Source organism: Microbacterium sp. CCNWLW134, from assembly GCF_037083565.1.
In the GTDB taxonomy this organism is placed as follows: domain Bacteria; phylum Actinomycetota; class Actinomycetes; order Actinomycetales; family Microbacteriaceae; genus Microbacterium.
This window is the reverse complement of record NZ_JBAOJU010000001.1, coordinates 708,534-763,839: the sequence shown is the minus strand read 5'-3', so window position 1 is coordinate 763,839 and position 55,306 is coordinate 708,534. Positions and strand designations below refer to the sequence as shown.

General features: G+C 69.6%; 59 protein-coding genes and 1 tRNA gene (2 of these 60 only partly in view). 27 read left to right on the top strand and 33 right to left on the bottom strand.

From position 1 onward, the window contains the following. The 6 genes from thrC to V6S02_RS03525 all read right to left on the bottom strand — a co-directional run. A protein-coding gene (gene thrC / locus V6S02_RS03550; RefSeq protein ID WP_124292824.1) for a threonine synthase crosses the window boundary here: on the bottom strand, window positions 1-278 show its 5' end (the start). 811 nt of this gene lie to the left of the window's left edge; only the first 278 of its 1,089 coding nucleotides appear in the window; the start codon lies at window positions 276-278; its stop codon lies beyond the left edge, outside the window. A 1-nt stretch (window position 279) separates the two neighbouring features. Further along, entirely contained in the window at window positions 280-1,620 is a 1,341-nt protein-coding gene (locus V6S02_RS03545) for a homoserine dehydrogenase (RefSeq protein ID WP_124292823.1), read from the bottom strand. Beyond that, the gene (gene lysA / locus V6S02_RS03540; RefSeq protein ID WP_336399892.1) at window positions 1,613-3,013 is read right to left on the bottom strand and encodes a diaminopimelate decarboxylase; all 1,401 of its coding nucleotides are present in this window, start codon (window positions 3,011-3,013) and stop codon (window positions 1,613-1,615) included. The genes V6S02_RS03545 and lysA overlap by 8 nt, the downstream gene beginning before the upstream one ends. A 204-nt stretch (window positions 3,014-3,217) precedes the next feature. After that, on the bottom strand, window positions 3,218-4,045 hold the full coding sequence (locus V6S02_RS03535) for an LmeA family phospholipid-binding protein (RefSeq protein WP_336399891.1): 828 nt from the start codon (window positions 4,043-4,045) through the stop codon (window positions 3,218-3,220). A gap of 4 nt (window positions 4,046-4,049) precedes the next feature. Continuing rightward, the gene (argS, locus tag V6S02_RS03530; protein ID WP_336399890.1) at window positions 4,050-5,714 is read right to left on the bottom strand and encodes an arginine--tRNA ligase; all 1,665 of its coding nucleotides are present in this window, start codon (window positions 5,712-5,714) and stop codon (window positions 4,050-4,052) included. Window positions 5,715-5,762: 48 nt separating this feature from the next. Next, complete coding sequence (locus V6S02_RS03525; RefSeq protein ID WP_124292820.1) at window positions 5,763-6,584, bottom strand: transglutaminase-like domain-containing protein; 822 nt, start codon at window positions 6,582-6,584, stop codon at window positions 5,763-5,765. Window positions 6,585-6,653: 69 nt separating this feature from the next. Between V6S02_RS03525 and V6S02_RS03520 the strand changes: the two genes are divergently transcribed. Both V6S02_RS03520 and V6S02_RS03515 read left to right on the top strand, forming a co-directional pair. Continuing rightward, complete coding sequence (locus V6S02_RS03520) at window positions 6,654-7,475, top strand: SGNH/GDSL hydrolase family protein (protein ID WP_336399889.1); 822 nt, start codon at window positions 6,654-6,656, stop codon at window positions 7,473-7,475. A 43-nt stretch (window positions 7,476-7,518) separates the two neighbouring features. Then, a tRNA-Arg gene (locus tag V6S02_RS03515) sits at window positions 7,519-7,591 on the top strand. Between the two features lie 192 nt (window positions 7,592-7,783). On the opposite strand, the gene V6S02_RS03510 is transcribed toward V6S02_RS03515, so the two are convergent. Together V6S02_RS03510 and V6S02_RS03505 are read right to left on the bottom strand one after the other, a co-directional pair. Then, window positions 7,784-8,596: a hypothetical protein gene (locus V6S02_RS03510; protein ID WP_336399888.1), complete on the bottom strand. Its 813-nt coding sequence runs from the start codon at window positions 8,594-8,596 to the stop codon at window positions 7,784-7,786. Window positions 8,597-9,602: 1,006 nt separating this feature from the next. Beyond that, window positions 9,603-10,004, bottom strand: coding sequence for a hypothetical protein (locus tag V6S02_RS03505; protein WP_336399887.1), 402 nt, complete (start codon window positions 10,002-10,004; stop codon window positions 9,603-9,605). Between the two features lie 181 nt (window positions 10,005-10,185). Here V6S02_RS03505 and V6S02_RS03500 point away from each other — a divergent pair, with 181 nt between their 5' ends. Beyond that, complete coding sequence (locus V6S02_RS03500; protein WP_336399886.1) at window positions 10,186-10,488, top strand: hypothetical protein; 303 nt, start codon at window positions 10,186-10,188, stop codon at window positions 10,486-10,488. Window positions 10,489-10,549: 61 nt separating this feature from the next. Continuing rightward, window positions 10,550-10,777 (top strand): hypothetical protein, encoded by a 228-nt coding sequence (locus V6S02_RS03495; RefSeq protein ID WP_336399885.1) that lies wholly within the window; start codon window positions 10,550-10,552, stop codon window positions 10,775-10,777. A gap of 807 nt (window positions 10,778-11,584) precedes the next feature. Here the strand turns inward: V6S02_RS03495 and V6S02_RS03490 are convergent. Further along, window positions 11,585-11,806 (bottom strand): hypothetical protein, encoded by a 222-nt coding sequence (locus tag V6S02_RS03490; RefSeq protein ID WP_336399884.1) that lies wholly within the window; start codon window positions 11,804-11,806, stop codon window positions 11,585-11,587. Between the two features lie 38 nt (window positions 11,807-11,844). Here V6S02_RS03490 and V6S02_RS03485 point away from each other — a divergent pair, with 38 nt between their 5' ends. Next, the gene (locus tag V6S02_RS03485) at window positions 11,845-12,246 is read left to right on the top strand and encodes a hypothetical protein (RefSeq protein ID WP_336399883.1); all 402 of its coding nucleotides are present in this window, start codon (window positions 11,845-11,847) and stop codon (window positions 12,244-12,246) included. Window positions 12,247-12,753: 507 nt separating this feature from the next. Here V6S02_RS03485 and V6S02_RS03480 read toward each other — a convergent pair. After that, complete coding sequence (locus tag V6S02_RS03480; RefSeq protein WP_336399882.1) at window positions 12,754-13,236, bottom strand: hypothetical protein; 483 nt, start codon at window positions 13,234-13,236, stop codon at window positions 12,754-12,756. A gap of 317 nt (window positions 13,237-13,553) precedes the next feature. Here V6S02_RS03480 and V6S02_RS03475 point away from each other — a divergent pair, with 317 nt between their 5' ends. The 5 genes from V6S02_RS03475 to V6S02_RS03455 all read left to right on the top strand — a co-directional run bounded on the left by V6S02_RS03475 (window position 13,554) and on the right by V6S02_RS03455 (window position 16,745). Then, on the top strand, window positions 13,554-14,138 hold the full coding sequence (locus V6S02_RS03475) for a hypothetical protein (RefSeq protein ID WP_336399881.1): 585 nt from the start codon (window positions 13,554-13,556) through the stop codon (window positions 14,136-14,138). Between the two features lie 786 nt (window positions 14,139-14,924). Further along, on the top strand, window positions 14,925-15,125 hold the full coding sequence (locus V6S02_RS03470) for a hypothetical protein (protein WP_336399880.1): 201 nt from the start codon (window positions 14,925-14,927) through the stop codon (window positions 15,123-15,125). Between the two features lie 273 nt (window positions 15,126-15,398). After that, window positions 15,399-15,647, top strand: coding sequence for a type II toxin-antitoxin system Phd/YefM family antitoxin (locus tag V6S02_RS03465; RefSeq protein WP_141939888.1), 249 nt, complete (start codon window positions 15,399-15,401; stop codon window positions 15,645-15,647). Further along, a complete protein-coding gene (locus V6S02_RS03460) occupies window positions 15,644-15,901 on the top strand; it encodes a type II toxin-antitoxin system RelE family toxin (RefSeq protein WP_336399879.1) in 258 nt (85 codons plus the stop codon). Before V6S02_RS03465 ends, V6S02_RS03460 begins: the two co-directional genes overlap by 4 nt. Before the next feature lie 238 nt (window positions 15,902-16,139). Beyond that, a complete protein-coding gene (locus V6S02_RS03455; protein WP_336399878.1) occupies window positions 16,140-16,745 on the top strand; it encodes a recombinase family protein in 606 nt (201 codons plus the stop codon). A gap of 114 nt (window positions 16,746-16,859) precedes the next feature. Here V6S02_RS03455 and V6S02_RS03450 read toward each other — a convergent pair whose 3' ends face one another. The 6 genes from V6S02_RS03450 to V6S02_RS03425 form a co-directional block, all read right to left on the bottom strand. Continuing rightward, window positions 16,860-17,210, bottom strand: coding sequence for an SHOCT domain-containing protein (locus tag V6S02_RS03450; protein WP_336399877.1), 351 nt, complete (start codon window positions 17,208-17,210; stop codon window positions 16,860-16,862). 14 nt (window positions 17,211-17,224) lie between these two features. Beyond that, the gene (locus V6S02_RS03445; protein WP_336399876.1) at window positions 17,225-17,641 is read right to left on the bottom strand and encodes a DUF6325 family protein; all 417 of its coding nucleotides are present in this window, start codon (window positions 17,639-17,641) and stop codon (window positions 17,225-17,227) included. A gap of 56 nt (window positions 17,642-17,697) precedes the next feature. After that, window positions 17,698-18,123, bottom strand: a complete 426-nt coding sequence (locus tag V6S02_RS03440) for a DUF7144 family membrane protein (protein WP_336399875.1) — start codon at window positions 18,121-18,123, stop codon at window positions 17,698-17,700. A gap of 121 nt (window positions 18,124-18,244) precedes the next feature. Continuing rightward, the gene (locus tag V6S02_RS03435; protein ID WP_336399874.1) at window positions 18,245-19,150 is read right to left on the bottom strand and encodes a CPBP family intramembrane glutamic endopeptidase; all 906 of its coding nucleotides are present in this window, start codon (window positions 19,148-19,150) and stop codon (window positions 18,245-18,247) included. Then, a complete protein-coding gene (gene trmB / locus V6S02_RS03430) occupies window positions 19,150-19,884 on the bottom strand; it encodes a tRNA (guanosine(46)-N7)-methyltransferase TrmB (protein ID WP_124292800.1) in 735 nt (244 codons plus the stop codon). Before trmB ends, V6S02_RS03435 begins: the two co-directional genes overlap by 1 nt. Window positions 19,885-19,904: 20 nt before the next feature. Beyond that, window positions 19,905-20,750, bottom strand: a complete 846-nt coding sequence (locus tag V6S02_RS03425; RefSeq protein ID WP_124292799.1) for a DUF3097 family protein — start codon at window positions 20,748-20,750, stop codon at window positions 19,905-19,907. Between the two features lie 139 nt (window positions 20,751-20,889). Between V6S02_RS03425 and V6S02_RS03420 the strand changes: the two genes are divergently transcribed. The 4 genes from V6S02_RS03420 (at window position 20,890) to V6S02_RS03405 (ending at window position 25,031) form a co-directional block, all read left to right on the top strand. Beyond that, window positions 20,890-22,896 carry a TPM domain-containing protein gene (locus V6S02_RS03420; RefSeq protein ID WP_336399873.1) on the top strand — a complete coding sequence of 669 codons (2,007 nt, stop codon included), beginning with the start codon at window positions 20,890-20,892 and terminating at the stop codon, window positions 22,894-22,896. 91 nt (window positions 22,897-22,987) lie between these two features. Beyond that, entirely contained in the window at window positions 22,988-23,740 is a 753-nt protein-coding gene (locus V6S02_RS03415; protein WP_124294407.1) for a PspA/IM30 family protein, read from the top strand. 65 nt (window positions 23,741-23,805) lie between these two features. Continuing rightward, a complete protein-coding gene (locus V6S02_RS03410) occupies window positions 23,806-24,618 on the top strand; it encodes an arginase family protein (protein WP_336399872.1) in 813 nt (270 codons plus the stop codon). Continuing rightward, window positions 24,615-25,031, top strand: coding sequence for a Fe-S oxidoreductase (locus tag V6S02_RS03405; RefSeq protein ID WP_336399871.1), 417 nt, complete (start codon window positions 24,615-24,617; stop codon window positions 25,029-25,031). The genes V6S02_RS03410 and V6S02_RS03405 overlap by 4 nt, the downstream gene beginning before the upstream one ends. On the opposite strand, the gene V6S02_RS03400 is transcribed toward V6S02_RS03405, so the two are convergent. The 3 genes from V6S02_RS03400 to V6S02_RS03390 are packed head-to-tail and all read right to left on the bottom strand — an operon-like array spanning window position 25,015 to window position 26,774. Beyond that, a complete protein-coding gene (locus tag V6S02_RS03400) occupies window positions 25,015-25,491 on the bottom strand; it encodes an SIP domain-containing protein (protein WP_124292796.1) in 477 nt (158 codons plus the stop codon). The two genes, V6S02_RS03405 and V6S02_RS03400, sit on opposite strands and share 17 nt — an antisense overlap. 33 nt (window positions 25,492-25,524) lie before the next feature. Further along, window positions 25,525-26,292 (bottom strand): tyrosine-protein phosphatase, encoded by a 768-nt coding sequence (locus V6S02_RS03395; protein ID WP_336399870.1) that lies wholly within the window; start codon window positions 26,290-26,292, stop codon window positions 25,525-25,527. After that, window positions 26,289-26,774, bottom strand: a complete 486-nt coding sequence (locus tag V6S02_RS03390; protein ID WP_124292794.1) for a carboxymuconolactone decarboxylase family protein — start codon at window positions 26,772-26,774, stop codon at window positions 26,289-26,291. The genes V6S02_RS03395 and V6S02_RS03390 overlap by 4 nt, the downstream gene beginning before the upstream one ends. Window positions 26,775-26,825: 51 nt before the next feature. On the opposite strand from V6S02_RS03390, the gene V6S02_RS03385 reads away from it, so the two are divergent. From V6S02_RS03385 to V6S02_RS03350, 8 genes are all read left to right on the top strand, one after another. Beyond that, entirely contained in the window at window positions 26,826-27,788 is a 963-nt protein-coding gene (locus V6S02_RS03385; protein WP_336399869.1) for an alpha/beta fold hydrolase, read from the top strand. Window positions 27,789-27,921: 133 nt separating this feature from the next. Continuing rightward, the gene (locus V6S02_RS03380) at window positions 27,922-29,430 is read left to right on the top strand and encodes an ABC transporter substrate-binding protein (RefSeq protein ID WP_124292792.1); all 1,509 of its coding nucleotides are present in this window, start codon (window positions 27,922-27,924) and stop codon (window positions 29,428-29,430) included. Continuing rightward, entirely contained in the window at window positions 29,427-30,377 is a 951-nt protein-coding gene (locus tag V6S02_RS03375; protein ID WP_124292791.1) for an ABC transporter permease, read from the top strand. Before V6S02_RS03380 ends, V6S02_RS03375 begins: the two co-directional genes overlap by 4 nt. Next, entirely contained in the window at window positions 30,374-31,252 is an 879-nt protein-coding gene (locus V6S02_RS03370) for an ABC transporter permease (RefSeq protein WP_124292790.1), read from the top strand. Before V6S02_RS03375 ends, V6S02_RS03370 begins: the two co-directional genes overlap by 4 nt. Further along, entirely contained in the window at window positions 31,249-32,040 is a 792-nt protein-coding gene (locus tag V6S02_RS03365) for an ABC transporter ATP-binding protein (protein ID WP_124292789.1), read from the top strand. The genes V6S02_RS03370 and V6S02_RS03365 overlap by 4 nt, the downstream gene beginning before the upstream one ends. Continuing rightward, window positions 32,037-32,837 carry an ABC transporter ATP-binding protein gene (locus V6S02_RS03360; protein ID WP_336399868.1) on the top strand — a complete coding sequence of 267 codons (801 nt, stop codon included), beginning with the start codon at window positions 32,037-32,039 and terminating at the stop codon, window positions 32,835-32,837. Before V6S02_RS03365 ends, V6S02_RS03360 begins: the two co-directional genes overlap by 4 nt. A 34-nt stretch (window positions 32,838-32,871) precedes the next feature. After that, window positions 32,872-33,924: a M4 family metallopeptidase gene (locus tag V6S02_RS03355; RefSeq protein WP_124292787.1), complete on the top strand. Its 1,053-nt coding sequence runs from the start codon at window positions 32,872-32,874 to the stop codon at window positions 33,922-33,924. Between the two features lie 34 nt (window positions 33,925-33,958). After that, complete coding sequence (locus tag V6S02_RS03350) at window positions 33,959-34,282, top strand: protealysin inhibitor emfourin (RefSeq protein WP_124292786.1); 324 nt, start codon at window positions 33,959-33,961, stop codon at window positions 34,280-34,282. Here V6S02_RS03350 and V6S02_RS03345 read toward each other — a convergent pair whose 3' ends face one another. Genes V6S02_RS03345 through V6S02_RS03335 form a run of 3 tightly spaced genes read right to left on the bottom strand, consistent with a single transcriptional unit; the run spans window position 34,283 to window position 36,426 of the window. Further along, a complete protein-coding gene (locus V6S02_RS03345; protein ID WP_124292785.1) occupies window positions 34,283-34,897 on the bottom strand; it encodes a GNAT family N-acetyltransferase in 615 nt (204 codons plus the stop codon). Window positions 34,898-34,906: 9 nt separating this feature from the next. Beyond that, a complete protein-coding gene (locus V6S02_RS03340; protein WP_336399867.1) occupies window positions 34,907-35,605 on the bottom strand; it encodes a uracil-DNA glycosylase in 699 nt (232 codons plus the stop codon). After that, the gene (locus V6S02_RS03335; protein ID WP_336399866.1) at window positions 35,605-36,426 is read right to left on the bottom strand and encodes an SDR family oxidoreductase; all 822 of its coding nucleotides are present in this window, start codon (window positions 36,424-36,426) and stop codon (window positions 35,605-35,607) included. The genes V6S02_RS03340 and V6S02_RS03335 overlap by 1 nt, the downstream gene beginning before the upstream one ends. A 159-nt stretch (window positions 36,427-36,585) precedes the next feature. Here V6S02_RS03335 and V6S02_RS03330 point away from each other — a divergent pair, with 159 nt between their 5' ends. Then, entirely contained in the window at window positions 36,586-37,908 is a 1,323-nt protein-coding gene (locus V6S02_RS03330) for a bifunctional o-acetylhomoserine/o-acetylserine sulfhydrylase (protein ID WP_124292783.1), read from the top strand. A gap of 83 nt (window positions 37,909-37,991) precedes the next feature. Here the strand turns inward: V6S02_RS03330 and V6S02_RS03325 are convergent, their stop codons facing one another. Together V6S02_RS03325 and V6S02_RS03320 are read right to left on the bottom strand one after the other, a co-directional pair. Then, on the bottom strand, window positions 37,992-38,690 hold the full coding sequence (locus V6S02_RS03325; RefSeq protein WP_336399865.1) for an SDR family oxidoreductase: 699 nt from the start codon (window positions 38,688-38,690) through the stop codon (window positions 37,992-37,994). Between the two features lie 18 nt (window positions 38,691-38,708). Further along, window positions 38,709-39,905, bottom strand: coding sequence for a sensor histidine kinase (locus V6S02_RS03320; protein ID WP_336399864.1), 1,197 nt, complete (start codon window positions 39,903-39,905; stop codon window positions 38,709-38,711). Between the two features lie 76 nt (window positions 39,906-39,981). Between V6S02_RS03320 and metX the strand changes: the two genes are divergently transcribed. After that, window positions 39,982-41,187 (top strand): homoserine O-acetyltransferase MetX, encoded by a 1,206-nt coding sequence (metX, locus tag V6S02_RS03315; RefSeq protein WP_336399863.1) that lies wholly within the window; start codon window positions 39,982-39,984, stop codon window positions 41,185-41,187. Here metX and V6S02_RS03310 read toward each other — a convergent pair. The 6 genes from V6S02_RS03310 to V6S02_RS03285 form a co-directional block, all read right to left on the bottom strand. After that, window positions 41,184-41,972, bottom strand: coding sequence for an NUDIX domain-containing protein (locus V6S02_RS03310; RefSeq protein ID WP_336399862.1), 789 nt, complete (start codon window positions 41,970-41,972; stop codon window positions 41,184-41,186). The two genes, metX and V6S02_RS03310, sit on opposite strands and share 4 nt — an antisense overlap. Then, a complete protein-coding gene (locus V6S02_RS03305) occupies window positions 41,969-42,295 on the bottom strand; it encodes a thiamine-binding protein (protein ID WP_124292778.1) in 327 nt (108 codons plus the stop codon). The genes V6S02_RS03310 and V6S02_RS03305 overlap by 4 nt, the downstream gene beginning before the upstream one ends. 21 nt (window positions 42,296-42,316) lie before the next feature. After that, entirely contained in the window at window positions 42,317-43,537 is a 1,221-nt protein-coding gene (locus tag V6S02_RS03300; protein ID WP_336399861.1) for a hypothetical protein, read from the bottom strand. Window positions 43,538-43,598: 61 nt separating this feature from the next. Continuing rightward, a complete protein-coding gene (locus V6S02_RS03295) occupies window positions 43,599-44,504 on the bottom strand; it encodes an ADP-dependent NAD(P)H-hydrate dehydratase (RefSeq protein WP_336399860.1) in 906 nt (301 codons plus the stop codon). 42 nt (window positions 44,505-44,546) lie between these two features. Beyond that, on the bottom strand, window positions 44,547-45,596 hold the full coding sequence (locus V6S02_RS03290; RefSeq protein WP_124292775.1) for a hemolysin family protein: 1,050 nt from the start codon (window positions 45,594-45,596) through the stop codon (window positions 44,547-44,549). Beyond that, window positions 45,593-46,918, bottom strand: coding sequence for a hemolysin family protein (locus tag V6S02_RS03285; protein WP_124292774.1), 1,326 nt, complete (start codon window positions 46,916-46,918; stop codon window positions 45,593-45,595). The genes V6S02_RS03290 and V6S02_RS03285 overlap by 4 nt, the downstream gene beginning before the upstream one ends. Window positions 46,919-47,157: 239 nt before the next feature. On the opposite strand from V6S02_RS03285, the gene V6S02_RS03280 reads away from it, so the two are divergent. After that, entirely contained in the window at window positions 47,158-48,648 is a 1,491-nt protein-coding gene (locus tag V6S02_RS03280) for an aldehyde dehydrogenase family protein (RefSeq protein WP_336399859.1), read from the top strand. Window positions 48,649-48,669: 21 nt separating this feature from the next. On the opposite strand, the gene V6S02_RS03275 is transcribed toward V6S02_RS03280, so the two are convergent. Further along, window positions 48,670-50,127, bottom strand: a complete 1,458-nt coding sequence (locus V6S02_RS03275) for a GuaB1 family IMP dehydrogenase-related protein (RefSeq protein WP_336399858.1) — start codon at window positions 50,125-50,127, stop codon at window positions 48,670-48,672. A gap of 178 nt (window positions 50,128-50,305) precedes the next feature. Here V6S02_RS03275 and V6S02_RS03270 point away from each other — a divergent pair, with 178 nt between their 5' ends. Then, window positions 50,306-54,049, top strand: a complete 3,744-nt coding sequence (locus V6S02_RS03270; RefSeq protein ID WP_336399857.1) for a multifunctional oxoglutarate decarboxylase/oxoglutarate dehydrogenase thiamine pyrophosphate-binding subunit/dihydrolipoyllysine-residue succinyltransferase subunit — start codon at window positions 50,306-50,308, stop codon at window positions 54,047-54,049. Window positions 54,050-54,100: 51 nt separating this feature from the next. Here the strand turns inward: V6S02_RS03270 and V6S02_RS03265 are convergent, their stop codons facing one another. Both V6S02_RS03265 and V6S02_RS03260 read right to left on the bottom strand, forming a co-directional pair. Beyond that, entirely contained in the window at window positions 54,101-54,343 is a 243-nt protein-coding gene (locus tag V6S02_RS03265; protein WP_124292770.1) for a zf-HC2 domain-containing protein, read from the bottom strand. Continuing rightward, entirely contained in the window at window positions 54,340-55,008 is a 669-nt protein-coding gene (locus V6S02_RS03260) for a sigma-70 family RNA polymerase sigma factor (protein ID WP_124292769.1), read from the bottom strand. The genes V6S02_RS03265 and V6S02_RS03260 overlap by 4 nt, the downstream gene beginning before the upstream one ends. A gap of 37 nt (window positions 55,009-55,045) precedes the next feature. Between V6S02_RS03260 and aroA the strand changes: the two genes are divergently transcribed. Then, window positions 55,046-55,306: the 5' portion of a 3-phosphoshikimate 1-carboxyvinyltransferase gene (gene aroA / locus V6S02_RS03255; RefSeq protein ID WP_336399856.1), read on the top strand. 1,083 nt of this gene lie beyond the right edge of the window; the window shows 261 of its 1,344 coding nt (coding positions 1-261); its start codon is at window positions 55,046-55,048; its stop codon lies off the right edge, out of view.

Below are 55,306 nucleotides of genomic sequence, written 5' to 3'. Positions count from 1 at the left end.
GCCGAGGCGGAGGTGTTGCCCGTCGAAGCGCAGATGACCGCCTTCGCGCCGTGCTCGACGGCGCGCGAGAGCGCGACCGTCATACCGCGGTCCTTGAACGATCCGGTCGGGTTCATCCCCTCGTACTTCACCCAGACGTCGGCACCCGTGCGCCGCGACAGCGCCGGGGCCGGAAGAAGGGGCGTGCCGCCCTCCCCCAGGGTGACCACGGTGGAGTCGTCGGTCACTCCCAGTCGATCGGCGTATTCGCGGAGGACTCCCCGCCAGACGTGCGCCATGTCACTCTCCTTCCACTCGCAGCACCGAGACGACCCGCTCGACGACGCCGCTGCCGGCCAGTCGTGCCACGGTCTCGCTCAGGTCCTGCTCCTTGGCTTTGTGCGTGCCGATGACCAGGCGCGCAGTGTTCTCAGGGGTCTGGGGCGCGGTGCCGCCACCGGGGACCGGTTCACCGGCGACCGTCTGCTCGACGGTCGCGATCGACACACGCCCCTCCGACAGGATCCCGGCCACCGTGGCGAGCACCCCCGGCTGGTCGTCGACCTCGAGGGTGATCTGGTAGCGCGTGGTGACCCTGCCGATCGGCACGACGGCGAGGTTGGCCCGCGTGGACTCCCCCACGCCGACGCCGCCGGCGATGTGACGCCGAGCAGCCGACACCACGTCGCCGAGCACGGCCGAGGCGGTCTGCACGCCGCCGGCACCCGCGCCGTAGAACATGAGGTTGCCCGCGGCCTCGGCCTGGACGAACACGGCGTTGTTGGCGCCGTGGACGCTGGCGAGGGGGTGGGTGCGGTCGATGAGAGCGGGGTAGACCCGAACCGAGATCGACTCGGCGTCGCCGGCGTCGCGCAGACGCTCGCAGACGGCGAGCAGCTTGATCACGAGGCCGGCGTGCCGTGCGGCATCCATCATCGCCTTGTCGATGCCGGTGATCCCCTCGCGGTGAACCGACTCCAGGGGCACCGAGGTGTGGAAGGCCAGACTCGCCAGGATCGCGGCCTTCTGGGCGGCGTCGTAGCCCTCCACATCCGCCGTCGGGTCGGCCTCGGCGTACCCGAGACGCTGCGCGTCGGCGAGCACGTCGGCGAACTCGGCCCCCTCGGTGTCCATGCGGTCGAGGATGTAGTTGGTCGTGCCGTTGACGATGCCCATGATGCGCTGCACGCGGTCGCCTGCCAGCGAGTCGCGCAGCGGCCGGATGATCGGGATCGCACCCGCCGCGGCCGCTTCGTAGTACACCTGCGCTCCGACCTGGTCGGCGGCGTCGAAGATCTCGGGGCCGTGGGTGGCCAGGAGCGCCTTGTTGGCCGTGACGACGTCGGCGCCGGAGTTGATCGCCTGCAGCAGATAGGTGCGGGCCGGCTCGATTCCGCCCATGAGCTCGATCACGATGTCGGCGCCGACGATGAGGCTCTCGGCGTCGGTGGTGAACAGCTCCTTGGGCAGGTCGGTCTCGCGCGGGGCGTCGAGATTGCGCACCGCGATGCCGGCGAGCTCGAGGCTGGCACCGGCCCTGTCGGCGAGCTCGGCGCTGTGGAGGCGCAGCAGGGCGGCGACCTGCGAGCCGACGGCGCCGGCTCCCAGGAGCGCCACGCGCAGGCGACGGTAGTCAGGCATGAGGTCCCTTCGATGATGCGTCGGCCGGCCGCGCCGCGGCGCCGACGTCTCGGGCGAGGAGGTCGTCCACGTTCTCGCCGCGGACGATGAGCCGGGCCTCGCCGTCGCGGACGGCGACGACCGGGGGCCGGGGTACGGCGTTGTAGTTGCTGGCGAGCGAGTAGCAGTAGGCGCCGGTCGCGGGGACGGCGAGCAGGTCACCGGGAGCCACATCGGCGGGCAGGTACTCGAGGTCGACCACGATGTCGCCGGCTTCGCAGTGCTTGCCCACGACCCTGCTGAGCGCGGGGTCGGCGGTGCTGGTGCGCGAGGCGATCCGGGCGGAGTACTGCGCACCGTAGAGGGCGGTGCGGGCGTTGTCGCTCATCCCGCCGTCGACGCTGACATAGAGGCGGTCCACGCCCGACTCGAGGTGCACGGGCTTGACCGTGCCGACTTCGTACAGGGTCACCCCCGCCTGGCCCACGATGGAGCGTCCGGGCTCGAACGCGAGGCGGGGAACGGGGATGCCGCGGGCCGCGCACTCCTCGGCGACCGCACCGACGATGGCCGCGGCGAGGTCTGCGATGTCGGTGGGTTCATCGGTCTCGGTGTAGGCGATACCGAACCCTCCGCCGAGGTTCAGGGCGGGGACCTCGCCCCCCTCGAGCAGCGCGGCGTGAAGGTCGATCAGACGCGACGCGGCCTCTCGGAACCCCGCGACTCCGAAGATCTGCGAGCCGATGTGAGAGTGCAGCCCGCCGAGTCGGAGACCGGGGATCTCGCGGATGCGCGCCACCGCGGCGGGAGCATCGTGCAGGGCGAAGCCGAACTTCTGGTCCTCGTGAGCGGTGGCGAGGAACGAGTGGGTCTCGGCGTGCACGCCGCTGTTGACGCGGACGAAGACGGTCTGAGGGCCGGTGCGCGGCGCGTCGACGCGCGCTGTCAGAGCAGCCAGACGCTCGATCTCGATGTGGCTGTCGACGACGATGGAGCCGACGCCCACGTCGATCGCTCGCTCGAGCTCGGCGACGCTCTTGTTGTTGCCGTGGAATCCCACAGCCGCGGCGTCCGCTCCACCCGCGATCGCGATGGCGAGTTCCCCGCCGCTGGCGACGTCGACGCCCAGGCCCTCCGCGGTCACCCACCGCACGATCTCGGTGGACAGGAACGCCTTCCCCGCGTAGTAGACGCGGGCCGTGGTGCCGTGCGCCGCGGCGGCGCCCTCGAAGGCGTCGCGCACGCGCCGGGCGTGCTCGCGCACCTCGGACTCGTCCATCACGTACAGCGGAGTGCCGAATCGGGCGGCCAGCGCCGTCGCCGCGACTCCCCCGAGCACGAGCTCTCCGCCGTCGTCTCGATGCGCACGCGCGGGCCACACGGCAGCGGCGAGGGCGTTGGGATCGGCGGGCACGTCTCGAGCGGGAGACGAGCCGGGCGATGGGGCGGCGGACACGGGTGGGAGACCAATCAGTGGATGCTTCGGCGCGACGTCGACCGGGATCGCCGGTGTGACGGGCTGCCTCGACCGGAGGACTCACGCGTCGGGCAGTCCTTGCAGTCTAGGGCAGAGCCCCACTGCCCACCGGTCGCGTGACGTCCGGCCTCGTCCGACCCGTCATGCACACGTGCCGTTCTCCTGCAGCGAGACATCGCGGACGATGGCGGGGTCGACATCGAACGATCCGGTCAGCCGGTCGCCCTCGACGACGAGGTCGGTCAGGGTGATCCCCGCCGGCAGGTCGCCGGCGATGCAGACGGTCCAGGCCTGGAGCACGCCGTCGGCGAGCCCGCCGAACTGGTCGCGCACGCCATCGGCGGTGAGCTCCGCCCCCGCCACCGACACCGCGGAGGGGGTGAGGGCGAGGTCGCCCTCCACCGCCTGGGGGACGACCGCGATCGTCACCGGCACCTCGACCCCGAACACCGGGAAAGCGGTGGAGAGGCGCACGTCCGGAGCGTCGAGCGCGACCTCGGCATCGTCCGGAAAGCCCTCGAGGCTGCCGAGGAGGGCCTGCAGTTGCGCCGTGTCGAGGGTGACAGATCCCGACCCGGCCTCCAGGTCGGCATCCCCTCTGATCGGAACCCCCTGGACGCGGACATCGATGTCGCCGGTCAGCGGCCCGATCGTGACATCGTCCGATGAGATCGCGAGGTCGTCGAGGCTCCCGCGGATCAGCTGCGGGAGGACGGCACCGGAAACCTCGACGTCGATCTGCTGATCGGCCGGGAGCGCGAGATTGGTGATCACCTGCTCGCGGACGGTGCGGATGACGAGGTCTCGCGCGACGGCCTCACCGACGAACCACGCCACGACCGCCAGGCCCGCCACCACGAAGAAGGCCAGCAGCCACGGCCAGACCCGGCGACGCCGGCGCGGGGGAGGCGCGGTGGCGATCGCCCACTCGGGGAGCGGCTGCGTCGGCTGGGTGTCCCCCGGGTTCACCGTGCTACATCCGCTCAGGTGCCGAGACGCCGAGGAGCGTCAGGCCGTTACGGAGCACCTGGCCGGTGGCATCGTTCAGCCACAGGCGGGTGCGGTGCACCGGTTCGATGGGCTGGTCCCCCAGCGGGATGACGCGGCAGTTGTCGTACCAGCGGTGGTAGAGCCCGGCGAGCTCCTCGAGGTAGCGTGCGACCCGGTGCGGCTCGCGCACCTCGGCGGCGAACGCCACGATCCGGGGGAACTCCTGCAGGGCTCCGAGCAGCGCCGACTCCGTCTCGTGGGTGAGCAGCTCGGGTGCGAACTCCGACCGGTCCACCCCGGAGTCCGCAGCGTTGCGCGAGACGTTGTGGGTGCGGGCGTGGGCGTACTGGACGTAGAAGACGGGGTTGTCGTTCGTGCGCTTCTGAAGGACGTCGAGGTCGACGTCGAGATTGGAGTCGGCCGAGCTGCGCGTGAGGGCGTACCGCGCCGCGTCCGTTCCCACGATCTCGACGAGATCCTCCATGGTCACGACTGTCCCGGCCCGCTTGGACATCCGGACGGGCTGACCGTCCTTCACGAGATTGACCAGCTGGCCGATGAGGATCTGCAGGTTCACGTTCGGCGTGTCACCGAATGCAGCGCACATCGCCATCATGCGTCGCACGTAGCCGTGGTGGTCGGCGCCGAGCATGATGATGCACTGGGTGAAGCCCCGCTCGCGCTTGTCGAGGTAGTAGGCGAGATCGCCGGAGATGTACGCCGGCTGCCCGTCGGACTTGATGACGACCCGGTCTTTGTCGTCCCCGAACCGAGTGGTCTCCAGCCACGTCGCACCGTCGGCCTCGTAGATGTGTCCGAGCTCGCGAAGCCGGGTGACGGCGCGCTCGACGGCGCCCGAGTCGTGGAGGTCGTTCTCGTGGAAGTAGACGTCGAAGTCGACACCGAACTCGTGAAGGCTGGCCTTGATCTCATCGAACATGAATGAGACGCCGAGTTCGCGGAACGCCTCTTGCTTCGCCTCGGCGTCGAGGGCATCGATGTCGCCTTCGTAGGCGACAGCGACGCGACGGGCGATGTCGCCGATGTACGCTCCGCCGTAGCCGTCCTCGGGGGTCGGCCGCCCTTCGTGTGCGGCGACCAGGCTGCGGGCGAATCGGTCGATCTGCGCGCCGTGGTCGTTGAAGTAGTACTCCCGGGTCACCCGAGCGCCCTGCGACGACAGCAGGCGCGCTAGCGCGTCGCCGACCGCCGCCCACCGGGTGCCGCCCAGATGGATCGGGCCGGTCGGGTTGGCTGAGACGAACTCGAGATTGATCACCTCGGCGGCCAGCGCGTCGCCGGTGCCGTAGGCCTCCCCCGCATCGACGATCTGCTTCGCCAGGGCGCCGGCAGCGGCGGCATCCAGTCGGATGTTGATGAAGCCGGGTCCCGCCACCTCGACCTCGGCGACGCCGTCGACGGCGCGGAGGCGCTCGGCGATCTCACCCGCGAACTCGCGCGGGTTCGCCCCGACCGCCTTCGACAGCTTCAGTGCGGCGTTGGAGGCCCAGTCGCCGTGGTCGCGGTTCTTCGGCCGTTCCAGCACGAGATCGGCCGCCGTCAGCCCCTCGCTCGCCCCCGGACGTCGGGCCTCGGCGAGCGGGGCGATGACGTCGAGCAGGGCGGCGGAGAGCGTGTCGGGATTCATAGCCCGACCAGTCTAGATGTGGCGGGTATACCCGCCGGATGCCGTGGGTCAGCCGATCCGCACGAGGGCGCGGTGGTCGTCGGCGCCGCCCGGGAGATCCGGATCGACGCCCTCCCCCGCCGTCCATTCGGCGTCGACCCGGAGGTGCTGCAGGCCGACCGCACCCCCGTGGTAGCTGAGGAACGCGCAGTCCGCGGCATCGCGCCCGGTGGCGATGCGCACGAGCGAGCGCCGGTCGGCCAGCCGTGTCGCGTCGATGACGTACCAGGCTCCGTCGAGGTAGGCCTCGGCGACGGCGTGGAAGTCCATGGGCGTGAGCCCCGGGGCGTAGCAGGCGGTGTAGCGCGCCGGCACATCCATCGCCCGCAGCAGCGCGATGACCACGTGCGCGTAGTCGCGGCAGACGCCCTGCCCGGTCATGAGCGTCGTGACCGCGCTGTCGGTGCCCTGACTGAGGCCGGGGGCGTAAGTCGTGCTGGACGCGACGAAGTCCTCGACCGCCGCCAGCAGCTCGGCACCCTCCAAGCCCCGGAACTGACGGCGGGCCTGGGCGAACACCTCGTCGGACTGGCAGTACCGGCTCGGCCGGAGGTAGGTGATCGTCTCGAGGTCGCGGGGTTCGGTCGCCGCGGCGGGGCCGGTGACGACCGCGCGGTAGCGGACCTCGAGCACCCCCGCCTCGCCCGTGATGCGGTGCAGGCGGCTGCCGTTCTGGTCGACGATCTCGGTCGGCGTGTACTCGCGATCGCCCTGACGGAGCGTCAGAGACTCCTCGGCGAGGGGGGTGTGACGGGTCGCCGCGACCTGGAGGATCAGGTCGACGGGAGACCAGATCTCCAGGTCCATTTCAGCGGTCACGACACGCGGCACCGGAGTATCCTCGCACGCTCCGAGAGCGTCGGATTCGGTGCAGGGCCGAGAGTGATTTACCCTTCCCGTGTGACCCGTGCCCTCGCCCCTCGGCCGTCGTGGCGTGGCCGCCTGATTGCGGCAGTGCTGGCGCTCGCCATCGCCGTCGGCGCCGTGGCCGCCGTCGCCGGAATCCGAGCCTGGCTGACGCCGCCGCCGGCCCCGCCCGTGGCCGTCGCCGCACCGGAGGATGCGGTCATCCAGCCCGCTCCCCTGGCCCTTCCCGACAACCCCCGCATCCTGGTCTTCGGCGACTCGTGGACCTTCGGCTCGGCCGCCAGCGACCCGTCCCTCGGCTATGCGTACCTCTTGGCCGATCGCCTCGGCGCCGAGGTCACGGTGAACGGTGTTCGTGGCAGCGGCTACCTCAAGCCGGGTTTGGACGGCGGTTCGTTCGGTGAGCGCGTGGCGGCGCTGGACCCTTCGCTGGATCCCGACCTGGTGATCCTGCAGGGCTCGATCAACGACCGCCGCCTCTACCCCGCAGGGTACTCCGAGGCCGTGACGGCGGTCTGGGACGCGGTCGCGGCGACCTACCCCGAGGCCTCGGTCGTGATCCTCGGCCCCGCGCCGCAGGTGCTGCCGGTGGAGGCGGCGACCGCGCAGATCGACGATGACCTCGCTGCTCTCGCGGCCGGCCGCGGCTGGTGGTACATCTCCCCGATCGACGAGGAGTGGATCACCGAGACCAACTACGACGCGGTGATCGACACCGGGATCGGCCGCGACCACCCCTCGACCGACGGTCATGCCTACCTCGCCGACCGCGTCGCCGAGGCCGTGCGCACTCTCGGCGAGGGAGCGGATGTCGTCGCCGACGCGCCGCTGAACGAGGACATCGTCGCTCCCTGACCGTCGGGAAGGCCCCCTTCCGGGTGGTAATCTCGACCGGTACGCCTCCGTAGCTCAGGGGATAGAGCGTTGGTTTCCGGTACCAAAGGTCGCAGGTTCGATTCCTGTCGGGGGCACCCCTTCTTCATCGCGTGAATGGCGTCCCGGCGCGCATTCGCGATGTCGGCGCTCGGTGAGCCCACCGCGATCGATGGTCGCGAACGGCGATCTTCCAATGCGCAATCCCGCCACACGCGCCACCTCCGAAGCCGGCGCCGCCGGGCCCACACTGGTCTCGGTCCGCAGACCCCGTTACTCCGCTCCGAGCGTCAGCCCACGCCGCGGCGGGCGCGAAGCGCACGCACCACCACCGTCGAGCCGACGACGATCGCCACGCCCACGCCCAGCGCGACCGCGAGGACGGTGAAGCCGCCTAGGCTCGACGAGATCCCCGCGCCCACGAGCGCGTACGACGCGGCGAGCGCGTAGAACGCACTTCCGCCGCTCAGCACCACGAACACCACAGCGACGCCGGCCGCGGCGGCGATGACGAACAGCTGCCACGTCGTGCCCCACACCCCGTCATTCGGGGCGCCGGCCCCCTGGGCGACCGTGGCGACGTTGACGAAGAACGCCATCGAAGTCCATCCCGCGTAGATCCCCTGCGAGACGTACAGCGTGATGCGGTCCACGGGCTTCCAACCGGCGATCTCGGCGCGCCCCTGGGTGATCCGCCGCCACGCGACGGCGTGCGCCCCGACGATGAGCACGAACACCAGGAGTGTGAGCGGCGACTGCTGACCCAGGGACGCGGCGGCCAGCCACAGCGCGAATCCCGCGTAGACGAGGCTGAGCGGCACGACGAGCCGGTCGCGCACCGCAGAGTCCCGCACCGAGGGGCGCACCTGCAGCACCGACCACAGGATGCTCGCGGTGATGATGACTCCCCAGATCGCGAACATCGGGCCCGGCGGCACGATCGGCGAGAACTCCACGCCCGACTGCAGGTCGTTCGGCGAGAACACCTCGAACACCACGTTCGACACGATCTGCCCGAGCGCGAGCACGAGAACGATCGCGCGCCCGAGGAGAACTCGGTCGACGGATGCCGCGGTGCGGCCGGTTTCGGTGAGAGCGGACATCGTGATCCCTTCCGACGAGTTCCACGCTACGCCCGCGTGAGGGACTCGGGACGAAGAACAGGGCGTCGAGGAGCCCTGGTTTGTGCGCGTGAGCGGAAACGCGAACAAGGCTGCGCGTGATCGCTTGCGAGCCAGGTTTTGCCCTTCCCGCACATCTTCGACAGCGACCCGTCTCGTATCGCTTGTCTTGCGCTACGCCCCCCTGTCGCACTCGGGGTCCTCAGCCGGACAGCCCGCAGAGAGTAGCATCCCCGGGCTTGCTGAGCCCGTGCCGATGCAAGCGCGGGAGGTGAACTAGGGCATGCTAGCTGCGTGCCGCAGGCAGCGACTGAGTGGTTCCCGGGCGTCGTGATCCGAACCGACGCCGAGGCGCGATTCGTCGCGCGGCTGCGCGAACTGGCGCAGCCGTGGACGGCACTCGGGCTTGAGCCGGGGCATTCGCTCGGATTGCCCCTTGCGAGACCTGTTCTCGGTGTTGAAGTCACTCCTCCGCCTGAGCCCTTGCGTTGGCTGTGGGTGACGTTCGCGGACGAACCAAAGAGGATGGCGATTTCGTGTGGTCGAGGTGATGAGACCCGCCTCGACGATTGGGGCCCGCTCGTCGACGGGCATCTAGATGCTGTTGACCCGGCGCGATCCCCCGAAGCCCTCGCGCAACAAGCTGCCGACTGGATACTCCAGCAAGTCCGACAAATACAGAGCGAACCGGCTGACCCGCCAGCGCGGTAACGGATTGCTGAGCGGGATGAAAGCGCCGAACGTCGCTTGGCGGCAGATGCCCACGGCCGCAGACGGAGCGGGTGGAATCAGCTCGGGCTAGTTGACGTCGTAGGTGCAAGACCTCCGATGGGTGACCCGGTTGACCCGTTGATGTAGAGAAAGTTCCCTAGGATCGTGGCGGATCGTCCTTTGCTCAGCCAGGTGTCGATCCCGTCGCAGTCGGCCGTCATTTCGGGCAGGAGTGTCAGAGTGATCTCGCCCTCCGGTTCTTGGACCCACTCACCGCTTAGGTCATTGCATCCGTCGGTGCCGACGCGTACATCGGCGCAAGCCCGGACTGGACCAGGACACTCGTGACGGTCGCTGACGCCAGCATCAGCACCAGGGCGATGAGCCCAGCCCAGAACGTGGGCTTGCCGAGAAGTCGGAGCGCGATCGCGGCGCCTGCGGCGACGGCGAGGGAGACGGCCACTTCCCACGGGTACGCGGCACGCGCGGCGAAGGTGAGATCCAGATCGCAGACGCCCTCGCAGCCGACCGTGCCGAACAGCTCAAAGATCTGCAGTAAGTGCACAAGCGCCAGAATGACGGGGACCGACAGCCACAGGCTGACCTCGAGCCCGCGTCGCTGCTGAGCCGCCCCGCGTGAGGGAAGTGCAGCCGGCTGCTGATACCCCGCAAAGCGCATGGGGCCGACGCTGACACCGCAGCAGCGGACCACCTTGGAAAGGCGAGTCCGCCCATGCTGAGGGGTCCGCATGCGTTCTTGAACGGGTGAAGTGGAAGTGGCGTGCAGGCTTCTGCACGAGATCGAATCCGCCTGGTACAGTCGCCGCGAAGTAAGGCCGCGGAGGAGTCGGGGTGACACGGTGGATGAGGATTGGCGCTTTGTCTTCAGTGATCCTCGGCCTGCCGGGAACGCTCACGAGGCAGGGGTTGCATCCGCTCTCGCGCAACTCAATCTCAAGCTGCGTGCGATTCTCGCGACAACATCCCCAAGTGAGCTCCCGACGCTCGCCGATGACATCGACCGGCTTGTGCGCGGCCTTCTTGACGCTGGGTTGACGCCTGATGAGATCGCTAACCAAACTACGATCCGCCCGGCTGCCGCCGCACACATCGCCGCAAAAGGAAGCATGCGCGACTTCCTGACCGCTCTTCCAGGCCGGTGACCTTATCCTCCGCTGCATGAGTGAGTCCATCGCGTGTGTTCGTGACTGAATGGAGCATGGAATGACTTGGCAGACATTTTCCGGGGAGCCGAGTGATCAGGCCGCCGCGGCGCAGAGTGAGGGACCCGATCCTCAGCTTGAGTTGATCGTGAGAGTTCACCGGACGTCGGAAGGCGGCTCTGTGCTCACATGGTCGTACGCGGACGCCGCCACCGACTCAAAGCAGGATCTGCTGAACGCGGCGCTGAACGCCGTGAGATCTGAGGCTTCGCGCATCGTCGGGCAGTGATCTGGCTCAACAACGCGACGAGCTCACTCGATTGCTCTCTCGGAGCAACTCGAACGGGTGAAGACGCACAACCCGTCCGGTGAGGATCGCACGGTGGGAGCGACGCGCGCGCGGACATCCTGTCCCGTATCGCTTCCGATCGACTGCACTGGCGGGTTTCGGAGCGCGTCGGCGGCGTCGAAACGCCCTCGTTTGAGGATGCTGACGCGCTCCAAAACTGGTCAGCGCAAACGATCGGAAGGGATACGAGACAAGGGAGCGCCAACGGTGAGCGAGCGGGCGTCGGCTCGGACGTGCGACTTTCGTCGGACGGGTCAAGCGCTACCGGGCCACGCGAAGAGATGGCCGGCCAACGAACCCGTGCGTAAGGCTTCGACGCGCGCCGAGAAACCTAAGCGCGACGCATGGTATCGATGCCTCGGAGATGACGTCATCGTGGGACTCGTGTCACCGTTCGGCGCCGTCTTCGTCGGTTTGTCGGCTGTTCCTACTGCCGTGTACGTATGGCCAGCGCGGCGACCCCGCTTCCAAGCGCGTTCCCGTGATCAGCGTCCAGAGTCCGACACCGACGAGTATGGCACCGAGAGTTGGTGGAGCAAGGAGAATTCGGGCGTCGGTCTGGTTGGGAGGTAAGTCCGATGCCGCCCACCAGATCCATGCGGTGACGGCGAAAACCGCCATGCCCACAATGATCCACACGCACCCCAGCACTTGGGCCGTCCGCTTGTCACGCACCATCCGTGCATACCCCGCGACCGGAGGACGCGCAACGGCTGGATCTCGGTGCGCCGACACGTTCCGAAAACATCACGGTGCTGGATCCGGCTTCGACTCGTCGGATGGCGGCATTTCGGCGCGGTCGGTCAAGAAGGTGGCGCAGTTGAAGAACCACAGGGCCGAGACCACCAACCCCCCGGCGATCGCCCACCCGTATCCAAGTTCCAGCTCGAGAGCGCCGAAAAAGGTGGCAACCCCGCTACTCAGGGCGACAAGGATCGTCCAGAACCACGCCCAAGGCTTGGAAAACACGGCTCAAACTGTAGCCAGTGGGATGAAAGGCTAGAACGATGATCAGCTTTTGGGATCAGCGCTGGCGTGTGCGCGACTTGGCAGCACCCGACCAGCTGACCTCAAGCGAGGAGCTCTCGTTATGGATTCTGGGATTGGTGACAGTGGCGATAAGCATCGCGGGCCTCGCGCTGTTCGCGCGAATCGCCCGCGATCCTATTCGCATCGAGGAGCGGCGCTTGCTCGCCTTCGCACATCCCGTCTCCACGGTTGCCGGGAGAATCGTCATCACGGTGCTCGTCGTGCTGTTAGTGCTCGCGTCAGCACTCCTCGCGATGTACATCGAACCTGTGTTCTGGACCGCCGTCTTCAGCACCGTCGCTCTGTACTCCGGCTATGCGTACATCTGGTTTCGCTCCCGTGGACACCCCCGTACCCTGACTGACTCAGACACGGACTAATCGGCCTGTCGCTTGTCGGCGAGCTTCCAGAGCGTAAGCAGATCGGTGACTGCGGGTTCCTCTCGCTGTGAACTCAGAGACGCCTCATGAGCCCATCGAGGTCGGCGACGAATCCATGGGATACGAGACAGGCCGCGCCCGAACTCATCGGGCCGCATGTCGCTTCCGCGCTACCAACTCACCGTACGGGTCGTACGAGAAATCTGATGACGGGGAGACGCGGCCTGCTTGGTTTCAGCCAGCTCGGTGATCTCTGGTCCGCCGGGGAGCGGGATGAGTCCGGTCGCGGCCGCGGCAGCAGTCCCGCCCAGGACCAGGGCCAGCCCCATCGAACCGGCGGTAAGGGCGTGTCGGGCCCTGCTCGGCGCGCCCTTTTCGATGCCCTCGTCTCGTATCTCTGCCTTGCGCTACGCCCCTGTCACACTCGGGATCCCCGATCGCGCGCGCGGGATGGGGCTCGCGCGCGCAGGCGGATTGGTCGCACATCGGTGCCGTGGGGTGGCGACCTCAGACGGCGACGTAGTGGCCGGCCGCGAGAGCGATGCTGAGCCAGAGGATGATGCTCACGATGGGCGCGACAACCGCAAGCACTATTGCGGTGATGCCGTATCGGCGTCCCGCGTTCTTAGCTGTCGCAACGATCCCCTGCACAAGCGCCCACGTTCCGAACACAGTACCTACAAGGATCTGGCCTCCGGAGATGACTTGATTGGGCTGTGCGTTGAAGCCCCCTCGGGCGCCGCCATCAGTCACGCTGCCGTGCACGAAGACCGTCGTTCCGAACAGCCCGACCAGCACCGAGGTGAGAACCGAACCAACGATCACCCAGATCGCCATAATGAGGGCGATCCGGCCAAGCCTTGTAGAAGGCTGCGCACCGAGCGACGCCGTTGGGGCGGTGCCCCTGTCCGTCTTCTCCGCAACCTGCGCTGGGTTAGCAGTGGCCGCGTCGCCGGCGCTCGGATCAACTGGCAAGGACGCATCCGTCATGGTGTCTATTTCCCCATTCCGCGTGGCGCCACGCCAAGCCGTCGGCGAGAAGCTGCGCTGGTCTGAATACCTGCGAGGGCACGCACCTCGGCACCGCTGAGTCGTGCTCCTTCGTCGCACGTCGCAATCCTAGGTTGGAGACGCACACCCGCCACTCCATTTCGCGACGCTGTAGACAGCCGTGTTGCCGCCGTACCAAAGCCAGTCCTCGATCGCACATTCCTTTCGACAACTCGAAGATCGCAGGGTCTCGAAGGATCGCAATTCCAGTTGTGGATAGGTGAGGTCGTCAGGTGCGGGTGTGGCACGGTTGCAGTGTGACGAACGAACCTCGAATGCTCAAAGGCGAAGTAGTTCGCTGGCGAGGACAGCCGGACGCCCAGGTGCATTTCACCCGGGCGGATGGATTCTTCGTGCCATTCAGCGTCGTGTGGTTGGCCGTAAGCATCCTCTGGACAGTGGCTGTTGCAAGTTCGTCGACCGCTCCTCGCCTGATGTGGCTGTTCGGCCTTCTGTTCGTCGCGTTCGGCGTCTACGGCGTCATCGGACGATTCTTCGTTAAGGCCGCACGCAAGCGCCGGACCCGTTACCTCCTAACCGACCGACGAGCAATCATCGTTGGTCCCTCAGGTGTGCAACAGATAGATCTACCGCTCTCGGAGAGGACTGCCTATATACATCCGAACCGGACTCATATTGACGTCGTCTTCGGAGCGGAAGTCGGACCGACTGCTGGACTGCCGGGGATGGCAAGCCTGCGGACATACGCGAATACCGGGCTCGATTTCTTTGCCGCCATTGGGCCAGGATCACCCATCGCCTTCTACGACGTCGCTGACGTAGAAGGCTTAGAGGATGCCCTTGATTCCTTCGCCGAGGGCGCCGCCGCTGACCGGGAGTGAGCGGCAGGGCCAGCGAGGTGCTTGCTGTCCTTGCGGTGACGGCACCGCTAGCCGGTGGACCAGATCGGCTTCGCGCTCGGCGAGCTACGCCCTCGACGGCTCCTGAACCTCAACCATGGCACCTGACCGGCCAGCACGTGGCACCGGTCGCGTCACCGGCCACAACAGCACGATGTGTCTCGTATTCCTTCCGATCGACCGCGCTGGCCGGTTTCGGAGCGCGTCGGCGGCGTCGAAACGCGTCCGTTTGAGGATGCTGACAAAGATCTCGCCGCCGGCTCGGATAGGAGTACGGCGGCGGCCGCTTCGGAGTCGCCGTCCAGCACATCGAGCGCGAACAGAAGGCAAGCGACCGATCGCCGAATCCCTCAACCAATTCGACATCCACCGGCGTTTTCGTTTTCGGCGGCTCGTGCGGCACTGGATGAGCGCGCGTAGGGTGTGACCAACGACGGGAGCTTCGATGTCCGCGAGATCGTCAATTTGGCAGCGAGCAGTGCGGTTCTTTCGGCCCGAACCTGAAACCTACGAAACGCGTCAGAACCGGCCGGCGGCGCAGGCGGACACACCGAATGACCGCTACAACGAACCGACTGATCAGCGCCGAGCCGGGTGGGGTGCGGGCGGTTAGCCGATACCTCAGCCGCAATTAACGCCGCGGAGGTGGTGGCTGGTGATCCCTGGACGTCGGATGGCCAAGCCGGTCGCTGGTGCAGCGTCTTTGGCGTGTTGAACTTCTCATGAACACCGCTGCGGCCGTGCAACGCGGAGATCTATCGTGTCGTCATGGCAGAACTCGTCGGAATCATTCTGATTGCCGCGTTCTTCCTGGTTGCCATCGGGTGGCGGCTTTATGAAGGCGCCCGCTTTCGCCATGCAGCGCGCGACGACACTCGTCGCGCTGGCGAGGCTACGGTTGTCACGCCCGACGCTGCGGTACGACGTGCGGAAGGCGCCACGGCTTGGACCCGAATCTCTGGACCCTAGCCTGGACTGTCGAGCTCGGTTGAGACGCTGTCAGCCGTCGGGCCCCGACATAGCGGCGGCCGTTTGTACAATCCTCTAGATTTCGTGAAGACCGTCACCGTCTTCATGCCGCGGGGCGATGTGCGCTCGCGCTTCCGTGAGCAGGATTCGTCTCGTATCCCTTCACGCGCGCTACGCCCGCTGTCGCACTCGGCATCGGTCCGCGTGCTAATGGGAGTGATGTGGGTGAGGCACCTGATGTACATCACTGCGCTATAGATGTACACTTGCGGTATGTCGAGTGTCAGCGTCGCAGACGCCCGCAGCCATCTGTCGGACGTGATCGCTCGTTCCCAGAAGGAAGCGGTCTTCATCGAACGGCGCGGTCAGCGCGCGGCAGTGGTGGTGAGTCCGGAGCAGTATGAGCGCATGCTCGAGGCTCTCGAGGACGCCGAGGACGCGGCTGCCTTCGATGACGCGATGGCTGAAGAAGGCGAGAACATCCCCTGGAACCAGGTCAAGAAGGACCTGGGCTGGGAGTGAGCTACCGGATCGAAATCCGACCGGCAGCTATTCGAGCGCTCAAGCGCATCGATCACCAGGACCGCGACCGCATCCGCGGCGCCATCGCGCTGCTCGGTCAGGATCCGCGGCCGCCCGGAGCCAAGGCGCTACAGGGCCGGGACGGCCTCAGGGTGCGCGTCGGAAACTACCGCATCATCTACACCGTCCAGGACGACATCCTCGTGGTGGTCGTCGTCACCCTTGGACACCGCCGCGACATCTACGACCGCTGACTCGTATCCCTTAGCTTGCGCGACGCATCGCCGACACGTCGCGGCGGCTGACGACCCGTCGAGAGTAAGGGCTCCGTTGGCGACGATGACAGCCATGCCGAGCCCCGCGGTGCAGTTCGGTGGGAGGAATGCAACAGCGCTAGGCGGGCATCGCTGTGGATTCCCGTAACCATGTGCCGCAAGCTTTGGGCGGAATCGACGGACTCGCCGTCCCTTCCGAGACACATCGGAGGACACCATGCAAAAGCTCATCGGATACTCGCGGGTATCGACGAGGCAGCAATCGACTGACCGACAAGAGGCGGACATCCTCGCCGCGGGCGTCCGACGTGACGACCTTTACGTCGATCACGGCGTTTCCGGTGCGCGCGCGTCTCGTCCTCAGTTCGATCGGGCTGTGGAAGCGCTCATCGAAGGCGACACGCTAGTCATCACGACATTGGACAGACTCGGGCGATCCACGCAGAGTATGCTCGAATTCGCGGATGAGCTCCGCACCCGCGGGGCGGGTCTCCGGGTCTTGAACCTGGGCGGCGGAGACGTGGATACGTCGACGCCGATGGGGGCGATGGTGTTCACCATCATGGCGGCGCTGGCGCAGATGGAACACGAGATCAAGCGCGAACGCATCCTGGATTCAATCAGCAAGCGTCGTGCCGCTGGCAAGAACCTTGGCGGCCGTCCACAGCGCATCACCGACAGCCAGATCCACAATGCGATCCGGCTCGTCCGAAGCGGAGAGCCCGTGACCGAGGTCGCGCGTGATCTCGGGATGTCCCGATCCAGCTACTACCGACGCGCGAAGGACTGCAAGCGCCGAGAGTCCGAAGTTCATGGAGGCTGAGTCCCCAACCTGGGATGTTCGTGGGCCCCTGAGAGCTGAAGTTGTAGGAGAGCAGAACACGACGCCCGGCGGTATTCTGCGCTCACGCGAGAGGCCAAGAGGCGAGCCGGCATTTCAGCTCAGCAGCTTCGCCTTGGCGGCCGCGAACTCGTCGTCGGTGAGGGCGCCCTGCGCATGCAGCTGCGCGAGCTGGGTGAGCCGTGCGATCACATCGTCTCCTCCTGCGGGCGGCGGGGCGGGAGGCGTCCGGGCCGCCTGCGCATCGGCGACGGCCTGCGCGGCCGCCTGATCGATGGCCGCCTGCTGCGCCGCGGCCTCGTCGGCCCGCTGCTGCGACTGCTCAGCGTACTTCTGCTGCTGGTGTTGCTGGACGCGACCCGACACAGCAGTCGCTGTGCCTGCCACGACCGCCGTTCGAGCCGCCATCCCGATGAGGCCTGGGCGGCCTCGTCGACCCAAGGGCATGTCGTTCTCCTCTCTCAGTCCGCGTACTCGGACAGGAACGCATTGACGACGGGTGCGGGGATTCCCTCCCGCGCGATGACAGCGCCGCCTGCGTCGTAGAGCGCGGCGGCGAACGCCTTCGCCCACAACAACTCGACGACGACGATCGCCGCCGAGGTGCCCGGTTCCAGGCTGTCCGCGAGGTATTGGATGTCTTCGTGGCCGGCGAGTCCCACGAGGTCGAGGGCGGGCGCACCGTCGTCGACCGTGTCGCTGACATCGAGCGTCTCGATCTCACCCTCCGGCGAACGTCGGACGAAGACGAGATCTAGGAGGTTCACCGTACCCGTGGCGACGAGGTCGTCGATCGCTTGCAGGACGGCGGGACCGGGGCGATCGCCGTCGAAGGCGATGGCGTAGAACTCGATCGGACCGTAGTCGAAGGTGGTCATGGGCGTGTCCTTTCCCGCGCGTCCCCTCCCGTCGGGCTGGAACGAGCCGCCGCGTCTCAGACGTCGGTGCGCAGCTCGCGGCCGTGCACGGTCAGCGCGTAGATGATGACGACATCGATGGCGATGACGATCAACGACCACCAGGGTTGAGCCGGGATCAGCATGAGCTGGCCCACGGCGCTCAGCCCGGCGAGGATGACGGCGATGACCCGCGCCCACGTCTGCCCGGCGAACAGCGCCACAGCGGTCAGCACCAGGAGCGCCCCGACGATGAGGTTCCACCAGCCCCAGCCGGCGACGTCCATCAGCCACAGCGATCCGTTGGTCATCACGTAATACGTGTCGGGACCTACGAGCGCGACGAGGCCCTGTACGCCGCTGAAGACTCCGCTGACGAGAAGGATCACCCCGGCGAAGACGACCCACCCTGCCCATCCGGTGGTCTCGGCGGTGTCCATGCCCGTCGTTCTGACAGTACTCATGTCGTTTCCTCCAGCCTCGGCGACTCGGCCCCTGTGCCGCGGGCGCTACCCCGACGCTAGGGCGGCGCCGCGGACGAGGCAGGGACCAAGGTCCTGAGGAGGACGGCCTCCCCGGTGGGGCTCAGCCGGGGCTCGGAACGAAGAACAGCCCGTCGAGAAGCCCCGGGTTGTGGGCGTGCACGAGCACGGCGAACACCACGGCGTCGAAGAGCAGATGCACCGTGACGACGTAGGCGAGTGACCGCGTGCGCATGAAGATGTAGCCCTGAAGGAGCGCGAAGGGGATGGTCAGCACCGGACCCCACGCGCGGTAGCCGAGTTCCCAGAGGAACGACACGAAGACGATCGCCTGCAGCACATTGGCCTGCTTGTCGGGGAAGTGGCGGCGGAGCAGGGCGAAGCACGTGCAGATGAAGAACAGCTCGTCCCAGATGCCCACCGCGCCCACGCCGACGAACAGTCGCGCGATGAGGTCGGGGGTGTCCACGACCGGCCAGTTCTGGTAGACCCCCGATGTGATGAAGTAGAACGGCAGGATCAGCCAGCCGAGCACCAGCACGCCTACGAGCCAGCCCCACTGCAGCGAGGTCCACCGGCCACCGCCTCGCCACGGGAAGCGGATGGCGTAGTCGCGATACACGAATCGCGAGATCAGGTAGGGCACCAGCACCGCCCCGCCGAGGGCCACGGTGAACCGCAGCATGGCGATGTTGTCGAGCTCGGCCTTGAGCGGGATGGCGCTGACGATGAGCAGACCGGCGGCGATCAGAGACAGGTCGCGAAGGATGCCGGGGGGCCGACGTCCCTCGAAGCCCTCCGCCGCCGTGCCCGAGGTCATCGCACGGCGGGCGTCGGATCGCTCGACCAGGAAGGCTGCGAGCAGACCGGCGGCCAGGAGGGTCCACCCGAGCCAGGGCAGCAGGAGGACGAAGAACGCCGGAGCGGCCAGGCACACCAGGATCGCCGGGGCGAGTTTGGCCGACAGCGCCGGGCGGTGGAGGGTCGCGACCTCGGGAAGCGCGGGCATCAGCGCCCACCGGCGGTGCGGTAGGCGAGGTCGCGGATCGCGCGCCCCGCTCGCTCGCCCTTGCGCTCGAACGCGGTGAGCACCCGCCCAGGGTGACGCTCGGCCCACTCCCCGGAGAAATCGCGGGTGAATCCCTGCGCCTCATCGAACACGACGCGCATCTGCCGCGCGTAGTCCTCCCAGTCGGTGGCCAATCGCACCACGCCGCCGGGGCGGAGCGCCTGCCGGACCAACGGGGCGAAATCCGGGTCGATCAGGCGCCGCTTGGTGTGCCGCTTCTTGTGCCACGGATCGGGGAAGAAGATCCACAGCTCATCCACCGAGCCCGCGGGCAGAAGGTGCTCCAGCACCTCGGGCGCATTGGCCTCGGCCAGGCGGAGATTGCGCGCCGCGGCGCGATCGGCATCGAGCATGGTGCGGGCAAGGCCCGCCTTGAACACCTCGACGGCGAGGAAGTCGGTGTCGGGACGAGAGGCCGCGGCGTGGACGATCGCATGCCCCTGGCCCGACCCGATCTCCACCACGAGGGGAGCTCGACGGCCGAACACCCGTGCGGGGTCGATGGCGGCATCCGGTCGCACGCTCGTCGCCGCGTCGCCGCGTTCGAAATCCAGCACGTAGTGCGCCGACAGCTGTTCCCATGCGCGTTCCTGCGCCTCGGACATCCGACCGCTGCGCCGGACGAACGACACCGGCCGCTCGCGGAAGACGCGGACGTCGGTGGATTCGGGCATACCCCCAGGCTACCGACCGCTCAGGCGGCGCCGGGTTCGGTCACGAAATCGATGAGCTCCTCCACACGCCCGAGGAGAGCCGGTTCGAGGTCGCGGTACGAGCTCACGCGTCCGAGGATCCGCTGCCAGGCACGGGCGATGTCGGCCTGATCCCGCGCCGGCCAGCCGAGCGCCCGGCAGACACCGACCTTGAACTCGATGCCCCGTGGCACCTCGGGCCACGCGCTGATCCCCATCGCCCGGGGTGTGACGCACTGCCACACGTCGACGAACGGATGCCCCACGATCCGCACGAAGGGCCCGTGGCGGGTCGCCTCGACTGCGGCCGCCAGTCTCGACTCCTTCGAGCCCGGCACGAGGTGGTCGACGAGCACGCCGTAGCGGCGGTCGGAGCTCGGCGGATCGGCGTCGAGGACATCGGCGAGATGGTCGACCCCTTCCAGATACTCGACCACGACGCCCTCGACGCGCAGGTCGTCGCCCCAGACTCTCTCGACCAGTTCGGCATCGTGTCGCCCCTCGACGAGGATGCGGCTCGCCCGGGCCGTCCGCGCCCGCGCGTCGGCGACGGCGAACGATCCGGATGCCGTGCGTCGCGGCGCCGATGCCGCTGCCGGACGCGGGGGGTCGAGGATCACGTCGGCTCCGTCGATGAGGAATCCGGGGCCGAGCGGGAACACCCGTCGCCGCCCGAGGCGGTCCTCGAGTTCGACCAGTCCCCCGGTGACGCCGGTGACGGCGCCGCAGAACCCGTCGTCGGCGACTTCGACGACCAGGTCGCGCTCCGCGCCGACGCGCGCCACCACCGGACGGCCGCGCTCGCGCCAACCCGCCGACAGCACGTCGCCACCGTATCGATCGTCCATGTGTTCCCTCCGCGGCCGCGAAGACGATACCCGCGAGCGGTCGCCGTGAGGTGCAGCGACCCGCGACTCGGGCGAGCCTGGACGTTTCCCTACCGCGTGGTCAGCCCCCCTGCATAGACTCACGGTGGGAGGCTGATCCATGCGTGCGCGATGGGCGGCGGCGGTCACGGCGGCGCTGACGATGATCCTCGTGGCGGGCGGACCCGCCGCCTCGGCGACCGACCCGGTGGAGCTGGGCGCCGGGTACGTAGTCGACGAGTCCGACGTGCTCGACCAGGCTGAGGAGTCGGCCGTCCAGGACCAGCTCGCCGCGCTGTACGACCAGACCGGCATCGATCTCTACGCGGTCTTCGTCTCGGAGTTCACCAACCCCGACGACAGTCAGCAGTGGGCCGACGAGGTGGCTTCGCGCAACGGCCTCGGCATCGACCAGTACGTGCTCGCGGTCTCGACCGACGGGCGGGAGTACTACATCTCGGCCGACAGTGCGGGCCCGGTGTCGGCCGACGAGCTGACCGCCATCGAAGGAGAGATCCGCCCCTTCCTCCGCGACGGAGACTGGGTGGGTGCCGTGACCACGACGGTCGACGGTTTCGAGTCCGCCACCACCTCCGGTGCCGGAGCGGGGTGGATCTTCGTTCTTGTTCTGGTGGGTGTCGCCGCCGTCGTCGTCATCTGGCTCCTCGTGCGACGCCGCCGCCGCGCCGTCGGTGCCGCCGCCGGCGCGCACCCCGCGTCGGCCGAGGCTCCGCAGATGCCCCTGGCCGACCTCGAACGACAGGCTGCCTCGGCCCTGGTCGACACCGACGACGCCGTCCGCACCAGCGAGCAGGAGCTCGGCTTCGCCCGCGCGCAGTTCGGCGACGACGCCACCGCCGATTTCGTCGCCGCCCTCGACACGGCCAAGGCGCAGCTCGCCGAGGCCTTCACGCTCAAGCAGCGCCTCGACGACGAGATCGCCGACACCGACGCGGATCGCCGCGAGTGGAACGAGCGCATCCTCCAGCTCTGCCAGGCCGCCAACGCCGGGCTCGACGAGAAGGCCGCCGACTTCGATGCGCTGCGCGAGCTCGAGCGCACCGCCCCCGAGGCCCTCACCCGTGTCGCGGCCGAGCGAGAGCATGCGATCGCCCGGCTCGGCGCCGCCGAAGAGCGGATGACGCAGCTGCGCGCGACCTACCGCGACACCGCCCTCAGCGCCGTCGCCGACAACGTCGAACAGGCGCGTCAGCGTCTCGGGTTCGCCGAGCAGCAGTTGACCGAGGCACGGACCGCTCTGGACGGCGGCGACGGCGGCGAGGCCGCTGTCGGCATCCGTGCTGCTGAAGAGGCCGTCGATCAGGCCGAGGTGCTTCAGAACGCGGTGGAGAAGCTGGCCGCCGATCTGCGAAACGCCGAGAAGGCGGCATCCGATCTCATCGCCGAGCTCGAGCGCGAGACGGCCGCGTCGGGGGCACTCCCCGACCCCGACGGCCAGGTCGCCGCGGCCGTCGCGGCCACGCGGCAGGTCACCGGGCTCGCACGCGACGAATTGTCGGCGAGCCCCCGAGACCCGCTCGCGACGCTGCACCGGCTGCAAGCCGCCGATCAGCAGCTGGATGCGCTGGTGGCGGGCATCCGCGACGCCCAGGCCGAGCAGCACCGGCTGACCGAGGCGCTCGCCCGCACCCTCACCGGCGCCCGCGCCCGGGTCGCCGCGGCAGAGGACTACATCATGACGCGGCGCGGGGCGGTGGGCGCGAACGCCCGTACCCGCCTCGCCGAGGCCGGCGCCGCCGTCGTCCGCGCCGAGCACCTCCAGACCTCCGATCCGCGCGCCGCACTGGCCGAGGCCGAGCGCGCCCAGGCGCTCGCCGACGAGGCCCTGGCTACGGCCCAGCGCGATGTCGGCGCCTTCGACGGCGGCGGATACAACAGCGACGGCATGTTCGGCGGAGGCCGAGCCGGAGGTGCCGGCAGCGACATCCTCGGGGCGATCCTCGGCGGCATCGTCGTCAACTCCCTGCGCGGCGGAGGGGGCGGTTCATCGTGGCGCTCCGGCGGGTCCGCCTCGTTCGGCGGGCGCCGTTCGGGCGGCGGCGGATTCCGCACCGGTAGCTTCGGAGGCGGAGGAACGCGCGGGCGCCGCGGAGGTGGCCGCTTCTGATCCGCCGCCCACGTCCGGACCCACCACCGACACTCGCATCGTTCGACCCCGAGCTCCGGCTCACACCACGTACCGACAGGAAGGAAACATGATGGCCAAGCAGTCCATCTTCGGTCGCATCTCCACGCTCGTCCGAGCGAACATCAACGCCCTCATCGACCAGGCCGAGGATCCGCAGAAGATGCTCGACCAGCTGGTGCGCGACTACACCAACTCCATCGCCGACGCCGAGTCGGCGATCGCCGAGACGATCGGCAACCTGCGCCTGCTCGAGCGCGACCACCAGGAGGACGTGCAGGCGGCTGCCGAGTGGGGCAACAAGGCGCTCGCGGCCAGCCGCAAGGCCGACGAGCTGCGCGCCCAGGGCAACACCGTCGACGCCGACAAGTTCGACAACCTCGCCAAGATCGCCCTGCAGCGCCAGATCAGCGAAGAGAACGAGGCGCGGGCGATCGCCCCCACCATCGCCACCCAGACCGAGGTCGTCGACAAGCTCAAGGACGGCCTCAACGGCATGAAGCAGAAGCTCGAGCAGCTGAAGTCCAAGCGCTCCGAGCTGCTGTCGCGCGCGAAGGTCGCCGAGGCCCAGACCAAGGTGCACGACGCGGTCCGCTCCATCGACGTGCTCGACCCCACCAGCGAGCTCGGCCGGTTCGAGGACAAGGTCCGCCGCCAGGAGGCCCTGGCCCAGGGCAAGCAGGAACTGGCCGCCTCGAGCCTGGACGCGCAGTTCAACGCGCTGGAGGATGTCGGTGAGCTCACCGAGGTCGAGGCGCGCCTGGCCGCGCTGAAGACCGGGGGCCCGACGCCCCAGGCGCTGCCGGCCAGCCCCGACGCGGTCTGATCGCATCGACGGGGGTGGGCGCACGATCGCCCACCCCCGTCGCCGTTCTCACGGAAGGAGCCGACGTGGCACGCTTCATCGTCGTCCCACAATGGCAGGGGTCTTCGTCATCGCGGGCGATGCGTCTCATCGACGGGGCGCTGGCGATCGCCGGCGACCTCCCCCGCACCGCGACCACGATCCTCGAGGTCCCCACCGAAGCCGGCGAGGACCTCGGCTCGGGGGTGCGTCGCTTCAGCTCGCTTACCCGCATCGCCGAACTGGTCTCGCGCGCGGTCGCCGACGGTGACGGGCCGGCCGTGGTGGTCGGCGGCGACTGCGGGGTGGCGCTCCCCTCTCTCGCCGCGCTCGACACCTCCGACGTGACCGTCCTCTGGCTCGACGCCCACGCCGATCTGCAGACGCCGGCGACCTCGCCGAGCGGCGCCTTCCACGGAATGGTCGTGCGAGCCCTCCTCGGCGACGCCCCGGCGGGGCTCGCCTTGGATCCCCCGCTTCCCGCCTCACGTGTTCTGCTGGCGGGGACCCGCGAATTCGATGCCGAGGAGGAGGACTTCGCCCCGGCATCCGGGATCACCCTCCTCGGCCCCGACGCCCTCGCCGACCCCGAGGCCGTCGTCGAGGCGGTCGCCGCAACCGGGGCGAGCCGCGTGTACATCCACGTCGACCTCGACGTGCTCGATCCCGGGCTGATCAGCGGCGTGAGTCATCCGGTGCCCTTCGGAGCCACGGTGGAGCAGGTCGTCGGCACGATCCGCGCCGTTCGAGCCCGCCTCCCGCTCGCGGGAGCGACGCTCACCGAGTTCTCCCCGACCGAACCCGAAGTGGCCGTCGACGATCTCGGCACGATCCTGCGCATCGTCGGGGCGCTGGCGTGAGCGACGACCCCGACCGGTTCGTCCCGTCCCTGCTTCTCGACTCGCCGTTCAGCTATCTCGGGTACCTCTACGGGTGCGCCCTCGGCCGCGTGTGGGGCGCGCTGTGGAGCACGGGCAGGGTCGAGCGCCGGGGCGGGCTGCTCGTCTTCCGCGGCATGCCGAACTGGACCTTCGCGCGAGGCGGAGTGTGCGTCGGCGACTGCTTCCTCACCGGCACGGGCACCATCGACGACCGGCTCCTCCGACACGAGGCGGTGCACAAGCGCCAGTGGCGCCGGTACGGGTTCCTCATGCCCGTGCTGTATCTGCTGGCGGGGCGTGATCCGCTGCGCAACCGCTTCGAGGTCCAGGCGGGCCTGGAGGACGGCCGCTATCTCCCCCGCCGGCCCGAGCGCGTCAGCGCGCGGAGCTGAGACCGTAGCGAGCCGGGGTGTGGATGTGCGAGGGGTCGATCTCGCGCACCCCGGTGAGGTGTTCGACGATGTCGACGGTCCCGAGGTAGCCGCCGAGAAGATGGATGCGCGTGGCGTCGCCGTCGTCGCAGAGCATCTCGTCGGCCCACGCGATCACCGCGCGAGACAGGGCCTCGCCCGAGGTGCAGCCACGACCCGTGCCGGGTGCGCCGCTGCGGCGCGAGCGGTCGAGCCAGGTGAGCACCATCCTCGGCGGAACGGCGATGTCGCGGCGCGCGGCGTCGTCGGGGATCTCGATGAACACCCGTCCGGTCGAGCACAGCGGGAGGGTCGCCAGCAGCGTCTCGAGCTCGACGAGCGACGCTTCGTCGGCGGCGATCACGTGCTGCACGCGCGTGTGCCGCGATGAGCGGCAGGCAGCGGTGTTGTGCTCGGTGGGCGACGGGGCGATCTTCGACATGGCCCTTTCACTATACCGCCGAGGAAGGGTTGCCTAACCTGAGTCGTTCGATGCGAGGTCTTTCTCGGAGGCGCCCCTCGCCTCCTCCACGAGAACCTCGCGGAGCCGCCGTACCTCGTCCTCGCCGAGCCCGTGCGCGACGAGGAAGCCGGCCACCGACCCGTATCGCTCGTCGAGGTCGTCGAGGAACGCGCGCATCACCGGCGCCGGCGAGCGGGTGGCCAGTTCCTCCAGGTGAACGGCTTCGGGATGCCGCTGCTTCAGCCGCGCCACGATGTCGCGGTTGCGCCACTCGGGCAGCAGGCCCTCGGTGCGGGCGTAGTCGGCGATGATCGCCTCGCGGTCGACGCCCGCCGCGGCGAGCGCGATGGCGACGGTGACCCCCGTGCGATCCTTCCCCACCGTGCAGTGGACCAGGGCGGGGGGATCACCGAGGATGGCGCGGATCGCGGTCACGATCTGCTCACCCGATTCCTCGGCGAGCGAGCGGAACATGTCGGACAGGCTCATGTCCTGGGTGAAGAACGAGGTCACCGAGCCGAGGAAGAGCGGCACATGGGCCGTGGTGACCCCGAGCGAACCCACGCGGCTCGGGGCGTGGGCGACCTCGTCGTCGGCGCGGAGGTCGACGATGGTCCGGATGCCCAGGCGACCGAGCGCCGCCACACCGTCGTCGTGGAGCTGGGCGAGATTCCCCGACCGGAAGAGGACGCCGGATCGCGTCGTGCCGCGACCGGCCGGGAGCCCCCCGGTGTCGCGGAGGTTGACGCTGCCGGGGACGTGCGGGTCGTCCGAGGTCATCGCGAGGTCGCCGCGCTGGTCTCCCGCGACGCGACCGGGTACCGCCCGGCGATGGCGAGGCGGTTGAAGGCGTTGATGGAGATGAGGATCCAGCTGAGGGCGACGTACTCGGCCTCGCTGAGGACACCCCCGACACGGTCGTAGACGTCGTCGGGGATCCCGTCGTCGTGGATGAAGGTGAAGGCCTCGGCCAGCTCGAGCCCGGCCCGCTCGCGCTCGGAGAAGACGCCCGAGTCACGCCACGTGGCGATCTGCGCGACGACGTCGGCGTCGAGCCCCGCCTTCACCCCCTTCTCCACGTGCACGCGCACGCAGTAGGCGCAGCCGTTGAGCTGGGACACGTGGATCTGCACGATCTCCTTGAGACGGTCATCGATGCCGGCCTCGGCCGCGATCGCCCCGACCTGCTTCGCCAGGCCCGCGAGCGAGCTGTAGGCGGGGGGAGCCGACTTCGCCAGGTGTACGCGCTGTTCCGCGGTCATGGCGTCAGCCTACCCGCGCGGCCGCGAGCGGGCCTGAGGCAGAATGGCCGCGTGACCGAACCCGCCGATGAGTTCTCATTCCTCCCCGCCCAGGCGGCCGACGCCGGTCTGCCGGGCCCGCTCCCCCACGGTGAGCGCCGTCGGATCGACCTTCCCGACGGTCGGGTCGTCAGCGGACTGCGGTGGTGGTTCGATGCCCCCGGTGACCGCCCCGTGGTGACCTTCCTCCACGGTGCGGGGCTGAACGCCCACACCTGGGACACCACCGTCATCGCCCTCGGTCTTCCGGCCCTCGCGATCGATCTGCCCGGACACGGCGATTCGTCGTGGCGCGCCGACGCCGCCTATGTCGGACGGATGCTGGCACCCGACGTCGCCACGGCGATGACCGCCTGGACCGATCGTCCGCAGGTGCTGGTCGGACAGTCCCTCGGGGGTCTCACCGCCGCTGCCGTCGCCGCCGCTCGCCCCGACCTCGTCGAGCGCCTCGTCGTGATCGACATCACCCCGGGCCTCGATCCGAACGCCGGGGCCGCACAGATCCGCCGGTTCTTCGCCGGGCCCACGGATTGGGCCGACCGCGACGAGCTCGTCGAGAAGGCCATGGCATTCGGACTCGGCGGCGGTACGCGCGAGAAGGCGGCGCGGGGGGTGTACTTCAACTCGCGCATCCGCGCCGACGGGCGGGTGGAGTGGAAGCACCACTTCGCCCACATCGCGGCCGCCGCCTCCGACGGGGGCGACCGGCCCGCCACCGACGCCGACGCGGGCGCGGGGAGCGATGCCGTGGCTGCCGTGCTCGGTGAGGCGGGATGGGAAGACCTCGCCGCCGTCCGCGCTCCGCTCCAGCTGATCCGGGGCGAGCGTGGCTACGTCACCGACGCCGACGCCGAGGTCTTCCGCGAGCGTGTGCCCGCGGCATCCGTCCTCACTCTCGCCGGCGGCCACAATCTGCAGGAGGACGCCCCCGTCGCCCTGGCCGCCGAAGTCCGACGGGCCGCCGGGAAGGATTAACGCTTCTGTTGCGTTCCGGGTAGCGGGTTCGGCAGGGTTCCCGGCGGTTCCCTAGGCTGTATCCGCACCACGGCTCGCTCGGGCGAGCCTGCCGGCATCCCCCTCCCCCGGGTGCCGTCCCGAAAGGAATCACATGCTTCGCCGCACGGCCCTCGCCGCCACCGCACTCTTCGCCGCGTCCGCCCTCGTGCTCGCCGGATGCACCTCCACCGCCGACCCGGGTCCGACGGGCGCGACAGGCGAGCCGAACCCCGATGCCTCGGTCGCGATCCGCCTCGTGCTCGAGCCCGGCAACCTCGACATCCGCCAGACCACCGGCGCGGCCCTCGACCAGGTGCTCATCGACAACGTCTACCAGGGCCTGGTGTCGCGGACCACCGACCAGGAGATCGTCCCGGCGCTCGCCAGCGACTGGGAGGTCTCGGACGACGGCCTGACGTACACCTTCACCCTCGAGGAGGGCGTCACCTTCCACGACGGTCAGGAGCTGACCGCGCAGGATGTGGTGTGGTCGCTGCAGACCCGCAAGGACACCCCCGAGTGGGCCGATTCCGCCCGTCTGGCGAACGTGTCGTCGATCACCGCCGACGGGCAGACCGTCACTCTCACGCTCGCGCAGCCCGACTCGAGCCTGCTGTGGAACCTCACCGGCCGCGCCGGGATCATCCTCAAGGAGGGCGACACCGTCGACTACCAGACGGCGGCCAACGGCACCGGGCCGTTCGTCCTCGAGGAGTGGCAGCAGGGGGCGAGCATCACCCTCACCCGCAACGACGCCTACTGGGGCGACGCCGCGGGCGTCGGCGAAGTGGTCTTCCAGTACATCGCCGAGGACCAAGCCGCGGTGAACGCCGCGGCCGCGGGCGAAGTGGACGTGCTCACCGGGTTCGATCCGAACCTCACCGAGCAGATCGAGCAGAACGGCGACTGGACCGTCGTTCTCGGCACCGCCACCGACAAGAGCGTGCTGGCGATGAACAGCACGGCCGCACCCCTCGACGACCAGCGGGTGCGCCAGGCGATCCGTCAGGCGATCGATCACGACGCCATCGTCGAGGCGGTCGGTGCCGGCCAGACCCTGTACGGCCCCATCCCCGAGCCCGACCCCGGCTACGAGGACCTCAGCGACACGGCGCCGTACGATCCCGAGGCAGCGCGCGCGCTGCTGGAGGAAGCAGGGGTCGACGACCTCGAGCTGACCCTCACCATCCCCTCGTTCTACGGCACGACGATCCCGCAGATCTTGGTGTCGAACCTCAACGAGGTCGGCATCACCCTCGAGGTCGACGCGGTCGACTTCGGCGTGTGGGTCAACGACGTGTACACGAACAAGGACTACGAGCTCAGCTACGTCAACCACGCCGAGCCCCGCGACTTCGAGAACTGGGCGAACCCCGACTACTACTTCACCTACGACAACCCCGAAGTGCAGGATCTTTACGAGCAGTCGCTGCGTGCCACGGATGAGGCGGAGGCCGACGCCCTCCTCGCCGAGGCCGCGCGTATCGTCGCCGAGGATGCCGCCGCCGACTGGCTCTACAACTGGGCAGGGGTCAGTGCGGTGGCCACCGGGATCGACGGGATGCCGGCTGACAACGTCAACGCCCGCCTCGATCTCTCAGAGCTGACCAAGAGCGAGTGATCCGGTACGCGCTGACCCGGGGAGCCCTGCTGCTGCTGGGGCTGTTCGTGGCCAGTGCGCTCATCTTCCTCACTCTGCGCGTCCTCCCCGGCGACGTCGCACAGCAGATCGCCGGCACGAACGGCACCCCCGAGCAGGTCGCCGCGATCCGGGAGAGCCTCGGGCTGAATGCGCCGCTGTGGGCGCAGTACGTCGACTGGATCGGCGGGGTGTTCCGGGGCGATCTCGGTACGTCGCTCTACACGGGCCTGACGGTCACCGCCGAGCTGGCCGAGAAGGCACGCGTGACGGTGCCCCTCGGCATCCTGTCCCTCCTCTTCGCCCTCGCCGTCAGCGTCCCGCTCGGCGTGCTCTCGGCCCTCCGCCGCGGACGCGCAGACGGCACCGCGCTGAGCGTCGGGGCCCAGGCCCTCGCCGCGGTGCCCGTGGTGTGGGCGGGGATGATGCTCGTCGTGGTCTTCGCGGTGTGGCTCGGCTGGCTCCCCGCCCAGGGCTTCCCCCGGGGTGGCTGGAGCCAGCCCGTCGACGCCCTCCGCGCCCTCATCCTCCCCGCGCTCACGATCGGCATCATCGAGGGGGCGATGCTGCTGCGGTTCGTGCGGAGCGCCACCCTCCAAGCGATCGGGCAGGACTACGTGCGCACCGCCGCAGCCAAGGGCCTCACCCGCAACGCCGCCCTGATCCGGCACGGGCTGCCGAACGTCGGTCTGTCGGTGATCTCGGTGCTGGGTCTCCAGGTGGCCGGCATCGTCGTCGGCGCCGTGATCATCGAGCAGCTGTTCAGCCTGCCCGGGATCGGACGGATGCTGGTGAATGACGTCGACGCCCGTGATCTGCCGATGGTGCAGGGCGAACTGCTGATCCTCACCGGTTTCGTGCTCCTCGTCGGCTTCCTCGTCGACCTCGTCCACCGCCTCCTCGACCCCCGGCAGCGGGAGGCCGCATGAGCGCCTTCCGACGACTCTGGGCGCTGTCGACCGGCCGCTTCGGTCTCATCGTCGTCGCCGTCATCCTCCTCACCGCCGCGGTGTCGCTCGTGTGGACGCCGTTCGACCCGCAACAGGTCGACATCCCGAACCGCTGGGCGCCGCCCGGGTGGCCGCACGTCCTCGGCACCGACGGCACCGGCCGTGACATCCTCAGCCTCCTCATCGCCGGGTCGCGGACGACGGTCGTCGTCGCGGTCGGCGCGGGCCTCGTGGCCACCGTGCTCGGGCTCGCCCTCGCCGCGCTCGGCGCCCTCACCCGCCGCTGGGTGCGGGAGACGGTGGCGGTGGCCGTCGACATCCTCATCGCCTTCCCGGTGCTCCTCATCGCGATGATGATCTCGGCGGTCTGGGGCGGGTCGCTCTGGGTCGTGATCTGGGCCGTGGGCATCGGCTTCGGGGTGAACATCGCCCGCGTCACCCGACCCGAGCTCCGGCGCGTGCTGCAGAGCGACTTCGTGCTCGCGGGCCGCGCCTCGGGCCTCACCCCCGCGCAGAACCTCGTCCGCCACCTGCTGCCGAACGTCGCGCCGGTGTTCATCGTGCAGCTGTCGTGGGGCATGGCCGTGGCCGTCCTCGCCGAGGCGGGTCTGTCGTACCTCGGCTTCGGCGCGCCCCCGACCGAGCCGTCGTGGGGGCTGCTGCTGGCGGAGCTTCAGCAGTACCTCACCGTGTATCCCCTTTCGGTGCTGTGGCCGGGCCTCGCGATCACCCTCACGGTCCTCGGGCTGAACCTCCTCGGCGACGGCATCCGCGACGCCACCGACCCGACCCTCTCCCGCCGCGGCGGGTCGGCCCGCCGCGCGCGGACGCATGTGCCCGAGGTGGTCGCATGAGTCTGTCGGTGAGGGACCTCGTCGTCGAGATCAACGGCCGACGGGTCGTGGACGGCATCTCGTTCGAGGTGCCGAGCGGCGCGCGGGTGGGGCTCATCGGCGAGTCGGGGTCGGGGAAGTCGCTCACGGCACTGGCGATCCTCGGGCTCCTCCCCGACGGCGCGACGGCGTCGGGGAGCGTGCGCTGGAACGGCCGCGAGCTCATCGGTCTTCGCGAGCGCGAGCTCGCCGAACTCCGCGGCGACGAGATCGGCATCGTCTTCCAGGAACCGCGGACGGCGCTGAACCCGATCCGCACGGTCGGTCGGCAGATCGCCGAGGCGGTGCGCATCCACGAGAGGGCGACCCGCAAGGATGCCGCGGCACGGGCCGTCGCCGAGGCGGCGCGCGTCGCCCTGCCTGAGCCCGAACGCATCGTGGGGCGCTACCCGCACCAGCTCTCCGGCGGACAGCGCCAGCGGGTCGCGATTGCGATGGCCCTCGCCTGCCGACCCCGCCTGCTTATCGCCGACGAACCCACTACCGCACTGGACGTCACGATCCAGGCCGAGATCCTCGAGCTTCTCCGCACCCTCGTCTCCGTTGACGGGATGTCGCTGATCTTCATCACCCACGATCTCGCCGTGCTGTCCCAGGTCGCCACCGACGCCGTGGTCCTCGAAGACGGACGGGTCGTGGAGGCGGGCCCGGTGGCCACGATCCTGCGCAACCCCGCGTCGCCCGTCACGCGCGGTCTCCTCCGCGACGCCACCGCGACGCTCTGGCGCCCCGAGGGGAGGACGCCGTGAGCGACACCCTGCTGAGCGCCCGGCGCCTCACTCGCCGTCACGCGCTGCCGAAGAAGACCCTGTTCGAGCGGCGCACGTACACGACCGCGCTCGAGGACGCCGACGTCGATGTCCGCGCGGGGAGTGCGCTGGGCATCATCGGCGAATCGGGGTCGGGCAAGTCCACTCTCGTGCGGATCCTCCTGGGGCTCGATGCCCCCACCTCGGGCACCGTCGAGGTCGAGGGGCGCGCGGTCGACGCCACCTCATCCGCACGCTCGCTGCACTGGCTCCGGCGCCTGACCGGCGTGGTGTTCCAGGACCCCTATGCCTCGCTCGATCCGCGGATGAGCGTCGGGCGGATCGTCGGGGAACCCCTCTGGGCCCTCGGGATCGAGGGCGACCGGCGGGCGAGGGTGCGCGAAGTCCTCGAACAGGTCGGACTCGAGGCAGAGATGACCGAGCGCTTCCCGCACGAGTTCTCGGGCGGCCAGCGCCAGCGCATCGCCCTGGCCCGCGCGCTCGTGCATCGGCCGCGTCTGCTCATCGGCGATGAGCCGCTCTCGGCCCTCGACGTCACCGTTCGCGCGCAGATCCTCGCCCTGCTGGCCGATCTCCGCCGTCAGGAGGACCTCACGCTCGTGATGGTGTCGCACGACATCGGCGTCGTCCAGAGCATCTGCGATGAGGTGGTCGTGATGAAGGACGGCCGCATCGTCGAGGAGGGGCCCACCGAGAAGGTGCTGCAGCAACCGCAGGTGGCCTACACCCGGCGCCTCTTGGCGTCGGTGCCCCTGATCGATCCTCCGGCGACCTGACCCGGCGTCGGAGGTGAGCGTTAGCGTGGTCGCCATGCGCGCGATCATCCCTCCCTATCTCCTCGCCCGGATCGCCTCCGTGAACGAGCCGACCTTCGCCCACGCGGCCGCCGCGGCGCGCGCCACCCTGCAGGCCACCCCGCCGTACCGCATCACCCGGAGTCGGCTGCGCCTGTCCATCGGCGATGACGGCACGATCACCGCCGAGACCGCCCCCGCGCCCGACCGCACGATCTCCGATGCCGGCGGTCGCGAGGTGCTCCCCGGTCGCCGCGTGCGCGGCGAGGACGACCCCGCCACCGGTGACGCCGCCGTCGACGAGGCCTTCGACGGGCTCGGCATCACCTTCGACGCGTTCTGGGACGCCTTCGACCGCAACGGCATCGACGGTGACGGCGGCCAGCTGCTGGCGACCGTGCACTACGGCCGCGACTACGACAACGCCTTCTGGAACGGTGAGCGCATGGTCTTCGGCGACGGCGACGGCGAGGTGTTCACCGGCTTCACCGGCTCGCTCACCGTCATCGCCCACGAACTCGCGCACGGCGTCATCGAGGCCGCCGGCGGCCTTGAGTACCAGGACCAGTCCGGCGCGCTGAACGAATCGCTCGCCGACGTGTTCGGCGTGCTCGTCGAGCAGCACCACCTCGACCAGACCGCCGAAGAGGCCAGCTGGCTCATCGGCGCGGGGATCTTCACCCCCGCGGTGCAGGGGCGGGCCCTGCGATCGCTCGCGGCGCCGGGAACCGCGTACGACGACGACATCCTCGGCCGCGACCCGCAGCCGGGGCACATGGACGACTACGTCGTGACCGCCGATGACAACGGCGGCGTCCACATCAACTCCGGCATCCCGAACCGGGCATTCCACCTGTGCGCCACCGCGCTCGGCGGTTACGCCTGGGAGCGCGCGGGGCGCGTGTGGTACCTCGCCCTGACGTCGGGCACTCTCTCCCCCACCGCGGACTTCTCCGAGTTCGCCGCCGCGACGGTGGCCACCGCCCAGTCGGAGTACGGTGGATCATCCGAAGAAGCAGCGGCCGTTCGCGCCGCCTGGGCGGGCGTCGGGGTCGATCTCGCCGGGTAGGCGCTTCGGCCCCGAGAGAGCATCGTGGACGGGGATGAGCGATCAGACGGACGGGGGCGGGCCCAGCGGGGAGGCGATCGTGGTGATCCTGGTGGAGCGCACCGGCGGTGTCACCGGCATCCCCCGTCGATGGCGCGCAGAGCTCGAGGGCGACGACGCGTCATCTTGGCTTCCTCTCATCGACGCCTGCCCCTGGGACGCGGCACCGCGCCCGACGCGCGGAGCTGACCGATTCCGCTGGCGGGTGCACGCGACCTCGCACGGCGCCGATCGTGAGGCCGAGTTCGGCGATGCCGATCTGGAAGGACCGTGGCAGACCCTCGTGGAGCGCGTGCGCGAGCACGGACGCCCCGGCTGATCACCGCCCGAAGAGCGCCCGCCGCTTCTTCACCGGCTTCAGCGACTTCTGCAGGTACACCGTCCCGAGCCACCGGCCGAACTTGAAGCCGACCCGGCCCATGCGGCCGACCTCTTCGAAGCCCATCTTCTCGTGCAGAGCGATGGAGGCCTCGGCCCCCTTGTCGCTGATCACGGCCACCATCTCCCGGATGCCGGCCTGCTCGCAGGCGACGATCAGCGCCTCCAGCAGCGCCCGCCCGAGTCCCTTCCCGGTCGCGGCCTGCCCGAGGTAGATGGAGTTCTCCACCGAATACCGATACGCCGACTTGCTCGACATCGGCTGCACGTAGGCGTACCCGAGGATCTGACCCGACGGCGACTCGGCGACGAGGAAGGGCAGCCCGAGCTTCTTCAGGTGAGCCACCTTCTCGCGCCACTGCGCGATCGACCACTTCTTCTCATCGAAAGTGACCACCGAGTTGGTGACGTAGTAGTTGTAGATCTCCCGGATGTCGGGGATGTCGCCGTCGGCGACCGGACGGATCTCGAAGGAGAACGGGCGCTCCGGCTCGGGCCGGCGGCGAAGATGACGGGGAAGGCGGCGTCTCGCCGTCTCGTATTCCTCCTCCAGCATGGCGACAGCCTACGCGGCGGAGGGCAGGCGCCAGTCGACCGCCGAAGCGCCCTGCGCGGTGAGGAGTTCGTTCGTGCGCGAGAAGGGCCGCGACCCGAAGAATCCCCGACTGGCCGAGAGGGGCGACGGGTGCGCCGAGGCGACGACCGGGGTGTCACCGAGGAGCGGACGCAGGGTCGCGGCATCCCTCCCCCACAGAATCGCCACGAGGGGCTCGTCGCGCGCGGCGAGCACGCGGATCGCATGCTCGGTGACGCGTTCCCAGCCCCAACCGCGATGAGAGCCGGGCTCACCAGGGCGGACGGTCAGCACCCTGTTCAGCAGCATCACCCCCTGGTCGCTCCATGCCGACAGGTCGCCGTGGGCGACGGGCTCGATGCCGAGGTCGTCGTGCAGCTCGCGGTAGATGTTCGCCAGGCTCCGCGGCAGGGGCCGCACGCTCGGATCGACGGCGAACGAGAGGCCGATCGGATGACCCGGCGTGGGGTAGGGATCCTGCCCCACGATGAGCACCTTCACGTCGTCGAGCGGCTGCGAGAAGGCGCGCAGCACGCGCTCGCCGGCGGGGAGGTACCGGCCGCCCGCGGCAGTCTCGGCCCGCAGCCGCTCGCCGAGGGCGGCGATGTCGGAGGCGACGGGCGCGAGTGCTTCCGCCCACCCGGCATCCAGCAGACCCGCACCGGCCAGGTCGTCGAGCGTGCGCGCCATCAGCCGGCAGTGCGCACGTGCAGCGGCCCGCGGGCCAGCAGGTGCTGCGCCGACTGCGCGACCGGTCGCATCGTGACGAGGTCGAGGTTGACGTGCCCCGGCGCCGACAGCGCGTACCCGATGACGTCCGCGACGTCGTCGGCGGTGAGCGGCGCCTGGACGTCCTCGTACACCCGGTCGGCCGCGGCGCGATCACCGCCGAGGCGATTGAGAGTGAACTCCTCGGTCTGCACCATGCCCGGCGCGATCTCGATGACCCGGAGCGGCTCGCCGTTGACCTCGAGGCGCAGCGCATGCGCGATCATCGACTGTCCCGCCTTCGCGGCGTTGTATCCGGCACCGCCGGCGTAGGCGATCTGCGCGGCCGTCGAGGTGACGAAGATCACGTCGGCGTGAGCTGCCCGATCGGCGGCGGCGCGGCGCAGCAGCGGCAGCAGGGCGGCGGTGAGGCGCTGCGTGGCGAGCACGTTGACCTCGAACATCCACTGCCAGTCGTCGGGGTCGCCGTCCTCGACGCGATCGGTGCCGCGCGCGCCCCCGGCGACATTGACGAGCGCGTCGACCGGCCCCGTCTCGGCCAGCCACTCGGCGAGCGCCTCGACATCGGCGGCGGCGGTGAGATCGGCGGCGAAGGCGACCGCACCGATCTCGTTCTCCAGCGCGGCGAGGCGCTCGGCACGTCGGGCCACGGCGACCACGTCCCAGCCGAGCGCCCGGAGCTTCCGCGCCGTCGCCTCGCCGATCCCCGAACTCGCTCCGGTCACCACCGCGCGTCGGGCGGTCGGTCGATGTGCGGCATCCGTCGGCGTGGCATCGGTCATACTCCTCACGCTACAAGGCGCACCCGGCGCGGGGCGCACGGCCCGCACGCGCCCGCGTTACGTCACATTTCCCCCGCGTTGTCGACGAGGGGGGCCTTCCGTACCCTCGAAGAGGTCGCGGAACCCGCCGCGGCACCCATCGACCGGTAGGAGCAGCCCATGTCCGCACCCGAGAACTGGCGTTTCGAGACCAAGCAGATCCACTCGGGCGCACAGCCCGACCCGGTGACGAAGGCCCGCGCCACGCCCATCTACCAGACCACGTCGTACGTGTTCGACAACACCGATCACGCCGCCAACCTCTTCGCGCTGGCCGAGTTCGGAAACATCTACACCCGCATCCAGAACCCCACGCAGGATGTCGTCGAGCAGCGCATCGCGGCGCTCGAGGGCGGCACCGGCGCACTGCTGGTCTCCAGCGGCCAGGCGGCCGAGACCTTCGCGATCCTCAACCTCGCCGAGGCGGGCGACCACTTCGTCTCCTCCAGCTCGATCTACGGCGGCACCTACAACCTGTTCAAGTACACCCTGGCCAAGCTCGGCATCGAGGTCACCTTCGTCGAGAACCAGGATGACGCCGAGGAGTGGCGCCGCGCGGTGCGGCCGAACACCAAGGCGTTCTTCGCCGAGACGATCGGCAACCCCAAGATCAACGTCCTCGACATCCGCACCGTCGCCGACGTCGCGCACGAGGCGGGAGTCCCGCTCATCGTCGACAACACCATCGCGACGCCCTACCTCATCCGCCCGTTCGAGCACGGCGCCGACATCGTGCTGCACTCGGCGACGAAGTTCCTCGGCGGCCACGGCACCGTGATCGGCGGCGTGATCGTCGACGGCGGATCGTTCGAGTGGTCCAAGCACGTCGACCGCTTCCCCGGGTTCACCGAGCCCGACCCGTCGTACCACGGAGCGAGCTACACCGCAGCCGTCGGCGACGGCCTGGCCTACATCATCAAGGCCCGCGTGCAGCTGCTGCGCGACCTCGGATCGTCCATCTCGCCGAACAGCGCCTGGCTGCTCCTGCAGGGCATCGAGACGCTGTCGCTGCGCATCGAGCGTCACGTGCAGAACGCGCAGGAGATCGCCGAGTGGCTCGAGAACCAGTCCGACGTGGCGTCGGTGAACTACTCGGGCCTGCCCACCTCGCCCTGGTACGCCGCGGCGAACCGCTACGCACCGAAGGGTGTGGGCGCGGTGCTGTCCTTCGAGTTGAAGGGCGGTGTGGATGCAGGCCGCGAGTTCGTGAACTCGCTCACGCTGTTCAGCCACCTCGCCAACATCGGCGACGTGCGCTCGCTCGTCATCCACCCCGCCTCGACCACCCACTCGCAGCTCACGCCCGAGCAGCAGCTGACCGCCGGGGTGACCCCGGGGCTCGTGCGCCTGTCGGTGGGGATCGAGAACGTCGATGACCTCAAGGCCGACCTCGAGCAGGCCCTCGCCGCTGCGCGCCGGGTCTCGGAGGCCGCGCGCGCCTGACCGGGCGCGCCTCGAGGCGCCCTGCGAACTCGACCAGGGTTCGCGGGGCGCTTCGCGTTTCGGTCGCGGATCGCGCGCGCGGGTCAGACCTTCATGCGCGGGCGCACCCGCGCGAGGCCTCCGTCGACGGCCAGCACCTGGCCGGTGATCCAGTCGTTCGCGGGGTCGAGGAGGAAGGCCACCGCTCGGGCGACGTCGTCGGGCTTGCCCAGCCGCCCGAGGGCGTGCATGGCCTCCGACACCTTCCGCGCCCCCTCGGTCTCGGTCAGCGACGCCGTCAGCGACGTCTCGGTGAGTCCCGGGGCGACCGCGTTCACCCGCAGGTTGCGCGACGCGTAGGTCGCGGCGGCCGAGAGAGCAAGACCGACCACCCCTGATTTCGCGGCGGCGATGGCCTCGTGATTGGCCGTTCCGTGCAGAGCCGCCGCGGATGACACGAGCACCACCGATCCTCCGCGTTTGAGGTGCTTTCCCGCACCCCGCACCGTCGCGAAGGCGGTCGTGAGCGATGCGGCGATCACCTCGCCGTACTCCTCGGCCGTCGTCAGATGCGCGGGCTTGAGCAGCAGCGATCCGGCGAAGCAGGCGACGCCGTCGAGGTCACCCGCTGCGGCGAACACCTCGTCGACAGCAGCGAAGTCGGTGGCGTCGACGACGTGGTCGGGGGTGATGGTGTCATCCCCGCGCGCGGTCGTGACGACCTCGTGTCCGCTCTCACGGAGGATCTCTGCCGTGGCCTGACCGATGCCGCTCGAAGCGGCGATGAGAAGGAAGCGCGCCATGCTCCCATCATCGTGCGCTCAGACGGCGGCGGGCTCGAATCTGTCAGATCCGGGCAGAACCACCCACACGCGTGCGCCACCGAGCGGGGAATCGCTGATGCCGATCTGTCCGCCGTGCGCTTCGGCGATGCGGCGGCAGGTGGCCAGTCCGATCCCCAGTCCCGGAGCGAGGGCGTTGCGGCCTCGTTCCATCAGCCCGAAGACCCGCTCCCTGTCGTCTTCCGGGATGCCGGGTCCGTCGTCGTCGACGATGAGCCGGATGCCGGATGCCGATCGCTCCACGTGGACGTCGACGTGGGGCCTTCCGCCTGCGGCGTTGGCGAACTTCACGGCGTTGGCGACGAGATTCTCCACCAGCACGCGAAGCATGGTGCGGTCTCCTTCGATGTCGGCCGACGCCGTGACATCGATGCGGGCACCGCTCTCGCTGAGCGCCGAGTGCAGATCGTCCTGGATCTCCTCCAGGAGCTCGCCGACATCGACCCTCGCCGTCGCGGGCGGGACGCCACCCACGCGCGCGAAGGCGAGGAGGTCATCCAGCATTTCCGACATCCGCTGCGCCGCAGCCTCCGCCCTCTCGATCGCGCGGGCGGCAACCGGCGCCTCGGCGAGCTCGGGACTGTCGACGGCGAGTTCGAGGAAACCGCTGATCGCGGTGAGGGGGTTGCGCAGATCATGACTGACCTGGCGGGCGAAGCCCTCCAGCGCCTCGTTGGATCGCTTGAGCTCGCGCGCAAGTCTGCGCAGCTCCAGCACGTCGACCACCTGATGGGCGAGGACATCGAGCGCGTGGCCCTGTTCCTCGGTGAGCACGCCGGGATCGTCGTCGAAGACGCACAGCGTTCCGATCGCGACTCCCCCCGGCGTCACCAGCGGGCTCGAGGCGTAGAACCTGATGCGCGCGATGTCGCCGGTGACGAAGGGATTCTCGGCGAACCGCTCATCGCGACGGGCGTCACTGACGACCACCCGCTGGGCGCCCTCGAAGACGACCGCGCACATCGAGTCTTCTCGTGCGCAGACGGCGGGAGAGATCCCCACGGTGGCGATCTGATGCTGGTGCCGATCATCGATGATGTTGATCACCGCGGTCGACACTCCCGAGATGGTCGCGGCCAGCTGCACCAGACCCTCGAGGTCGGGCTCGGGGGGCTCCCCGACGATGCCGTACTGCGCGATGATCTCTCGGCGCGTCGCGTCCTGAGCTGTGTTCACGTCCGTCCCCCCGCCCCACACTAGCCGGGTCGTAACACAGCGCTGGCCACCTTTCCCAGCGGCGAGAATGGCAGGCATGGACTGGCAGACCTCCGAAGACACGGTGCCGAGCGCACCGGTGACGGAGGCCGACGCGCGTCTGCTTCTCGGCCGCCCGCCCGTGACGGGCGCCTGGCGCGACGGCGACCCCGCCGGAGCACGCCAGTTCGCCGCCTTCGGCGCGTTCGGCACGGAGGGCGGAACAGAGCTCCCCGGCATCCGCATCGCCTTCGAGACCTGGGGCGAGCTCACACCGGCGCGCGACAACGCCGTGCTGGTCCTCCACGCCCTCACCGGCGACAGTCACGTCACCGGTGAGGCGGGCCCGGGGCACCCCACCGACGGCTGGTGGGACGACATCGTCGGGCCGGGCAAGCCCGTCGACACCGACCGCTGGTTCGTGGTCGCGCCGAACATGCTGGGCGGCTGCCAGGGCTCGACGGGACCGGCGAGCATCGCGCCCGACGGCTACGAGTGGGCATCCCGTTTCCCCTACCTCACCGTGCGCGATCAGGTCGCCGCCCAGGTGCGGCTCGCCGACGCGCTCGGGATCGACACCTGGGCAGCGGTCATCGGCGGCTCCATGGGCGGCATGCACGCGCTGGAATGGGCGGTCTCGCATCCGGAGCGCGTGGAACGGATGGCGGTGCTGTCGGCTCCCCCGGTCACGACCGCCGACCAGGTGGCCCTGAACTCGGTGCAGCTCGAGGCGATCCGGATCGATCCGCGCTTCCAGGGTGGGGAGTACTACGACGCCGGCGACGGCGACGGGCCCCACCGAGGGCTCGCGCTGGCACGACGGATGGCGCTGTTGAACTACCGCTCGCCGACCGAGTTGAATCAGCGCTTCCAGCGGTCGTGGCAGTCGGGGGTCAGCCCCCTCGGCCACGGCGGGCGCTTCGCTGTGGAGAGCTATCTCGACTTCCACGGCAACAAGTTCACGCGTCGCTTCGACGCCAACAGCTACCTGACCCTCGTCGAGGCGATGAACTCGCACGACATCGGCCGCGACCGCGGCGGGGTCGAAAGCGCCCTGGAACGGGTGACGGCGCGCGCGCTCGTGCTCGGGATCGACAGCGACCGCCTCTTCCCCGTCGACGGGCAGCACCGCATCGCACGCGGACTCCGCCACAACATCGACGGCGACCGCGCGGTGGAGCTCGTCAGCGACTTCGGCCACGACGGGTTCCTCATCGAGACCTCACCGGTCGGGCTCCACCTGGAGCGCCTGCTCGCCACCTAGCGACGCAGGTACCGCCACGGAAGACTGCCGATCTCCAGCCGATGACGGGCGACGCCCGCACCGGGCGCGTCGTATTCCGCGTCCCCCTCCCAGAGCAGGATCGGACCCTCGGGTCCCCGCCGGGCCACGGTGTCGAAACGACGCACCCCCGTCATCCGCGTTCTCTGCATCGCTTCCTCCGCGCTCGCCGCATCGGCGAGATCGTGGAGGGTCACCCAGGTGGGCGGGTACAGGACGAGCTCCCCTCGTCCGTGCGCGGCGAGGGCCTCGTCGGGACGCAGCCACTCGGCGCGCACGACCTCCCCGTCGGCGAGGACGAGGCCGTCGACCTCGCCGGCCGCCTCGCCCCGAAGATCGGCGACGAAGAACCACGTGCGGATTCGCAGCGGCAGGCCCGGAGGCGGGTCCCATCGCGACACGGTGGACAGCGACTCGCCTGGCAGTTCGAGGCCCACCTCCTCGCGGGTCTCTCGCGCGGCAGCGCGTCGAGCCGTGGCTTCCTCGTCGTCCGCTCCCGCATCGCCGGCGTCGCCGGGCTCGACCTTGCCGCCGGGGAACACCCACGCCCCGGCGAAGGATCCCTGACCGGGGCGCTCGAGCATGAGCACCTCCACGCCGCGGGCCGTGTCGCGCAGCAGGACCGCGGTTCCGGCGACAGGGACATCGGGGTCGCCGGCGTCGCGCTCCAAGCGCGGGCGCGACTGCCCCGCCGCGTCGGCGAGCACCCGGGCCAGCCGATCGGCCGCGGCGGAGGCCCCCGGCTCGTGGGTCGCCGACCCGGTCACGCCTCTGCGTGCGGGTCGGATTCCTCGCCGAGCGCGCGCTCCAGACGGTCGATCTTGGCCTCGATCTCGCCTGTGCGCCCCGGACGGATGTCGGCCTTGAGAACGAGCGACACCCGCGAGCCGAAGGGCAGGACCGCCTCGGTGGCTCGCTTGACGACATCCATCACCTCGTCCCACTCCCCCTCGACCTCGGTGAACATCGACGTGGTGCGGTGCGCAAGCCCCGAGCTGCGCACCACCCGGACGGCGGCGGCGACGGCGTCGTGGACGGAGCCGTCGGAGCGGCCGGTGCCGCTCGGGGCGACGGAGAAGGCGACGAGCATGGGGTCCTTTCGGTTGACGGATCAGGCCAGGGCGTCGACGACGGCGGGGGCCGGCACGCGCCGGGGCGTTCGCACGAGCAGCGTCACGCTCCACGCCAGGAGCGCCACGAGCAGGACATTGCGCAGCGTCAGCGCGCCGACGGCGATCGGGTCGCCACCGAGCACGCGGTCGTACCAGAGCGGATAGATCAGCTGGGTGAGGGCGGCGCTCACAAGGGCCAGGCAGGCGGGCGACCACCAGCGGTCACGGTCGAGGACGAGCCCGACGACGAGGGGCGCGATGATCCACGTGAGGTACTGCGGCGAACCGACCTTGTTTGTCACGATGAAGACCAGCACGAGGCTGAGCGCGAGAGCCGGGAAGACCCGCAGGAACGGGATGCCACGGCGAACGCGCAGCGCTCCGATCGCCGCCACCAGAGCGACAGCCGCCACCATCACGGCGGTCATCGCTTCGCTCACCGCGGCGGCCCCGGGGCCCGTCACCTGCCAGGTCAGGATCTCGTCGTCGTAGAACACCCGGGAGTCGGCGAAGCCCGCCACGGCCCGCCACAGCCAGAAGGCGCTGACCGGCGCCTCGACCTGCAGGCCCCGCTCGGTCTGATCGAAGACGAAGCCGAACAGGTGCGCGGCTCCGCCGACGGCGACGACGACCCCGATCACCAGCGCCGACAGCGCTGCGGCACCGCCGACGAGCGCGAGGCGACGGCGTACCGCGATGACGGCGGCCACGAGCAGCGCCGCAGGCCAGACCTTGATCCAGGTCGCCGCGGCCAGGAGCACCGCCGCCAGCCGGGGTCTGGTCAGAAGCCAGAGGCAGCCCGCGACGGCCAGGGGCACGGTGATCGCGTCCAGTCGGTACATCCCCACCGGACCGAGCGCCAGGATGAACACCAGCCAGAACCAGGCCGCCACCGCGCGTCCCTGCGACCGGCCCCGCCCGACGAGGAGCGCGAAGGCGGCGGCATCGAGGGCGGTGACGACGACGGGCCAGGCGACGAGGTATGAGCCGAACACCGGCGCGAGCACGTGGGTGATGAAGATCGGCGCCAGCGCCAGGGCGGGGTAGACCCAGGTCTCGGTGATCCCGACGACCCCGTCGGCCGCCGCCGCACGGCTCGCCCACGGCTCGTAGACCATGTACACGTCGCCCATCGGCTGATTGGGCTGGAGGAAGCCGAGCACCGCCACCGCGACGTGCACCAGCACGAACGCGACCCAGAGCACCGCCCGCTTCGACACGCGCCCATCCTAAGACGCGGTGCCCGCCTTCCCCTGTCTGGCCGAAGGCTGTGCGCCGGGCTCAGCCGGCGAGCGCTTCAGCGACCACGGCGGGCAGGGCGCCGGCCACATCGAGCGCCGTGACGGGGCCGCCACGCCACCCCGCACCGCCGGCAGCCCGCTCGGCTGCCCGCGCACCCGCGCGCTGGTGCAGCCACACCGCGGCGGCGGCGCGCCGCGCCCACGGCACGAGGCCCGGCTCAGCCGCGCCTGCGCCGTCGCCGGCGTTTCCCGCCCGCTCCTCGCGAGCCGCCGCGCCGGCCACGACCGCCCCGAGAATCCCGGCGAGCACGTCGCCGGTTCCGGCGGTCGCGAGCCAGGAGGCGCCCTCCTGGCTGACCACGACGTGCCACCCGCCGGGTTCGGCGACGATCGTGCGCGCGCCCTTGAGCACCATGACCGCACCGGTGCGGTGCGCGGTCTCCACGGCTGCATCGACGCGCCGGTCTCCGGCGTCGGGGCCGAGGGGGGCGAGCCCGAGGGCCTCCCGCACCCTGTCGTGCTCCCGGTCATGCGGGGTCAGCACCCGCACCCCGCCCTCGCGTGCGCCGTCGGCGACGAGGTCGAGGGCGCCGGCGTCGATGACGACCGGTTCGGGACGGGAGAGGATGTCGCGCAGCGCCGACATCTCGCCGCGGGGCCTCGCCGCGGCATCCGTTCCCGACCCGATCAGCCAGGCTTGCACGCGCCCGCCCGAGGTGACCGTCTCGGGCCTGCGGTGCAGGACGAGCGTGGTGGGCCGGTCGGGGCCGAGGTAGCGGACCATGCCGACACCCGTCCGCCACGCCGCTTCGACACCCAGCACCGCAGCGCCGGGGTACTGGTCCGAGCCGGTGCGGATGCCGAGGACGCCCCGCCGGTACTTGTCGTCGGTATCGGCGGGGGCGTGCAGCTCGGCCGCGGTGGCGGGCAGATCCCAGGTGCTCATCCCGTCACCCTACTCAGGCGTCCGGTCACCCGCCTCAGGCTCTCAGCGACGGCGCCTCGTCGCGTCCTGCACCTCGCCGACGAGCTCCTCGATGACGTCCTCGAGGAAGAGGACGGCGGTGATGGTTCCGCCCTGATCCCGCACCTGGGCGAGGTGGCGGCCGTCGCGACGCATGAGCGCGAGGGCGTCCTCGAGGTCGGTGGTCTCCTGCACCGGCACCATGTGATGGATGCGCTTGGCCGGGATCGGGGTGTCCACCGCGGCATCCGGCCCCTCGGCCACCCGGAGGATGTCCTTGAGGTGCACGTAGCCCACCGGGGCGCCGTCGGCGCCGACGATGACGTACCGAGAGAAGCCGTGGCGGGCGACGGCCCGCTCGATGTCGCCGGGCGTCGTGGTCTCGGGAAGGGTCACCAGGTCGGCCAGCGGCACGGCGATGTCTTTCGCCTTCTTGTCGGTGAACTCCATCACCGCCGCGACCGTCCCCGCCGAGTCGTCCAGCACGCCCTCGATGCGCGACTGGTTGACGATCGTGGCGACCTCCTCGAGCGTGAACGTCGATGCGGCCTCGTCCTTCGGCTCCACCCGGAACAGCCGCACGATGTGGTTGGCGATCCAGTTGAGCGTGAAGATCACCGGGTGGAAGACCTTCGACACCCACACCAGCGGAGCCGCGAGCATCAGCACCGCGCGGTCGGGCACCGAGAAGGCGAGGTTCTTCGGCACCATCTCTCCGAAGACGACGTGCAGGTACGACACCAGCACCAGCGCGATGGCGAAGGCAATCGCGTCGACGAGCCCCTCGGGCAGACCCGTGAGCGCCAGCGGCTCTTCGAGCAAGTGGTGGATGGCGGGTTCGGAGACGTTCAGGATCAACAGCGAACAGATGGTGATGCCCAGCTGCGAGGTCGCGAGCATCAGGGTCGCGTGCTCCATGGCGTACAGGGCGGTGCGAGCAGCGCGCACGCCCTTCTCGGCCAGCGGCTCGATCTGCGAGCGCCGCGCCGAGATCACGGCGAACTCGGCGCCCACGAAGAACGCGTTGCCCAGGAGCAGCACGACCAGCCAGGCGATTCCGGCCCAATCGCTCATCGGCCCTCACCCCCCGCCTCGGTGTGGGCGGCGACGACCGCCGGGGTGAAGCGCACCCGGTCGACGCGGCGGCCGTCCATCCGCTGCACCTCCAGGTCGCCGTCCTCGATGCTCACGGTGTCGCCGACGGCGGGGATGCGCTCGAGGACGCTCATGATGAATCCGCCCACGGTGTCGTACACGTCGCCCTCGGGGATACGGATGCCGGTGCGGTCGCGCACCTCGTCGGGGCGCAGTTCGCCGGGGAAGCTCACGTAGCCGCTCCCCCGCACGATGCCGGCGCGGCGGCGGTCGTGCTCGTCGAGCACCTCGCCGACGATCTCCTCCACGAGGTCTTCGAGGGTGACCACGCCCGCGGTGCCGCCGTACTCGTCGACGACGACCGCCATCTGATAGCCCCGCGCGCGCAGCTCCGAGACGAGGGCGTCGAGGTGCACCGCTTCGGGCACGCGCAGGACCTCGCTCGCCAGCGCCGCCGCCGGCACGTCGGCTCGTCGCTCCCGCGGCACGCCGATGGCAGCCTTCAGGTGCACGATGCCGGTGATGTCGTCCATCGACTCCCCCGTCACGGGAAATCGCGAGTGACCCGTCCGACGCGCGAGCTGGATGACATCGTCCGCATTCTCGGAGGACGACAGGGCATGGATGCTGGGGCGCGGCGTCATCACGTCGGCCGCGGTGAGCCGGGCGAAGTTCAGGCTCCGGTCGAGGAGACTGGCGGTGTCTTTCTCCAAGACCCCGGCGCTGGCCGAACGACGGACGAGACTCGACAGCTCTTCGGCCGTGCGCGCGCCCGACAGCTCTTCCTTGGGCTCGATGCCCAGGCCTCGGAGAACAGCGTTGGCGCTGCCGTTGAGAAGCCGGATGGCGGGGCGGAAGACGGTGGTGAAGGCCACCTGGAAAGGCATCACGAGTTTGGCGGTCTGGCGCGGGACGGCCAACGCGAAGTTCTTCGGGACGAGCTCGCCGATGATCATCGAGAACACCGTGGCGATCGAGACGCCGATGATCGAGGACAACGCCACGACCACGCCCTCGGGCCATCCCCAGCCGACCAGAACCGGACGCAGCAGGTTGGAGATGGCGGGCTCCATCGTGTAGCCGGTCAGCAGCGTCGTCAGGGTGATGCCCAGCTGGGCGCTGGAGAGGTGCGTGGAGGTGATGCGCAGCGCGCTGATGGTCAGCGACAACCGCGACTCCCCCGCCTCCCGGCGGGCCTCGAGGTCGGCACGGTCGAGGTTGACCAGCGCGAACTCGCTCGCGACGAACAGCCCGGTGCCGACGGTCAGCAGGAGCCCCACGCCCAACATGACGTAATCCATCACGCGTCACCCCCGATCAGCGTGGGAGCAGGGCGGTGGGGCCAGGGTCTACAACTGGGAGGGTCGTCCATTTCGCCGAGAAGTCTACGGCAGGACGCGTGCGGCCGCGCTGGCGGACCGGGGTACCGGTGAGTGGGAACCCGCCGGCCGCGCGAGCCGTGACCGCCGTATCCTTCCCCCCGACGCATTCATGCGAATCCATCTGTGGACCCCGTCCACCGACCGACGAAGGAACAACGATGTCGACCGTCACCGATTCCGCCACCACCACCCTGATCGACCCCGATGTCTTCGCGGGGCTCATCCACATCGACGGCGCGTGGGTGCCGGGCGAGGGAGGACAGATCGCCTCGGTCGAGCCCGCGACCGGCGACACGCTCGCGATGGTCGGGATGGCGGGCCCCGCCAATGTCGCGAAGGCGGCCGAGGGTGCCGCACGCGCGCAGCGCGAGTGGGCGGCGACCCCGCACCCGGTGCGAGCCGGCGTCCTTCGCAAGGCAGCACAGCTGTGGGAGCATCACGCCGAGGAGATCATGGGCTGGAACGTCCGCGAGGTCGGCGCCATCCCGCCTCTCGCCGGCTTCGCCCTGCACGTGACGGCAGCGGAGTGCTACGAGGCGGCCTCCCTCCCCTCGGCGCCCCTCGGCTCGATCCTCGCCAGCGAGGAGCCTCGGCTGTCCCTGGCGCAGCAGGTTCCGGTGGGCGTGGTCGGGGTCATCTCGCCCTTCAATGTGCCGCTGATCCTCGGCATCCGCGCCGTCGCCCCCGCGCTCGCCCTCGGCAACGCCGTGCTGCTCAAACCCGACCCCCGCACCGTCATCACCGGCGGGGTCAGCATGGTGCGCATCTTCGAAGAGGCGGGCCTTCCGAAGGGACTGCTCCAGCTGGTGCCCGGCGGTGCAGAGGTGGGCGAGGCGATGGTCGCCGACCCGCGCGTGCGGGTCGTGGCGTTCACCGGCTCCACGCGCGCCGGGCGCGCGGTGGGCGAACTCGCCGGACGCCACCTGACCCGCGCGCACCTCGAGCTCGGCGGCAATTCCGCCTTCGTGATCCGCGAGGACGCCGATGTCGACCAAGCGGTCAACCTCGCCACCTGGGGAGCCTTCCTCCACCAGGGTCAGATCTGCATGACCGTGGGGCGGCACATCGTGCACGAGTCGCTCTTCGACGCGTACGTGGAGAAGCTCGCGGCCAAGGCCGAGTCGATGGTCGTCGGCGATCCCGCGGCGGGGCAGGTGCACTTGGGCCCCCTCATCGACGAGGTCCAGCGCGACCGCGTGCACACGCTCGTCCAGGACGCCGTCGCGCAGGGAGCGACCCTGGCCGCGGGTGGCACCTACGACGACCTCTTCTACCGCCCGACGGTGCTCGCGAATCCGCCGAAGGACGCCGCCGCCTACTGCGACGAGGTCTTCGGCCCGGTCGCGTCAGTGGTGTCGTTCGCGACCGACGAAGAGGCTGTCGCCCTCGCCTCCGACACCGAGTACGGACTGTCGCTCGGCATCGTCACCGCCGACGCGATGGCCGGGTGGGAGATGGCGCAGCGCATCCCCTCGGGGATCGTGCACGTGAACGATCAGACCGTGAACGACGAGGCCAACGCCCCGTTCGGCGGCGTCGGCGCCTCGGGAACCGGGTCGCGTCACGGCGGCGCGCAGGCGAACATCGACGCGTTCACCGAGACCCGCTGGATCACGATCCGACGGGAGCCGGGTCAGTACCCGCTCTGAAGAGCCTCGCTGCCGACCGCATCACCAGCTGACAGGAAGCGCCTTGCCCTCCTCATAGCCGGCGGCGGACTGCAGCCCCACGCGGGCGCGCTCGTGGAACTGAGCCACGGTATGCGCGCCCGCGTAGGTGAAGGACGACCGCACGCCGGAGGTGATCATGTCGAGAAGGTCCTCGAGGCCGGGGCGGAGGGGGTCGAGGTAGATCTTCGATGACGAGATGCCCTCGGCGAAGAGTTCCTTGCGTGCTCGCTCATAGGGATCGAGCCGCCCGAAGCGCTCCTGCACCGCCTTGGTCGATGCCATGCCCCACGACTCCTTGTACGCCCGGCCCGCATCATCCCGCAGCAACTCCCCCGGGGCTTCGATGGTGCCCGCGAACCAGGAGCCGATCATGACCGAGGCTGCCCCGGCCGCGAGCGCCAGAGCGACATCGCGGGGGTAGCGCACCCCGCCGTCGGCCCAGACGTGCGCGCCGCGAGCCCGCGCGGCCTCGGCGGTCTCGAGGACGGCCGAGAATTGCGGGCGACCGACCGCCGTCATCATCCGGGTGGTGCACATCGCACCGGGACCGACGCCGACCTTGAGAATCGTCGCGCCCGCGTCGATGAGGTCTGCGACACCGTCAGCGGTGACGATGTTGCCGGCGACGATGGGCACACGGAGGTCCTCGGCCGACACCGCGCGGAGGGCCCGGAGCATGCCGTCCTGATGTCCGTGCGCGGTGTCGACGACGAGGACGTCCACACCGGCCGCCACGAGCGCACGGGCCTTTGCGGCCACATCGCCGTTGATACCCACCGCCGCGGCGACCGCGAGGCGCCCCGACGCGTCGACCGCGGGCCGGTAGAGCGTGGTGCGCAGCGCACTGCGGCGCGACAGTGTGCCGACGACGAAACCGTGATGCAGCACGCACACCGTCTCGGCGTCCGCGTCGACGATGAGATCGAAGGCGTGCCGTGCGTCGTCGACGTCGTCGGCGTCGATCGACGCCGCATGTCCGCGGGCGAGGTCGCCCAGGCGCGCATCGGGCAGGGCCGACCCCAGCCTGCGGGCGGGCACCACACCCAGGACGTCGTCGATGTGCACGCGACCGGCGGGCGCGTCGCTGACGACGATCCCGTGTCCCTCGGTGGCCGGCAGGAGCCGGGCGGCGTCGGCGACGGTCGCCGACGAGGGCAGCACCAGCGGCGTGTCCCACGGCACCGGCTGCGCCTTGACCCAGCGGATCGCCGCGTCGAGCTCCTGCAGCGGCAGATCCTGCGGCAGGACGCCCAGTCCACCCCGTCGCGCGAGCGTGGCCGCCAGCCGCGCCCCGGTCACGGAGTTCATGTTCGCGGACACGAGCGGCAGGGTCGCGGGTGTGCCGTCGGCAGGGGCGAGGTCGACGTCGAGGCGGCTCGTGATCGCCGAGTGGCGCGGAACGAGGAACACGTCCGAATAGGTGAGGTCGACCTGCGGTTTCTCGCCGTAGAACTCCATTGCACCGATCCTAGAGACCTTTGCGATGGCGTAAAGAGCGGCGATTCTTGGCCCACTGAGCGGGGCTGGACCCGGAAACGGCCTTGGCAGACTGGGTTAGTCTTAACAATCGTGCGTGCGGGCCGTACCGAGACCTGCACGACGGACGAATTTCGGCGATGAAAGCAGGCGATCGAGCGTGTCGAGCCAGGTGACCGGCGTCGGGGTGTCGAGCGAGGGAGAGTTCGGGGCCAACGAATGGCTGGTCGACGAACTCTACGATCAGTACAAGGTCGACAAGAACTCCGTGGACAAGGAGTGGTGGCCGATCCTCGAGGCCTACCACCCCGTCGAAGTAGACGGTGAGACCTCGGATGACGCCGGCGCCGCCGCAACGGACGCGCCGCCCGCGGGGAACGCCGCACCCGCGGCATCCCCCGCGTCCGCCCCCGCGAACGACGCCCACCCGATCACCGCACCGGTGCCCGTGATCGGCGCCCAGCCGGTCGCCCGGACCACCGCGAAGCCCGCGGCCCCGCAGCCGATCCCGGCGCAGGCCCCCAAGGTCACCCCGTCGGCCGCACCGGAGCAGGCCGACGAGGACAAGGTCACCGTCCTCAAGGGCATGACGAAGACCCTCGCAGCGAACATGGACCAGTCGCTGACCGTGCCCACCGCGACGAGCGTGCGCACCGTTCCGGCGAAGCTGATGATCGACAACCGCATCGTCATCAACAACCACATGTCGCGCACTCGTGGCGGCAAGGTGAGCTTCACCCACCTCATCGGCTGGGCCATGATCCAGGCGCTGAAGGCGTTCCCCAGCCAGAACGTCTTCTACGCCGAGGTGGACGGCAAGCCCTCCGTGGTAGCTCCCGCCCACATCAACCTCGGCATCGCGATCGACCTCCCCAAGCCCGACGGCACACGGTCGCTCCTGGTTCCGAGCATCAAGCGGGCCGAGAGCCTCACCTTCGGCGAGTACCTCGCCTCGTACGAGGACCTGGTCACCCGCGCCCGGGGCAACAAGCTCACCGCGGCCGATTTCCAGGGCACCACGATCTCGTTGACCAACCCCGGCGGTATCGGCACCGTCCATTCGGTACCGCGCCTGATGAAGGGGCAGGGCTGCATCGTCGGCGCGGGCGCGCTGGACTACCCGGCCGAGTTCCAGGGTGCCAGCGAGAAGACGCTCAACGAGATGGCGATCGGCAAGACGATCACCCTCACCAGCACTTACGACCACCGCGTCATCCAGGGCGCCGGCTCGGGCGAGTTCCTGAAGATCATCCACGAGCTCCTCATCGGCAAGCGCGGGTTCTACGACGACATCTTCGCCGCACTGCGCATCCCCTACGCCCCCATCCACTGGGCCAGCGACATCAACGTCGACATCGCCGAGCGCGTCGACAAGACCGCTCGCGTGCAGGAGCTCATCAACTCCTTCCGCGTACGCGGGCACCTCATGGCCGACATCGACCCGCTCGAGTACGTCCAGCGCACCCACCCCGATCTCGAGATCGAGCAGCACGGCCTCACGTTCTGGGACCTCGATCGCGAGTTCGTCACCGGCGGCTTCGGCGGCAAGCGCCTCATGAAGCTCCGTGAGATCCTCGGTGTGCTGCGCGACTCGTACTGCCGCACCATCGGCCTGGAGTACATGCACATCCAGGACCCGGCGCAGCGACTGTGGTTCCAGCAGAACGTCGAGGTCAAGTACACCAAGCCCGGCCACGACGAGCAGCTGCGCATCCTGTCGAAGCTGAACCAGGCCGAGGCCTTCGAGACCTTCCTGCAGACGAAGTACGTCGGCCAGAAGCGCTTCAGCCTCGAGGGCGGCGAGTCCCTCATCCCGCTGCTGGACGAGGTGCTGCAGGGCGCCGCGCAGGCGGGCTTGGACGGCGCGGCGATCGGCATGGCCCACCGCGGCCGCCTGAACGTCCTCACCAACATCGGCGGCAAGACCTACGGACAGGTGTTCCGCGAGTTCGAGGGCTCGGTCGCCGTGGGGTCCAAGCGCGGCTCGGGCGACGTGAAGTACCACCTCGGCACCGAGGGCACCTTCGTCGCCGACGACGGCAGTGAGCTGCCGGTCTACCTCGCGGCCAACCCCTCCCACCTCGAAACCGTCGACGGCGTGCTCGAGGGCATCGTGCGGGCCCGGCAGGACCGCAAGCCCGTCGGCACCTTCTCCTGGCTGCCGGTGCTCATCCACGGCGACGCGGCCTTCGCCGGCCAGGGTGTGGTGGTCGAGACGCTTCAGATGTCGCAGTTGCGCGGTTACCGCACGGGCGGCACCGTGCACATCGTGGTCAACAACCAGGTCGGCTTCACCACGATGCCCACCGACGCCCGCACCTCGGTGTACGCCACCGACGTCGCCAAGACGATCCAGGCACCGATCTTCCACGTCAACGGCGACGACCCTGAGGCTGTCGTCCGCGTGGCGCAGCTGGCCTTCGCCTACCGCGAGAAGTTCCACCGCGACGTCGTGATCGATCTCGTCTGCTACCGCCGCCGAGGCCACAACGAGGGCGACGACCCCTCGATGACGCAGCCGCTGATGACGAACCTCATCGAGGCCAAGCGCTCGGTGCGACGCCTCTACACCGAGGCGCTCGTCGGTCGCGGCGACATCACCGAGGAAGAGTACGAGCAGGCCAAGCGCGACTTCCAGAACCGTCTCGAGATCGCCTTCGCCGAGACGCACGCGGCAGAGACCGGGTCCTCACCCACCGTCGGCCCGGACGCTGAGGACGCGGGGGCCACGCCCGCGGGCGAGCTCGACACCACGGGTGTCTCGCGCGACATGGTGCACCTTATCGGCGACGCCTTCGTCAACAAGCCCGAGGGCTTCACGGTGCACGGCAAGCTCCAGCAGCTGCTGGACAAGCGCCTGGACATGAGCCGCAACGGCAACATCGACTGGGGCTTCGCCGAGCTGCTCGCCTTCGGCTCGCTGCTGGTCGAGGGCACCTCGGTGCGTCTGGCAGGACAGGACTCGCGCCGCGGCACGTTCGTCCAGCGCCACTCGGTGCTGCACGACCGTCAGAACGGCCAGGAGTGGATTCCGCTGGCGAACCTCGCCGACAACCAGGGACGGTTCTGGGTCTACGACTCCCTGCTCAGCGAATACGCGGCGATGGCCTTCGAGTACGGCTACTCGGTCGAGCGTCCCGACGCTCTGGTGCTCTGGGAGGCGCAGTTCGGAGACTTCGCCAACGGCGCCCAGTCGGTGATCGACGAGTTCATCTCCTCGGCCGAGCAGAAGTGGGGACAGCAGTCCAGCGTCACGCTGCTCCTCCCCCACGGGTACGAGGGTCAGGGGCCCGACCACTCGTCGGCGCGCATCGAGCGGTACCTGCAGATGTGTGCGCAGGACAACATGATCGTCGCGCGCCCGTCGACCCCGGCATCGTACTTCCACCTGCTGCGTCGCCAGGCCTACGCGCGTCCGCGCCGGCCGCTGATCGTCTTCACACCGAAGGCGATGCTGCGTCTGCGCGGAGCGACCAGCAAGGTCGAGGACTTCCTCACCGGCCGGTTCGAGCCGGTGCTCGACGACGATCGCGGCATCGACGCCTCGAAGGTGGAGCGGGTGCTGCTGCACTCGGGCAAGCTCCACTGGGACCTGCGGGCCGAGCTCGACAAGAAGCCCGACCCGCGGATCGCCCTGGTGCGCCTGGAGCAGTTCTACCCGTCCCCGGTCGAGGCGCTGCACCGCGTGCTGGCGAACTACCCCGGCGCCGACCTCGTGTGGGTCCAGGACGAGCCCGAGAACCAGGGCGCGTGGCCGTTCATCGCCCTCGAGCTGAGCAAGCACCTCGACGGTCGCGACATCGAACTGATCTCGCGCCCCGCGATGGCCTCGACGGCGACCGGATCGCCGAAGGTGCACGCCGCCGAACAGGCGGAGATCATGCGGGCTGCTCTGAGCTTCTGACGCCGTGCGACCCGGCCACCGTCACCGACGGGGAGCCGGGTCGGAGCGGGGTCAGTGCGTGGCCTGAACGGCGCGCAGCCGCGCCAGGATCTGGTCGCGCAGCTCCTCGGGAGCCGTCTCCTTGCACGCCCGGGCCACGACCTCGGTGAGCGTCCGGGCGACCAACGCCTCGTCGCGGCATCCGGGGCAGTTGTCCAGGTGCTCGGTGATGTCGTTGTGCTCGGTCTTGCACACCTCGTTGCGGAGGTACTCCTCGAGGTCGCGCCGTGCCTTCTCGCAGCCGCAGTCCGTCATTTCTTTGCTCCCGTCGCGGCGGTGTCGATGCCGCGCTCCTTCGCGTAATCGGCCAGCAGGTCACGCAGCATCCGCCTGCCTCGGTGCAGGCGGCTCATGACCGTGCCGATGGGGGTTTTCATGATGTCGGCGATCTCCTGATAGGCGAAGCCCTCGACATCGGCGAGGTAGACCGCCAACCGGAAGTCCTCGGGAATCGCCTGCAGGGCGTCCTTCACCACCGACGCCGGCATGTGATCGATCGCCTCGGCCTCGGCCGAGCGCGTGCTGATCGCCGTCGTGGATTCGGCTCCGCCGAGCTGCCAGTCCTCCAGCTCGTCGATCGCCCCCTGGAAGGGCTCGCGCTGCTTCTTCCGGTAGGTGTTGATGTAGGTGTTGGTGAGGATCCGGTACAGCCACGCCTTCAGGTTCGTGCCCTGGGTGAAGCTCTTCCACGACGCGAACGCCTTGACGAACGTCTCCTGGACGAGGTCGGCTGCGTCGGCCGGGTTGCGCGTCATCCGCATCGCCGCGGCGTACAGCTGGTCCATGAACGGCAGCGCCTGCTGCTCGAACTGCGTACGCGTGTCCTCGACGGAGGCTGGCTGGTCAGACATCACGCGCCAGTCTACGGCGGCGACCTCCTCGACAGCCTGTGCATCAGGCCGTTCGAGCGTGGCGATCATCCCGGCTCCTCTCGGTGGTTCGTTAGGGTAGAACCCGATGACACCGCCCGGGTATTCCCCCGACTCCGACGTCCGCGCGTGGGCTGCCCCGACGACGGAGGCGCCGTTGCGTGCCGTCGTCACGGTGCCGGGGTCGAAATCGCTGACCAACCGCGAACTCGTCCTCGCCGCCCTCGCCGACGGCCCCAGCCGGCTGACCGCCCCGCTGCACAGCGACGACTCGGCGCGGATGATCGATGCCCTGCGGGCGCTCGGGGTCTCCGTCGAGACCGAACCCGGCGACGGCGACTTCGGAGAT

Bases quoted from the DNA above. Each gene is read 5' to 3' on its own strand.
- V6S02_RS03380 (WP_124292792.1), top strand. From the start codon at position 27,922: ATGCTTCGCCGCACGGCCCTCGCCGCCACCGCACTCTTCGCCGCGTCC.
- V6S02_RS03370 (WP_124292790.1), top strand. From the start codon at position 30,374: ATGAGCGCCTTCCGACGACTCTGGGCGCTGTCGACCGGCCGCTTCGGT.
- trmB (WP_124292800.1), bottom strand. From the start codon at position 19,884: ATGCCCGAATCCACCGACGTCCGCGTCTTCCGCGAGCGGCCGGTGTCG.
- argS (WP_336399890.1), bottom strand. From the start codon at position 5,714: ATGAATCCCGACACGCTCTCCGCCGCCCTGCTCGACGTCATCGCCCCG.
- V6S02_RS03275 (WP_336399858.1), bottom strand. From the start codon at position 50,127: ATGGAGTTCTACGGCGAGAAACCGCAGGTCGACCTCACCTATTCGGAC.
- V6S02_RS03305 (WP_124292778.1), bottom strand. From the start codon at position 42,295: ATGCTCGTCGCCTTCTCCGTCGCCCCGAGCGGCACCGGCCGCTCCGAC.
- V6S02_RS03425 (WP_124292799.1), bottom strand. From the start codon at position 20,750: ATGGACGATCGATACGGTGGCGACGTGCTGTCGGCGGGTTGGCGCGAG.
- V6S02_RS03295 (WP_336399860.1), bottom strand. From the start codon at position 44,504: ATGAGCACCTGGGATCTGCCCGCCACCGCGGCCGAGCTGCACGCCCCC.
- V6S02_RS03545 (WP_124292823.1), bottom strand. From the start codon at position 1,620: ATGCCTGACTACCGTCGCCTGCGCGTGGCGCTCCTGGGAGCCGGCGCC.
- V6S02_RS03495 (WP_336399885.1), top strand. From the start codon at position 10,550: ATGACTTGGCAGACATTTTCCGGGGAGCCGAGTGATCAGGCCGCCGCG.
- V6S02_RS03435 (WP_336399874.1), bottom strand. From the start codon at position 19,150: ATGCCCGCGCTTCCCGAGGTCGCGACCCTCCACCGCCCGGCGCTGTCG.
- V6S02_RS03345 (WP_124292785.1), bottom strand. From the start codon at position 34,897: ATGCTGGAGGAGGAATACGAGACGGCGAGACGCCGCCTTCCCCGTCAT.
- V6S02_RS03455 (WP_336399878.1), top strand. From the start codon at position 16,140: ATGCAAAAGCTCATCGGATACTCGCGGGTATCGACGAGGCAGCAATCG.
- V6S02_RS03470 (WP_336399880.1), top strand. From the start codon at position 14,925: ATGGCAGAACTCGTCGGAATCATTCTGATTGCCGCGTTCTTCCTGGTT.
- V6S02_RS03340 (WP_336399867.1), bottom strand. From the start codon at position 35,605: ATGGCGCGCACGCTCGACGACCTGGCCGGTGCGGGTCTGCTGGATGCC.
- V6S02_RS03480 (WP_336399882.1), bottom strand. From the start codon at position 13,236: ATGACGGATGCGTCCTTGCCAGTTGATCCGAGCGCCGGCGACGCGGCC.
- V6S02_RS03440 (WP_336399875.1), bottom strand. From the start codon at position 18,123: ATGAGTACTGTCAGAACGACGGGCATGGACACCGCCGAGACCACCGGA.
- V6S02_RS03290 (WP_124292775.1), bottom strand. From the start codon at position 45,596: ATGAGCGATTGGGCCGGAATCGCCTGGCTGGTCGTGCTGCTCCTGGGC.
- V6S02_RS03450 (WP_336399877.1), bottom strand. From the start codon at position 17,210: ATGCCCTTGGGTCGACGAGGCCGCCCAGGCCTCATCGGGATGGCGGCT.
- V6S02_RS03330 (WP_124292783.1), top strand. From the start codon at position 36,586: ATGTCCGCACCCGAGAACTGGCGTTTCGAGACCAAGCAGATCCACTCG.
- V6S02_RS03280 (WP_336399859.1), top strand. From the start codon at position 47,158: ATGTCGACCGTCACCGATTCCGCCACCACCACCCTGATCGACCCCGAT.
- V6S02_RS03395 (WP_336399870.1), bottom strand. From the start codon at position 26,292: ATGACCTCGGACGACCCGCACGTCCCCGGCAGCGTCAACCTCCGCGAC.
- V6S02_RS03265 (WP_124292770.1), bottom strand. From the start codon at position 54,343: ATGACGGACTGCGGCTGCGAGAAGGCACGGCGCGACCTCGAGGAGTAC.
- V6S02_RS03415 (WP_124294407.1), top strand. From the start codon at position 22,988: ATGGCCAAGCAGTCCATCTTCGGTCGCATCTCCACGCTCGTCCGAGCG.
- V6S02_RS03365 (WP_124292789.1), top strand. From the start codon at position 31,249: ATGAGTCTGTCGGTGAGGGACCTCGTCGTCGAGATCAACGGCCGACGG.
- V6S02_RS03510 (WP_336399888.1), bottom strand. From the start codon at position 8,596: ATGTCCGCTCTCACCGAAACCGGCCGCACCGCGGCATCCGTCGACCGA.
- V6S02_RS03445 (WP_336399876.1), bottom strand. From the start codon at position 17,641: ATGACCACCTTCGACTACGGTCCGATCGAGTTCTACGCCATCGCCTTC.
- V6S02_RS03420 (WP_336399873.1), top strand. From the start codon at position 20,890: ATGCGTGCGCGATGGGCGGCGGCGGTCACGGCGGCGCTGACGATGATC.
- V6S02_RS03465 (WP_141939888.1), top strand. From the start codon at position 15,399: ATGTCGAGTGTCAGCGTCGCAGACGCCCGCAGCCATCTGTCGGACGTG.
- V6S02_RS03335 (WP_336399866.1), bottom strand. From the start codon at position 36,426: ATGACCGATGCCACGCCGACGGATGCCGCACATCGACCGACCGCCCGA.
- metX (WP_336399863.1), top strand. From the start codon at position 39,982: ATGGACTGGCAGACCTCCGAAGACACGGTGCCGAGCGCACCGGTGACG.
- V6S02_RS03260 (WP_124292769.1), bottom strand. From the start codon at position 55,008: ATGATCGCCACGCTCGAACGGCCTGATGCACAGGCTGTCGAGGAGGTC.
- V6S02_RS03390 (WP_124292794.1), bottom strand. From the start codon at position 26,774: ATGACCGCGGAACAGCGCGTACACCTGGCGAAGTCGGCTCCCCCCGCC.
- V6S02_RS03285 (WP_124292774.1), bottom strand. From the start codon at position 46,918: ATGGATTACGTCATGTTGGGCGTGGGGCTCCTGCTGACCGTCGGCACC.
- V6S02_RS03325 (WP_336399865.1), bottom strand. From the start codon at position 38,690: ATGGCGCGCTTCCTTCTCATCGCCGCTTCGAGCGGCATCGGTCAGGCC.
- V6S02_RS03400 (WP_124292796.1), bottom strand. From the start codon at position 25,491: ATGTCGAAGATCGCCCCGTCGCCCACCGAGCACAACACCGCTGCCTGC.
- V6S02_RS03350 (WP_124292786.1), top strand. From the start codon at position 33,959: ATGAGCGATCAGACGGACGGGGGCGGGCCCAGCGGGGAGGCGATCGTG.
- V6S02_RS03355 (WP_124292787.1), top strand. From the start codon at position 32,872: ATGCGCGCGATCATCCCTCCCTATCTCCTCGCCCGGATCGCCTCCGTG.
- V6S02_RS03485 (WP_336399883.1), top strand. From the start codon at position 11,845: ATGATCAGCTTTTGGGATCAGCGCTGGCGTGTGCGCGACTTGGCAGCA.
- V6S02_RS03505 (WP_336399887.1), bottom strand. From the start codon at position 10,004: ATGCGCTTTGCGGGGTATCAGCAGCCGGCTGCACTTCCCTCACGCGGG.